The sequence below is a fragment of the Coprococcus aceti genome (genome assembly GCF_025567285.1).
GTDB lineage: Bacteria > Bacillota > Clostridia > Lachnospirales > Lachnospiraceae > Coprococcus > Coprococcus aceti.
The window spans coordinates 109,484-167,154 of sequence record NZ_JAOQJT010000004.1 but is presented as its reverse complement, the minus strand read 5'-3'; the positions used below and the strand labels follow the sequence as shown (position 1 = coordinate 167,154).

General features: G+C 45.8%; 52 protein-coding genes, 2 tRNA genes, 1 pseudogene and 1 riboswitch (2 of these 56 running past the window's edge). Of the genes and pseudogenes, 5 read left to right on the top strand and 50 right to left on the bottom strand.

Translation table 11 applies throughout. From position 1 onward, the window contains the following. From OCV54_RS07710 to OCV54_RS07610, 21 genes are all read right to left on the bottom strand, one after another. A protein-coding gene (locus OCV54_RS07710; RefSeq protein ID WP_022216248.1) for a metal-sensing transcriptional repressor crosses the window boundary here: on the bottom strand, positions 1–302 show its 5' portion. It extends 34 nt beyond the left edge of the window; only the first 302 of its 336 coding nucleotides appear in the window; its start codon is at positions 300–302; the stop codon falls past the left edge of the window. 323 nt (positions 303–625) lie between these two features. After that, positions 626–2,200, bottom strand: coding sequence for a hypothetical protein (locus tag OCV54_RS07705; RefSeq protein ID WP_015533877.1), 1,575 nt, complete (start codon positions 2,198–2,200; stop codon positions 626–628). Between the two features lie 76 nt (positions 2,201–2,276). Then, positions 2,277–3,395 carry an ABC transporter ATP-binding protein gene (locus tag OCV54_RS07700; protein WP_308936782.1) on the bottom strand — a complete coding sequence of 373 codons (1,119 nt, stop codon included), beginning with the start codon at positions 3,393–3,395 and terminating at the stop codon, positions 2,277–2,279. Then, positions 3,385–4,065, bottom strand: a complete 681-nt coding sequence (locus tag OCV54_RS07695) for an ABC transporter ATP-binding protein (protein WP_015533878.1) — start codon at positions 4,063–4,065, stop codon at positions 3,385–3,387. Before OCV54_RS07695 ends, OCV54_RS07700 begins: the two co-directional genes overlap by 11 nt. A 3-nt stretch (positions 4,066–4,068) precedes the next feature. Continuing rightward, positions 4,069–6,900: an ABC transporter permease gene (locus OCV54_RS07690; RefSeq protein ID WP_055223333.1), complete on the bottom strand. Its 2,832-nt coding sequence runs from the start codon at positions 6,898–6,900 to the stop codon at positions 4,069–4,071. Between the two features lie 15 nt (positions 6,901–6,915). Further along, positions 6,916–9,366: an efflux RND transporter periplasmic adaptor subunit gene (locus OCV54_RS07685; protein WP_055223332.1), complete on the bottom strand. Its 2,451-nt coding sequence runs from the start codon at positions 9,364–9,366 to the stop codon at positions 6,916–6,918. After that, the gene (locus tag OCV54_RS07680; RefSeq protein ID WP_022216253.1) at positions 9,366–10,397 is read right to left on the bottom strand and encodes an efflux RND transporter periplasmic adaptor subunit; all 1,032 of its coding nucleotides are present in this window, start codon (positions 10,395–10,397) and stop codon (positions 9,366–9,368) included. The genes OCV54_RS07685 and OCV54_RS07680 overlap by 1 nt, the downstream gene beginning before the upstream one ends. 138 nt (positions 10,398–10,535) lie before the next feature. Beyond that, positions 10,536–10,619 (bottom strand) — tRNA-Leu (locus tag OCV54_RS07675). A 71-nt stretch (positions 10,620–10,690) separates the two neighbouring features. After that, positions 10,691–10,774, bottom strand: a tRNA-Leu gene (locus OCV54_RS07670). 83 nt (positions 10,775–10,857) lie between these two features. After that, the gene (locus OCV54_RS07665) at positions 10,858–11,163 is read right to left on the bottom strand and encodes a hypothetical protein (RefSeq protein ID WP_015533881.1); all 306 of its coding nucleotides are present in this window, start codon (positions 11,161–11,163) and stop codon (positions 10,858–10,860) included. A 172-nt stretch (positions 11,164–11,335) separates the two neighbouring features. Continuing rightward, entirely contained in the window at positions 11,336–11,692 is a 357-nt protein-coding gene (rplT, locus tag OCV54_RS07660) for a 50S ribosomal protein L20 (protein WP_004849136.1), read from the bottom strand. Between the two features lie 22 nt (positions 11,693–11,714). Then, entirely contained in the window at positions 11,715–11,912 is a 198-nt protein-coding gene (gene rpmI, locus OCV54_RS07655; RefSeq protein ID WP_004849138.1) for a 50S ribosomal protein L35, read from the bottom strand. 39 nt (positions 11,913–11,951) lie between these two features. Next, the gene (infC, locus tag OCV54_RS07650; RefSeq protein ID WP_015533882.1) at positions 11,952–12,446 is read right to left on the bottom strand and encodes a translation initiation factor IF-3; all 495 of its coding nucleotides are present in this window, start codon (positions 12,444–12,446) and stop codon (positions 11,952–11,954) included. 296 nt (positions 12,447–12,742) lie between these two features. After that, positions 12,743–14,863, bottom strand: a complete 2,121-nt coding sequence (locus OCV54_RS07645) for an RNA degradosome polyphosphate kinase (RefSeq protein WP_015533883.1) — start codon at positions 14,861–14,863, stop codon at positions 12,743–12,745. A gap of 3 nt (positions 14,864–14,866) precedes the next feature. After that, on the bottom strand, positions 14,867–16,399 hold the full coding sequence (locus OCV54_RS07640; protein WP_022216254.1) for a Ppx/GppA phosphatase family protein: 1,533 nt from the start codon (positions 16,397–16,399) through the stop codon (positions 14,867–14,869). Positions 16,400–16,425: 26 nt separating this feature from the next. After that, positions 16,426–17,484, bottom strand: a complete 1,059-nt coding sequence (locus OCV54_RS07635) for a prephenate dehydratase (RefSeq protein WP_238051341.1) — start codon at positions 17,482–17,484, stop codon at positions 16,426–16,428. Next, entirely contained in the window at positions 17,438–18,256 is an 819-nt protein-coding gene (gene folK, locus OCV54_RS07630) for a 2-amino-4-hydroxy-6-hydroxymethyldihydropteridine diphosphokinase (RefSeq protein ID WP_015533886.1), read from the bottom strand. Before folK ends, OCV54_RS07635 begins: the two co-directional genes overlap by 47 nt. A 19-nt stretch (positions 18,257–18,275) precedes the next feature. Next, positions 18,276–19,085, bottom strand: a complete 810-nt coding sequence (gene folP / locus OCV54_RS07625; RefSeq protein WP_015533887.1) for a dihydropteroate synthase — start codon at positions 19,083–19,085, stop codon at positions 18,276–18,278. Positions 19,086–19,144: 59 nt separating this feature from the next. Then, a complete protein-coding gene (locus OCV54_RS07620; RefSeq protein WP_055223329.1) occupies positions 19,145–19,636 on the bottom strand; it encodes an HD domain-containing protein in 492 nt (163 codons plus the stop codon). Next, on the bottom strand, positions 19,636–20,940 hold the full coding sequence (locus OCV54_RS07615; RefSeq protein ID WP_055223417.1) for a bifunctional folylpolyglutamate synthase/dihydrofolate synthase: 1,305 nt from the start codon (positions 20,938–20,940) through the stop codon (positions 19,636–19,638). Before OCV54_RS07615 ends, OCV54_RS07620 begins: the two co-directional genes overlap by 1 nt. A gap of 19 nt (positions 20,941–20,959) precedes the next feature. Then, a complete protein-coding gene (locus OCV54_RS07610; RefSeq protein WP_242859640.1) occupies positions 20,960–21,841 on the bottom strand; it encodes a polysaccharide deacetylase family protein in 882 nt (293 codons plus the stop codon). A gap of 139 nt (positions 21,842–21,980) precedes the next feature. Between OCV54_RS07610 and OCV54_RS07605 the strand changes: the two genes are divergently transcribed. Further along, positions 21,981–22,529: a hypothetical protein gene (locus OCV54_RS07605; protein WP_055223327.1), complete on the top strand. Its 549-nt coding sequence runs from the start codon at positions 21,981–21,983 to the stop codon at positions 22,527–22,529. A 74-nt stretch (positions 22,530–22,603) separates the two neighbouring features. On the opposite strand, the gene OCV54_RS07600 is transcribed toward OCV54_RS07605, so the two are convergent. The 9 genes from OCV54_RS07600 to clpX form a co-directional block, all read right to left on the bottom strand. Further along, a complete protein-coding gene (locus OCV54_RS07600) occupies positions 22,604–22,933 on the bottom strand; it encodes a hypothetical protein (RefSeq protein ID WP_055146904.1) in 330 nt (109 codons plus the stop codon). A 24-nt stretch (positions 22,934–22,957) separates the two neighbouring features. Then, entirely contained in the window at positions 22,958–23,311 is a 354-nt protein-coding gene (locus tag OCV54_RS07595; protein ID WP_015533892.1) for a hypothetical protein, read from the bottom strand. Positions 23,312–23,352: 41 nt separating this feature from the next. After that, the gene (locus OCV54_RS07590) at positions 23,353–23,847 is read right to left on the bottom strand and encodes a hypothetical protein (RefSeq protein ID WP_015533893.1); all 495 of its coding nucleotides are present in this window, start codon (positions 23,845–23,847) and stop codon (positions 23,353–23,355) included. A 14-nt stretch (positions 23,848–23,861) separates the two neighbouring features. Then, on the bottom strand, positions 23,862–24,464 hold the full coding sequence (gene thrH / locus OCV54_RS07585) for a bifunctional phosphoserine phosphatase/homoserine phosphotransferase ThrH (RefSeq protein ID WP_015533894.1): 603 nt from the start codon (positions 24,462–24,464) through the stop codon (positions 23,862–23,864). A 101-nt stretch (positions 24,465–24,565) separates the two neighbouring features. Beyond that, positions 24,566–24,976, bottom strand: a complete 411-nt coding sequence (locus OCV54_RS07580) for a hypothetical protein (RefSeq protein WP_015533895.1) — start codon at positions 24,974–24,976, stop codon at positions 24,566–24,568. Positions 24,977–24,985: 9 nt separating this feature from the next. Then, on the bottom strand, positions 24,986–26,647 hold the full coding sequence (locus tag OCV54_RS07575) for a S8 family peptidase (protein ID WP_055223325.1): 1,662 nt from the start codon (positions 26,645–26,647) through the stop codon (positions 24,986–24,988). 138 nt (positions 26,648–26,785) lie between these two features. Further along, on the bottom strand, positions 26,786–28,624 hold the full coding sequence (locus OCV54_RS07570; protein WP_015533896.1) for a DUF885 domain-containing protein: 1,839 nt from the start codon (positions 28,622–28,624) through the stop codon (positions 26,786–26,788). 97 nt (positions 28,625–28,721) lie between these two features. Continuing rightward, entirely contained in the window at positions 28,722–29,288 is a 567-nt protein-coding gene (locus tag OCV54_RS07565; RefSeq protein ID WP_015533897.1) for a manganese efflux pump MntP, read from the bottom strand. Positions 29,289–29,564: 276 nt separating this feature from the next. After that, positions 29,565–31,052 carry an ATP-dependent Clp protease ATP-binding subunit ClpX gene (gene clpX / locus OCV54_RS07560; RefSeq protein ID WP_055223323.1) on the bottom strand — a complete coding sequence of 496 codons (1,488 nt, stop codon included), beginning with the start codon at positions 31,050–31,052 and terminating at the stop codon, positions 29,565–29,567. A gap of 303 nt (positions 31,053–31,355) precedes the next feature. On the opposite strand from clpX, the gene OCV54_RS07555 reads away from it, so the two are divergent. After that, complete coding sequence (locus tag OCV54_RS07555) at positions 31,356–31,694, top strand: P-II family nitrogen regulator (RefSeq protein ID WP_015533899.1); 339 nt, start codon at positions 31,356–31,358, stop codon at positions 31,692–31,694. A gap of 71 nt (positions 31,695–31,765) precedes the next feature. Here OCV54_RS07555 and OCV54_RS07550 read toward each other — a convergent pair whose 3' ends face one another. Continuing rightward, on the bottom strand, positions 31,766–32,524 hold the full coding sequence (locus tag OCV54_RS07550) for a helix-turn-helix transcriptional regulator (protein WP_055223321.1): 759 nt from the start codon (positions 32,522–32,524) through the stop codon (positions 31,766–31,768). A 311-nt stretch (positions 32,525–32,835) separates the two neighbouring features. Here OCV54_RS07550 and OCV54_RS07545 point away from each other — a divergent pair. After that, positions 32,836–34,092: pseudogene (locus OCV54_RS07545) on the top strand (ammonium transporter); the annotation flags it as partial. Positions 34,093–34,404: 312 nt separating this feature from the next. Here the strand turns inward: OCV54_RS07545 and OCV54_RS07540 are convergent. From OCV54_RS07540 to OCV54_RS07475, 14 genes are all read right to left on the bottom strand, one after another. Then, complete coding sequence (locus tag OCV54_RS07540) at positions 34,405–34,857, bottom strand: DUF6465 family protein (RefSeq protein WP_022215918.1); 453 nt, start codon at positions 34,855–34,857, stop codon at positions 34,405–34,407. A gap of 230 nt (positions 34,858–35,087) precedes the next feature. Beyond that, on the bottom strand, positions 35,088–36,455 hold the full coding sequence (locus tag OCV54_RS07535; protein WP_055223319.1) for a UDP-N-acetylmuramoyl-tripeptide--D-alanyl-D-alanine ligase: 1,368 nt from the start codon (positions 36,453–36,455) through the stop codon (positions 35,088–35,090). Between the two features lie 106 nt (positions 36,456–36,561). Next, positions 36,562–39,030, bottom strand: a complete 2,469-nt coding sequence (locus OCV54_RS07530) for an ATP-dependent DNA helicase (protein ID WP_055223317.1) — start codon at positions 39,028–39,030, stop codon at positions 36,562–36,564. Further along, the gene (locus OCV54_RS07525; protein ID WP_022215915.1) at positions 39,030–39,575 is read right to left on the bottom strand and encodes a DJ-1 family glyoxalase III; all 546 of its coding nucleotides are present in this window, start codon (positions 39,573–39,575) and stop codon (positions 39,030–39,032) included. The genes OCV54_RS07530 and OCV54_RS07525 overlap by 1 nt, the downstream gene beginning before the upstream one ends. After that, positions 39,572–40,105 (bottom strand): CYTH domain-containing protein, encoded by a 534-nt coding sequence (locus tag OCV54_RS07520; protein WP_055223316.1) that lies wholly within the window; start codon positions 40,103–40,105, stop codon positions 39,572–39,574. The genes OCV54_RS07525 and OCV54_RS07520 overlap by 4 nt, the downstream gene beginning before the upstream one ends. Positions 40,106–40,142: 37 nt before the next feature. Further along, on the bottom strand, positions 40,143–40,964 hold the full coding sequence (locus OCV54_RS07515) for a DUF1189 domain-containing protein (RefSeq protein WP_055223314.1): 822 nt from the start codon (positions 40,962–40,964) through the stop codon (positions 40,143–40,145). Positions 40,965–41,009: 45 nt separating this feature from the next. Further along, positions 41,010–41,828: a Cof-type HAD-IIB family hydrolase gene (locus OCV54_RS07510; protein ID WP_022215913.1), complete on the bottom strand. Its 819-nt coding sequence runs from the start codon at positions 41,826–41,828 to the stop codon at positions 41,010–41,012. A gap of 144 nt (positions 41,829–41,972) precedes the next feature. Further along, on the bottom strand, positions 41,973–42,434 hold the full coding sequence (gene ribH, locus OCV54_RS07505; protein WP_015533909.1) for a 6,7-dimethyl-8-ribityllumazine synthase: 462 nt from the start codon (positions 42,432–42,434) through the stop codon (positions 41,973–41,975). A 24-nt stretch (positions 42,435–42,458) separates the two neighbouring features. Beyond that, positions 42,459–43,664: a bifunctional 3,4-dihydroxy-2-butanone-4-phosphate synthase/GTP cyclohydrolase II gene (locus OCV54_RS07500; protein ID WP_055223312.1), complete on the bottom strand. Its 1,206-nt coding sequence runs from the start codon at positions 43,662–43,664 to the stop codon at positions 42,459–42,461. Positions 43,665–43,689: 25 nt separating this feature from the next. Continuing rightward, on the bottom strand, positions 43,690–44,373 hold the full coding sequence (locus OCV54_RS07495) for a riboflavin synthase (RefSeq protein WP_015533911.1): 684 nt from the start codon (positions 44,371–44,373) through the stop codon (positions 43,690–43,692). 24 nt (positions 44,374–44,397) lie between these two features. Next, the gene (gene ribD / locus OCV54_RS07490) at positions 44,398–45,546 is read right to left on the bottom strand and encodes a bifunctional diaminohydroxyphosphoribosylaminopyrimidine deaminase/5-amino-6-(5-phosphoribosylamino)uracil reductase RibD (protein ID WP_055223311.1); all 1,149 of its coding nucleotides are present in this window, start codon (positions 45,544–45,546) and stop codon (positions 44,398–44,400) included. Between the two features lie 186 nt (positions 45,547–45,732). Next, a riboswitch (FMN riboswitch) is annotated at positions 45,733–45,860 on the bottom strand. Between the two features lie 94 nt (positions 45,861–45,954). Next, on the bottom strand, positions 45,955–47,604 hold the full coding sequence (locus OCV54_RS07485; protein ID WP_055146937.1) for a vWA domain-containing protein: 1,650 nt from the start codon (positions 47,602–47,604) through the stop codon (positions 45,955–45,957). Positions 47,605–47,616: 12 nt separating this feature from the next. After that, on the bottom strand, positions 47,617–48,195 hold the full coding sequence (locus OCV54_RS07480) for a hypothetical protein (protein ID WP_055223309.1): 579 nt from the start codon (positions 48,193–48,195) through the stop codon (positions 47,617–47,619). A 26-nt stretch (positions 48,196–48,221) separates the two neighbouring features. Next, positions 48,222–49,394: a hypothetical protein gene (locus tag OCV54_RS07475; RefSeq protein WP_055223306.1), complete on the bottom strand. Its 1,173-nt coding sequence runs from the start codon at positions 49,392–49,394 to the stop codon at positions 48,222–48,224. A gap of 282 nt (positions 49,395–49,676) precedes the next feature. On the opposite strand from OCV54_RS07475, the gene OCV54_RS07470 reads away from it, so the two are divergent. After that, the gene (locus OCV54_RS07470) at positions 49,677–50,183 is read left to right on the top strand and encodes a YqeG family HAD IIIA-type phosphatase (protein WP_015533916.1); all 507 of its coding nucleotides are present in this window, start codon (positions 49,677–49,679) and stop codon (positions 50,181–50,183) included. A gap of 140 nt (positions 50,184–50,323) precedes the next feature. Here the strand turns inward: OCV54_RS07470 and hisS are convergent, their stop codons facing one another. From hisS to OCV54_RS07450, 4 genes are all read right to left on the bottom strand, one after another. Next, on the bottom strand, positions 50,324–51,589 hold the full coding sequence (gene hisS, locus OCV54_RS07465; protein WP_015533917.1) for a histidine--tRNA ligase: 1,266 nt from the start codon (positions 51,587–51,589) through the stop codon (positions 50,324–50,326). A gap of 161 nt (positions 51,590–51,750) precedes the next feature. Beyond that, entirely contained in the window at positions 51,751–53,808 is a 2,058-nt protein-coding gene (locus OCV54_RS07460) for a hypothetical protein (RefSeq protein WP_015533918.1), read from the bottom strand. Between the two features lie 229 nt (positions 53,809–54,037). After that, positions 54,038–55,816, bottom strand: coding sequence for a MutS-related protein (locus tag OCV54_RS07455; protein ID WP_070099101.1), 1,779 nt, complete (start codon positions 55,814–55,816; stop codon positions 54,038–54,040). A 30-nt stretch (positions 55,817–55,846) separates the two neighbouring features. After that, positions 55,847–56,116 (bottom strand): hypothetical protein, encoded by a 270-nt coding sequence (locus OCV54_RS07450; protein ID WP_015533920.1) that lies wholly within the window; start codon positions 56,114–56,116, stop codon positions 55,847–55,849. 172 nt (positions 56,117–56,288) lie between these two features. Between OCV54_RS07450 and OCV54_RS07445 the strand changes: the two genes are divergently transcribed. Continuing rightward, positions 56,289–56,969 (top strand): YtxH domain-containing protein, encoded by a 681-nt coding sequence (locus tag OCV54_RS07445; protein WP_022215906.1) that lies wholly within the window; start codon positions 56,289–56,291, stop codon positions 56,967–56,969. Between the two features lie 71 nt (positions 56,970–57,040). Here the strand turns inward: OCV54_RS07445 and OCV54_RS07440 are convergent, their stop codons facing one another. Then, on the bottom strand, positions 57,041–57,671 hold the 3' portion of the coding sequence (locus tag OCV54_RS07440) for a hypothetical protein (RefSeq protein WP_055223304.1). Its footprint extends 284 nt past the window's final position; the window shows 631 of its 915 coding nt (coding positions 285–915); its start codon lies beyond the right edge, outside the window; the stop codon is at positions 57,041–57,043.

Genomic DNA, 57,671 nt, shown 5'->3' with positions numbered 1-57,671 from the left:
TCCTCTATAGTATCATCCTTGCCATTTCTTATATCATCTGCAACACAGGTCCTGATATGTTCGGCAAGGAGCTGTCTGTTGAAGCTGTTGAGTGCCGCATTGATCGCCGACACTTGGAGCACGATGTCTGTGCAATAGGCATCATTTTCCAGCATACTCTTCACGCCTCTTATCTGCCCCTCTATCCTGTTCAGTCTGTTGAGAAGCTTCTTATACTCCTCGTCTGTCCTTGTCCTCACCCTGGCTTCCACATCGCTTATCTCTCCGCCATGATGACAGCAGCATTTCTTCTGTTCTTCCATATATCTTTCCTCCATCCTTATTGAACTCCAGCCATGCAAAATTTGCCTTCGGCAAATGGCTGGGGCTACATGTCAAGTTTTCATAGAAATCTTGACACATCCCTTGTACATCAGCCATTTCTGTTCACATTTCAAATGACGCTGCATATATGCCATCTGTTTATTATCTGCACATTACGGCTGTTAAATTCTCTTTTCATCCACGGATTATATACCCCCTAGGGGTATGTGTCAACAATAAAAAATCCTCATAGACCAATATTTATACCACTTTATCAGTCTATGAGGGTTTTTCTCCTTTAACCTATATGTCTGAGTTTTATTTACTCTGTTGTATCCTGATCGCCCATGTCGATATCAGCATCTCCGATATCAATCGCATCTGCGCTTGACTCATCACTGCTGTCTGCATCGTCAGTATCAGTTATATCAGTCTCATCAATGAGGCTGTCGTCACTTATATCAAAATCTGAATCACTGTCAATAACAGAATCAACTACAGATGAATCATATGTCTGCTGGTTCAGGACATCCTTAAGATCTATCATATCTCCTGTGGTAGCATCTAACATGATGAGCTGTATTGGATAATCCTTATCGAGGCTTCCATCCTCCATCTTGTCGCACTGTGCAAATACCCATACAGGGCTGTATGTGTACTTATCTCCATCCTTGAGCTTGTAGTATGTAAGTCTTACATCGTTGAACTCAATGGTGCTGTACTGTGTCTTGTTGTCTGTGTAATACTTATTTACAGCCTCCGGAAGCTTCTTGAGTGCATCATCCCAGCTTATAAGATCAACGTTGTCCTTCTTGTCTCCTGTTGCTCTGAAGGAATCAAGGCAATATGCTGAGATAAGTCCATTGTCATCAATACCGAGCTGGAATGTCTCATCCATGGTGTCATAATATACTGAGTCATCCCCTGTCGAAAGGGAATCAAGGCCGTATACATTAGGTGTATATGGAGCCACACCGTCCACAGAACGCTTGTATGTTACCATATAACCATTCTTCTCTGCTGCAACTGTGTTGTATGATGCATCGCTGTAATCCCACAGCAGATCAAAATTACTTGTCTCTATAACATCTGAGATTCCACATGATGCAAGGAAATCTGTTCCCTTCTGCTCAGCATCTGCCGCACTGATGGAAGCTGTGTTTGCGGAAGCCTCCTCGTCAGAATATTCACTGCTGTAGCAGTATACACTTGTTGCGCCATCCTTAGGTCTGTACTGTATAAGCTGATCCGATGGATAGTAATCCAGTGAGAATCCGCCGCCTGTGGACATGTCATCGCCACTTCCATAGAATGTTACCATGAACTCGTTGTCCCCTACAGATCCGATGAATGTGTCTCCACTGTAGTCTCCGGCTCCCTCTCTCGTATCAGACGCTGTCTTGAGTTGATCCTTAAGTGACTTCATGTAATCCTCATAATAGCTCTTATCATCATCCGATGTAGCCTGATCCATCATGGACTGAAGTGAATCTATCTCTCTCTGTATATCCTCCTTGTACGGCTTATCCCAGTTATATACATATACACCTGCGCTCACGTCAAATATATTCTCGCACACACGCTTCTTGTAGTCATTGTCTACATTGTTAAGCTCATAGTAAAGCACTGACATCTTATCTGTGTCAGGCACCTCTATCTCTGTGGCATTTATGGATACATCTGTGAGACCTGTATCTGCATTGATGCCCTCAAGCTTGCCATTGTATGACTCTGGTACGTCGAGTCTTGATGCCAGCTTACCGCCACCACCGCCGTTCTCGTCGTCTCCCATGTTGTAATCCACCTTCTTCTTGCCACATCCTGTAAGCGCAGTTCCTGCCACAAGTGATGTCACCAAAAGCAGCGCCGCCGCTTTTTTGTAACCCGCTTTTCTCATATAAAATACCAACCTTTCCTTACTTAATTGAAGTAATTATAATATATTTTCCCCGCTGACACAACACCATCTGCTATCACTCTTTTGTGATGATGACCTTGCCGTCAACAACCTGAACCTTGACCTTATTGCTGTCGATTCCGGCAGCCGCCAGCATATCAGGGCTTATCTGTACACGATTTGCCTTATCGAGTATCGAGAACTCCTCATGTGAATCATCAGATGAGAAGCCGTCTGTCGTCAGCTCGTTCATTCTGTCCTTGTAAGATTCCTTCATGATCTTCTCTGTGCTAATCTTGCCGTCCGCAATCATAACCACACGTCCCACCTTATTTGCAAGGCTTATATCATGTGTAACTATGATTATCGTTATCCCGAGCTCTTCGTTCAGCTTTCTGAACAGATCCTGTATCATGTTGGATGTCTTGCTGTCCACGGCTCCCGTTGGCTCATCCGCAAGAAGTATCTTCGGATTATTTGCCAGGGCTATGGCTATGGCAACTCTCTGCTGCTCACCACCTGACATCTGAGATGGATATGAATTTATCTTGTCCTCAAGTCCCACTCTGCAGAGCAGATCATGGGCTCTTGCATACTTGTCTTCCTTGTTACTCTTGTCGAAGTACATAGGTACCTGAACATTCTCTATGGCTGTCATATATGGCAGAAGGTTTCTGGAGTTTTTCTGCCACACAAATCCTACAGTGTGCTTTCTGTACTCCACAAGCTCCTTATCCGTCATCGCAAACAGATCCTTGCCGTCGACATACAGCTTTCCGGCCGTAGGTCTCTCAAGTCCTCCGATCATATTGAGGAGTGTGGACTTTCCTGATCCCGACTTTCCGATGACCGCCATGAGCTCGCCGTATTTGATGTTGAGCTCCAGGCCCTGAAGAGCCATGACCTCCACATCGTCAGTCTTGTATATCTTGACAAGGCTGTCACACTCTATGATATTCTCCTCAGAACCAAGGCGTTCCCCGCCGGCTTCTTTATCTGTGCCAGCCTCAGGATCTGCTTCCACGGCTTTCCCGCTGTCAGTGCCCTCGTCTTCCTGAAGATCCATGCCGTACACGAACTCCTGCGTCTCCTGGCCATCCGTGTTCTCCATGTCCTGTGTCTCCACATCCGGTGCTATAGTTTCAGGCTCCACAGCATCGTTCTTCTTTTTTCTGAATAAATGCTTATCGCTCAACTATCTCACCATCCTCTATCTCATATACTACATCACCGAGCTCCATAAGCTTCGGATCATGTGTCGTCATGACTATCGTTATTCCTTCCTTGTACACCAGCTCCTGGAACAGCTTCATGACTGCAAGTCCCGAAGCCGTATCAAGGGCTCCTGTAGGCTCATCCGCAAATATTACCTTTGGCTTATGAGCCACCGCTCTGGCTATGGCAACTCTCTGCTGCTCACCACCTGACATCTGATTTGGGAAATGCGTCATTCTGGATGACAGTCCCACCAGATCGAGCACCTCTTTTATACGGGCATCCCTGTTGCCCTCATACTCCGCAAGTCTGAGTCCGAAATCGACGTTCTCATACGCACTCATAATCGGGATCAGGGCAACCGACTGGAATACAAATCCTATATTGTATCTTCTCAGCTTCTCCTTTTCCTTCTCGTTCATCTCGCTGTACACGTGGCCGCCGACTATCACTTCTCCCTCAGTAGGCTCATCCAGCGCGCTCAGGATATTGAGCAGTGTCGTCTTACCCGATCCTGATCGACCTTTGAGTATAGTGAGCTTTCCAGCCGGGACTGTTATATCTATTCCCTTGAGTGCATAGAAATCTTCTCCGCTTCCAAGTCTGAAACAGCGTTTGATTCCATGTGCCTCTATCATAATTTCATCCATAGATTAATCCTCCCCCAGCTTTAATGCCTGTGTTATATTCATCTTCTTCAATATAGTTCTTATGACTACGAAACATACAACAAACATAAATACAACAACCGCTGTGAGCTTTATGATGTCGTAAGGATCCACAGCTATCGATATCGCTATGTTGTGTGATTCCGGCAGATAAACCACGGCAACCAGCTTGACGAAAAGCGTCGTAGCCGCAGCACCGACTCCGTATCCCGCCAGACTGGCAAGTACCGAGCTGAATATCTGCTCATTTATGAGCATCTTGTTGATCTCAAGCATGCTCATACCCATAGCTCTGTAGATACCAAACAGAAGTTCTCTCTGTTTGATGGATGTTATCCAGTATATCAGGAATCCCACCGTACAAAGTATGATCGCTATGATAAATGACAGTGAGAACAGACCATTTGTTATGAGCACCAGAGGTGACTCCTGCATCTCTGACACATCCTTATCCACACTCTCATACTGCACTATATTGACATCCTCATCACTGAGTGCCTGAAGTACATCCTTGTAGTCCACACCATCCTTGAGATGCATCCATACCTGGTATGGTGTCTGACTGAATGCACCAACAACATATGCATAGTTGGCAACTACGAGGTATCTCTCCACCTCCTGCATCTCTCCCTCGGAATCCTTCTCATACACATACTGTTGGAATCCCGGGAATGCATCCACTATGGCACATACCGTTCCGCTAGGAGATGCGATCTCCTCCTTCTCCTTGCTTGCAATAGGACTGTATCTCGCATAGTTTATGGAATCTCCAACCTTTATATTGTACTTCTTTGCAAGGTTTGATGAAATGATGACTCCATTCGACACTGTTGCAAGATCATTCAGGTAATTGTACCAGTGCTCCTTGTTGAGTCCGCTCTGCAGTCTGGCCGTCTCACCGAACTCCTTGGTGTTGATACCCATGAGTACGCTGCCCGCCAACTCCTCGCCGCCCGCTTTTATGACGGCATTATCGTCGTATATGACTCTTGTCACCTTGTCACACAGGCTGTCCTCGAGCTTTGTAAATCTCTCAAAATCTTGCTCTGTGTAATACCAGTGGGTCTTCTTGTCTTTGTCTATGTATGTTCCTCTGGTCCACTGCTCCTGTACCACAAGATCCGTTCCCAGATTGTAATCTATTCGCTGTGTCTTGTTCTTATTTATGGTTCTTGCCATGTTCGAGTTGAACATACCCATGGCTATTGTCATTACAAGGAACACCGATATGAATCCCTGCTTCTTGACCGTACGTGTGATCTGCAGGAATGATGCGTACACAGCCGGTGACCATCTCTTTCTTCCGATCCTGTATATCAGTCTTATCAGGTATTTGATGAGTCTGAGCACCAGAAGTCCCACTGCAAATATAAAGAGTGAGGAGTTCAGAAAGATGACCGGATCAGGTCTTGAACCCGCAAGTATATCGAGTGCTATCGTCGATTTCTGCTTGTTGTAATTGTACAGGAGGTATATTGAAAGTGTCACAAGGATGACGTCCACAAAGAACTTCTCCCAGAATGGCCTGTAATTTACCTTTCCTGTTCTGCTCTTCTGCTCTACTATGGAGTTCTTGGCGTATTTGAACACCGGAAGTGTCACAAATAATATAGCTATAACAGCGGCAGCCAGACTGTATACTATCATCCACGGATCTACTCCATAGAAATGTGTATCCTTAAATCCAAACTGCAGGAACGAATCCGTGCTTGCTGCAAGCTTACACAGAAGATATCCTATAGGGATTCCTATCACTATGGCTATCACCGACAGTATTGCCGACTGTCCAAGGTATATTCCGAGAACCTGCTTCGTGCTGGTACCACGGCTCTTGAGCATGGCGATCTCTCCATCCTCCATCTCAAGTATCTGACTTGATACCATGTAAATGAATGCCAGAAGCAGAACCAGTATTGGGAGCTCCAGAACCCATATGATTATACCGATGGTTCTTGCATCGCCTTTATAATCTATGAGCACACTGCTGAAATTCTGCTCAAAATATTTATCTGACTTCTCAAATGACTGGAGATAATACAACGTGTCCATGGCATTCTTGTGTGTTATCTGTGAGTAGTCAAGCATGACGTGATCCACGTAGTATATTGTGAGGAAGCCGTACTTGCCTATCATGTCGTTGAAGTCATCCTTCTTCACATATACCTCGCTGTCGAGATCTGCAAGCTGGTCATACCAGAAGCTGTCTGAGTAATCCTTCTCCTCAAATACACCTACGATCTGATACTTCATAGGATTGCCCTGTGAGTCAACGGCATCGCTGAGTCCGGTATCTATGCTGAATACCTCTCCAACGACAAGGCCGTATTTGTCAAGGTTTCTCTGTGAGATGATACAAGGATACACACCATCCTCTGTCTTGGCATCCTCGAGTGACGTTCCATATGTTATGTTCACATGATCCTCTATCTGTGGCATATATGTCATGTTGAAGCTGGTCCTGTGATTCAGGTTGCTCTGGGTGTAACCCGCCTGAAGTGACAGGCTGGTCTGCTTCTGCAGAGCATCTATCTCCATGTAGTAGTTCCACATGTCCTCATATTTGCCGATCCTGCCAAGCACTGCATCGGCATCGGCATAATCGTCTACCGCGCATGAGCCTGATCTGCCGATAGTTGCCGGATACTTGTTCTGCTCTACCATCGCCGCGTCAAACTTGGACGACATGAGCATATCCAGCGCTCCGTTTTTGAACATTGGGTTGCACGATGCAACAGCCACCAGCAATATGATTCCAAGCAGGAGACATGCATTTAACCACTTCTTGTTCAATAATTTATGTGATAAAAATTTAAACATTATATCTCCTCTCTGCTACTCTGCTGCCGCCGCATCTCCGCCAGATGAATCCGATCCGCCATCCGACTGGCTGTCTGCGCCTGACTTTGAATTATCGGAACCTTCTGATGAACTCGATGAGCCACCGGTGGATGTTGCTCCTGATTCCTTAGCTATGACATCGCCCTCTGAAAGACCTGACAGTATAACCGTCTTGGTCTTGTCTGCCTCGCCGAGAGTGACATACTGCTTTATGATCTCATCATCCTTGATGAGCCATACATAGTCATACTCATTTGAATTGTTCTTGCTCGTCTCATGATAGATCATGTTGTTAGGTATCATGACCACGTTCTCATAGGACTTTGTCGGGTAGCTGACCTGATATGACTTCGGCTTCTTGTAAAAGCTTGCATCATCAACCTTTACATAATACTTCAGTTCATCACTGCCTGAACACTTGGTTACGTGAACCCCGCCCTCTGAATCAGTACTGATATATGACTTGGAGCTGTCTCCGGTGCTTCCGACACACACTCCGCTTATCTTCTTACCGCTGTTGTTCTTATTTGATATTGAAACCTTCTGGTTTACAGCAAGTTTTCCCTCTGATATGGATATCGCCAGGATCACATTGTCGTTGCTTCCGACTGTGAGTACATTTGCACCTTCCTTGACAGCCACATCAGTCTTCGCGCCAACCGAGAGTACTGTTCCCGCCTGGTCAGCGTAGACAGTTATCTTTCCGCTTCCATCATTGTTCTTGTTGAGCTTTTCTCTCTGTGCGTTTAAGCTCTTGATGGTTGCATTGTGTGTATATATCCTAAGATCCTTGTTGTATGTAACAACATTTCTCTGGCACACGAGCTGCTCCGCCATGTAGAGAGTGTTCTCTGCATCCGTCGGCGTTGCCACCTTACCCTTCTGGTATCTCGTGATCTCATTTGTAAGCTCATTTATCTGATCATCAAAATCCTTGAGATCCGAACTGTAAGTCTGGTTCTCCTCGCTGATCTGGTTATCTATATCCTTGACCGCCGCTGTTCCGCCGCCACTGTCAATGACAAACAGCACATCCCCCTTCTTAACCTTCTGGCCCTTCTTGACGTTGAGTGACGTGAAACGTCCATCGCATGGTGCAGTGTAGCTGACACTGTTGAGGTCCTCCACCGAGAACGAATCGCTCTTCACCGTTGCTGTCTTCGTATATGAATCGAGTGCCACCGTGTATTCTGTGTAATCACTAGGCATGACCGCATCTGAAGCGTAGTAGACAAGATCGCCTTCCTTGAGTCCGCTGACTACCTCTGTGTAGTTATTGTCGCTGGCACCGGTATCTATATCCCTGCGCTCCTTCTCACTGGAATCTGTCTTGACATATACAAATTTCTGGTTGTTCTCCTCGTATATGGAATCATTTCCCACTGTGAGTACGTCCTTTGCATCGGATGTACTGAAATACAGTGACACCGTGTTGCCCACGCTGAGGATCTTATCTGCATCCTTCACACCCTTGAGCTTAAATCTTGTGTATGGAAGACTTGACTTGCTCTGTGCCACAGCTATCTCCTGATTGGTGTAGTTGTATGGCACTATGTCATACTGCTTTCCATTTATCACAGTGTACATGTTCTTATACATGCTGTATGTATTCTTCTTGAAGCTCTCACCGGTTATCTCTATATATGGATCACTGTAATCTGAAACCACGACCACGTTCTCACCGCCGCCGACAGTATTCTCACTGCCGCTTATCTTCTTGGCGTATGTTACCGTGCCCGGACGGTCTGCCTTGAGCGTTCCGCTCTGCTTGACCTTGTCCTCATCCTCGTCCTGCTGTGTGAGCTTTTTCTGCTCATACTCATATAAAAGATTATCGTACCTGTTGTTCTCCTCATTTATGGCTTTTTCTGTTCTGGCCTCTGCAGCGCCCTTTGAATCACCGATCTCTTCGCACGCCTTTATCTTCCAGTCCAGCTCAGCCTGATTCTGCTCATATATCTTCTGCTTGATCTCATGTGAATACTTCTTCACATCCTGGGAATCAGCTCCCGAGCTGTCGTCCCCATCCATCGATGTTGAAGAATCATCCACTATTGAGCCTGAATCTGTACCACTGCCATCGTCTCCCGATGCTGTGGATGCATTGCTGTCAGTCTCTGCAAGAACCGTGTCCTTCTTGACCTCATCGCCCACATTCACATACACCTTTGACAGAGTCACAGATGTGTCATAGTAATAACAATAGTCAGTTGGGACTATCGTTCCGGTCTTGATGACCTTTTTGCCTATATCTCCATATGTGACCGGTCTGTATGCCTCGTTTGTACTTACAGGTTCAACGAGCTCAGGAACCTTCTCGCTGTTCTCCTTGCCACAGCCCGCCATTCCTCCTGCCATGACAAATGACATTACCAGGCATGCTATTCTGGCGGTCATATTCTTTTTTGTCCGTGTGCTGCCTTTATGCATAATATTCTGTCTCATCAATTTATCACCACCTGCTCTCCGGCCTTCAGTCCTGATTTGATAACTGTATAATCATCCACCGTATCTCCAACAGTAACTTCTACCGCATTCCTGTATCCGTCCTCATTTACAGTGTACACATACTTCTTCTCACCCGAGCCGTCAAACACAGCCTTTTTATTCACATATACAACGTTCTTTACAACCGGCTTATCTATGACCATCTTGAGGGTATCCGCTTCGGTCACTCCGGTCATATCACTGACAGGCTGAAATGTAAGTTTCTGCATCTCCTCTCCGGTGGCAGAGCTTGTATACTTCTCACACTTCGTGAGCTTCAGTGTAAATGTTGCCTCCTGAAAATCAGCATCGTAGGTCTGCCCCTCCTTGAATTCGTATGAATCCGCAGTCTCTGATACATAATCAGACGAACCCGAATCCACCGTTATGAGCGTATCACCCGCTGTGACATATCCATACTGCAGATCTGAGTTGACATAAGTCACTGTTCCGTTCTTGTCTGCAATGACCTGATACTCCTTCATTCTCTCGTTCTGCTCTTTGATGTATGTATCCGCCAGATCCATATCCTCCTTCGCCGCGGATATGTCACTGGAGTAATCCTGGCTGCTGTCTATGCTCGCCAGCCTGTTGTAATGGTCTATAAGAAGCTGATCCCGCTCCTTCTGATCCGTATACTGATCTATGGTCTTCTGGATATCCTTGGCCTCAAACTGAATCATCACATCGCCTTTGGCCACCTTATCGCCCTCTTTTACCTTGACCTCCTGAACCTTGTAGTCAGACTGCTGTATCGAGTAATCATTGCTGCTGTAACCATCAGGCTTGAGCTCCAATGTCAATGAGGACTGGATATCTCCGCTCTTAACCTGATCCGTATTGAATTCCACCTTGCTATACGGCTCTATATTTATTCTGGAACTTCCTGTCTGTCCACCGGTACTGCCTCCGCAACCAACCAGCGACACGGACATCAGACCGGCAATCGCTGCCGCCAGAACCTTCTTATTGAATATCGCTTTTGACACGCTCTATTCCTCCTGTTTTTATGAATATATTTGATTCTACCCCCTGTCAGCCCATATATCAAGGAAATCTCCCGGGAGTTAATATTAGTTAAAAAAAAGAGAAAGCTTATGTTTTAAGCTTTCTCTAGAAATAAAAAATGCGGGAGATGGGACTTGAACCCACACGCCGTTTCCAGCACTAGATCCTTAGTCTAGCCTGTCTGCCAATTCCAGCACTCCCGCATATTCTATATGTAATTGACAACCGCCCATTCTCTCACATCCGAAATTCCATAGGACTTTCAAAATAAAAATGCGGGAGATGGGACTTGAACCCACACGCCGTTTCCAGCACTAGATCCTTAGTCTAGCCTGTCTGCCAATTCCAGCACTCCCGCATATTTATGTGATGTCGACTTCTGTGCTCGTCACCAACGAATAAGATAATACCATCTATCGAATACAAAGTCAACAACTTTTTTCAGATTTTTATCATATTAGTGAGCTTTCTGTCCACATCCTTCATAAGGTACTCCTTGAACGCTGTGTAATACTCATGTGTGAACTGTGTATACAGGAACTTATTCCAAAGATTACTGCAGTATGTACTGTCAAAATCATAATATGAATCAGTATATACCAGACCATTGCTGAACCTGGTCACATCCAGATACGGTTCCTTTCCTGCATAGTTAAGTCTCATAACGAGGTTCTTCTGCTCACTACAGCAAGCAAAAGTCTCAAGAAACATCTTCATCTGATCCTTTGTTATTCTCTCTACGAACATATGTGCCTCCTACTCTGTGTCTTTACTCTCATTGGTCATCCCCCTAACCTCTATAATTATAGCATACGCCTCCGAATTATAAAACCTTTTCGCGCAACAAAAGAACCGGATGTGTAAGTTTATACCACATCCGGTTCTTTTTACTTATATATAGAAGATTCTATATTCTATATTATGATAACTGTGCCTTTGCAACCTCAACAAGCTTTGCAAATCCCTCAGCATCGCTGATAGCCATCTCTGAGAGCATCTTTCTGTTGATGTCAACACCTGCCAGCTTAAGACCATGCATAAGCTTGCTGTATGAGATGTCATTCATTCTTGCTGCTGCGTTGATACGAGCGATCCAGAGCTGTCTGAACTGTCTCTTTCTCTGCTTTCTGCCAGCGTATGAAGATGTAAGTGCTCTCATAACTGACTGCTTTGCTACTCTATACTGCTTGCTTCTTGCTCCTCTGTAGCCCTTTGCAAGCTTTAATACCTTATTGTGCTTCTGCTTTGCGTTCATTCCGCCTTTAACTCTTGCCATTGGTTTTCTTCCTCCTGATCTATTAGATATAAGGTAATATCTTCTTCATTACCTTCTCGTTTGTTGCGTCTGTCATTGTAGCCTTTCTAAGATTTCTCTTTCTCTTAGTGGTCTTCTTTGTTAAGATATGACTCTTATAAGCTTTAGATCTCTTTAAACCGCCGTTAGCTGTTTTCTTGAAACGCTTAGCTGCTGCTCTTTTTGTCTTTAATTTAGCCATTTTACTTACTTCCTCCTTGAATTATATGTCTATAATAATTTAACGCTTTTGTGTTAAAAACATTATCATGCTTCTTCCTTCAAACTTAGCAGGCTTATCGATAACTGCTATCTCTGCAAGCTTCTCAGCAAAGTTGTCAAGAATAACCTTTGACTGCTCTACATGCGCAAGCTCTCTTCCCCTGAATCGCAGTGTAACCTTAACCTTATCGCCATGCTCAAGGAACTTTCTTGCCTGATTGATCTTGGTATTAAGGTCATTCGCATCGATGTTCGGTGAAAGTCTGACTTCCTTGACTTCCATGGTCTTCTGCTTCTTCTTGGCCTCTTTCTCTTTTCTGGCCTGCTCATAACGATACTTACCATAGTCAACTATCTTGCACACCGGTGGCTGTGCCTTAGGTGCTATCTTCACAAGATCAAGTCCTGCATCCTGAGCCATCTTGTATGCATCCCTGGATGACATTATTCCAACAAGCTGACCATCTTCTCCGATGAGTCGTACCTCTCTGTCTCTAATCTGTTCGTTGATCATTAAATCGCTAATGACTCTCTACCTCCACACTTTTAAAATTCAATTCTCTGACATAAGAAAAGTGGATAGAACCATCTATCCACTTTCTTAATACAAAGCATATTCAAACTCAGGAAAACCCTGTAAATCTTCTAAGCTAAATATTAACCCGAGTCATGTCAGACCATGCTGAGGTGAGAGTGGATACTCTGCTTCTATGTTCACTGTTTCACACAGCAATGGTAGAATACCACATCGCCAGCCGTGTGTCAACTGTTATTTTTCTTTTGTCGATATGCCTCTGTGCTGCCTTTATATCACTCATTATCGCCGTGGGATTCAACCGGGATGAACACCCTGTCATTGTCCTCTTCCTTCACCGGCTTCTGACTCTCCTGCGCAAGCTTCACAAAATACATCTGTGAATCAAGCTTTGCCTTGCCCCTGAGATCCTGCTTCGCATATGAGCCGTCAGGCTGCATGATGTGAGCCTTGAGTGTATCCTCAAGCTGTATCTTAAGGATATTCTTTATCTTCTTCTTAAGCTCCGGATCCTCTACAGGGAACGTTATCTCAACTCGCTTGTCCAGATTTCTAGGCATCCAGTCCGCACTTCCCATGTATATATCCTCAAATCCGTCATTATAGAAATAGAATATTCTCGAGTGCTCAAGATAATTTCCAACTATGGATCTTACTGATATATTATCTGAAAGTCCCGGAACTCCTGCCTTGATACAGCATATTCCCCTGACGATGAGTTCGATCTTTACGCCTGCCTTTGAGGCATCGTAGAGCGCATTCATGATCACCGGATCACAGAGACTGTTCATCTTGGCAACTATCCTTGCCTTTTTGCCCTGTCTCGCATTCTCTGCCTCACGGCCTATCAGCATGAGGAATTTGTCCTTCAGCCAGATTGGGGCAACTGCAAGCTTGTTCCACTTCTTCGGCTCTGAATATCCTGACAGCATGTTGAACACCGCCGTCGCGTCCTCTCCTATGGCATCACTGCAGGTGAGAAGTCCCATGTCAGTGTAAAGCTTTGCGGTCTGATCATTGTAATTTCCTGTTCCCAGATGCACATATCTTCTAATTCCGTCCTCCTCGCGTCTGACAACCAGTGCGATCTTGGAATGTGTCTTAAGACCCACAAGGCCATAGATAACATGACAGCCCGCCTGCTCCAGCTTCTTGGCCCACGCTATATTGTTCTCCTCGTCAAATCTTGCCTTGAGCTCGACGAGAACAGTTACCTGCTTGCCATTTTCGGCAGCCTGTGCAAGTGCCGCGATGATAGGTGAATTGCCGCTGACACGGTAAAGTGTCTGCTTGATCGCCAGGACATCAGGATCATTTGCCGCCTGTTTTATGAACTCTATGACCGGTGTGAACTCATAATATGGATGGAACAGAAGGATGTCTCCCTTCTTTATCCTGTCAAATATATGGCTGTAATCGCCCATTCCAGGTACAGGCTGCGGTTTGTACTTAGGATACTTCAGATGGTCAAAACCATCTATGCCGTTCACCTTCATGAGGAATGTGAGATCCAGAGGTCCGTTGATCTTGTATACGACCTCGTCATCGACTCCAAGATGCTTCTTGAGCTCCTTAAGGAGCTTCTTGTCCATGGCCTCGTCCACCTCAAGTCTTATGACCTCGCCCCACTGTCTCTGCTTGAGCTGCTTCTCGATCTCCTTCAGCAGATCTGCGGTCTCCTCCTCATCTATGGAGAAGTCTGCATTTCTCATGATACGGTATGGATATGCACACACTATGTCGTAGTTCAGGAACAGCTTGTCAAGGTTCTTCTCGATAACCTCCTCCAGAAGAATTATCTCGGTAACGCCCTTCTCCTCAGAAGGAAGTCTCACGATCCTTGGAAGTACAGATGGAACCTGGACGGTCGCTATATCCGTCACGTCCTTTTTCTTATCGTATATGAGTGCACCTATATTCAGTGATTTATTGCGCACCAGCGGGAATGGTCTGGACGAGTCCACCGCCATAGGTGTGAGTACCGGGTATACATCCTTCTCAAAGTATTTGTCCACGTACTTTGCCTGCTTTGGAGTGAGATCCTCATGGTGTCTCACAAGCTTCAATCCGTTCTGGGCAAGCTGAGGGATGAGGGATCTGTTCAGTGTCTGATACTGGTTCTTCATGAACTCTTTGGTGCTGGCATGGAGTGCGTCAAGCTGCTCCCGCGCCGTCATTCCGGCTATATCCTTCTTGGTGTATCCGGCATGCACCATATCCGTGAGTGATGCTATTCTTACCATGAAGAACTCATCCAGATTGGATGCCGTTATACTCAGGAACTTTATTCTCTCAAACAGAGGAATGGTCCTGTCCTTCGCCTCGGACAGACATCTCTTGTCAAATTCAAGCCAACTGAGCTCTCTGTTATAAAATATCGGATTCTTATCTGCCATCCTTTACAACCCCCTTTTCTGTTTTAACACAGGCTTCACTCCAAAGACCTTTCTGAACAGTTCAGTCTTGGTCTTGAACACCCCTGCCTCAAGCGTAATATCATTCAGTGTATCTACCGTCATCGTGAGCACGTAGTCCTTGAAGCTGAACTTCATGTCACTTATCTTCTGCCTGTGGCTCTTGTCAAGGACATCCGCAAGTCTCAGTATGGATGCCAGCTTGGCGACCTTCATGTAATCCGCAGTCATCAGCGATACCTGTGCCTTTGTCTGTGAAGGGAGATAATACTCGTTGAACTTCACAATATTTGCAATCTCCTCCCTCTCCTTGTGGGACAGTCCAAGTATCTCCGTGGACATGATTATGTGATAGGACATCATGGTGCCCTCGTTCATATTTACAAATTTGCCACAACTGTGGAGCATGGCTGCGATCTGGAGCTGCAGTCTCTCTCTCCTTCCGAGTCCGTGGACGCTCTTGAAGGAATCAAATATATCCAGTGCGTTCTGCGTCACATTCTGCGTGTGCTTCCTGTTGACCTTATATTTCTTGGCTATGCTGTTTGCCGATGCAATGATATCCTCGTCGAAATTCTTATTCAGCAGAAGCGTTCCGTTCTTATCCATATAATCGGCAACTATTCCGTCACAGAACGTAACATCCGGCGTGATGATATCCTCCGCCCTTGAGTTGTCGAGGAATGACTGGTAAATGATCGCCATCGGAAGCATCAGTGTCGCCCTCTCGTATGGCACACCATATTTTTCTGAAAGGACCTCCGGGGTGGTCTCAACTACCTTGTGATAAAGCACGCGGAACTGATCTCTTGTGATCTTGTCTGTGATATTCAGCTCCGGTCCGACCTTCTTCAGATTTGCGATTCCGTCTCCTATGGCTATTATGCTCTTGATGTCCTTATCGTTTATAAAGAGGTTCCTGAACTCCTCTATAAAGTTCGATACGAACTCCTCCATGATATTCTCCAGAGCCACCGTGTCTGCGCCGTATTTTGCCAGATAATCCCTTATTCTCACGGCTCCTATAGGAAGGTTCTGTGTCTGGATCAGATTCTGCTTGTCAAATATAGATATCTGAAGACTTCCCGCTCCTATGTCCAGAAGCGCCCTGTTCTTCGTGTCGGCATCCTCAAACTTTGACTTTGCCGCATACGCCTTGTAGTTCATGAATCTCTGCTCCGAGTTGCTGAGCACTGCGACGTCGATGCCTGTGTGCTGCTTTATCCTCTCAAGGACCATGACTGAATTCTCCGCCTCACGCACAGCGGACGATGCATACGCCTTGTATTCACGCACATCGTATTCCCTCATCTTCCTGCGGAATTTGTTGAGGATCTCACATACCTTCATTATGGAATCCTCGGTTATCCTGCCACTGTTGTAGGTATCACTTCCGAGCTCAACTGTGCTGTTGACGTAATCGATCTCCCTCGCCCCTTTTTTGGGAGTTATCTCATACACCTTCATTGACAGCTCGTTAGAACCTACATCGATGGCTGCAAATACCTTACTTGCCATATCTACCCCACCTTTCATGTTACTTATCAGTATGTTCCAATTATCTTGAAATCCATAGAATCCTTATTTATATGATCCAGCGCATCTATCGTCGCCGGATCCATGAGACTTCCCTCAAGAGTTATGAAGAATGAATATTCCCATTTTCTTCCCCTGAGAGGCCTCGACTCAATGCTTGTCATATTGAGCCCGTTATGTTTTATATGTCCAAGTATACTGTAAAGGGTTCCACTCTCATGTGGCAGTGCAAAGCATACAGATATATTTCCCGCACTCTTCACATACTCCTTTTTCTTTGACAGTATGATAAATCTCGTTGTGTTGTTCTCATTGTTGACTATATCGTCCTTGAGTATCTCAAGTCCGTATATATCTGCGGCAAGAGCGCTCGCTATGGCAGCCTGGGTAATATCACCTTCATCCCTGACCTTCACCGCACCCACTGCAGTGTTCGCAACCGGGCACTGTGCGTATCCGGCTCTGTTTAGGAATTCACTGCACTGCAGAAGCCCCTGCGGATGGGAATATACAGTCTGTATATCAGAAAGCTTTGAGCCCGGAACTCCCATGAGCATATGTGCCACCTTGACCTCGTCTCCGCCCACGATGGTCAGGCCGCTGCTGCCAACCATATCATATATACCACTCACAAATCCGGCAGAGGAATTCTCTATAGGCAGGACTCCGTAATCAGCCTTGCCGCTCTTCACCGTCTCTATGACATCCTCAAATTTTGCAACATTTACATTCTTTATATCCTTGCCAAAATAGTCATGCATAGCCTGATGACTGTAAGCCCCCGGAACACCCTGGTATACAACCACCGTGTCTTTATCGACCTTCAGATGATCCACGGGCACAAACCCGCTCACCACATCAGAGCTTATATGTGCCAGCGCAATATCTCTGCCCTCAACACACGCTCTGTCGATAAGCTCATTCTTTCTGGTGATAAGCTGCTGTATCTGCTCTTCCAGACTGTTTATCTCTTCCAATGTATTCATTCTATCTATCCTTCCACTTGAAGTGTCAAATTTGTCACTGTTTGTCCAGCCCGGCACGAAGCTCGGATATTGTCTTGCCAAGCAGCGGGTGCCTCTTGTATCCCGCTATCGCGGACAACGGTTCAAGTACAAACTCTCTCTTGTGCATCTCCACGTGTGGTATGTGAAGATCCTCACTGTCATACACGACATCATCATAAAGCAGGATATCGATATCCAGAGTTCTCGGTCCCCAGTGGATCAGCCTCTCTCTTCCCGCCGCTTTCTCTATTCCATTCACCAGTCTCAGCAGTTCCTCAGGAGTCCTGAGCGTCTCTATCTCCAGACAGCCGTTCAGGAAATCGTCCTGCTCAACGCCGCCATACGGCTCGGTCTCTATAAAATCTGATACTCTTGTCACCTTGGTGTATTTATCCTTGTTCAGCTCATCTATGGCCATGTCCAGATATGATTCCCTGTCACCGATATTTGACCCAAGTCCAAGATATGCTGTGTGCTTTTTTCTGCTTATGGACACGGACACTGTATCTACATGTACCATGACCGGAGCCCACGGCTTCTTTACCGTCACATTTACCCCTCTCACATCATCGTAAGTGAGAAGTATCATGTCTGCTATCTCCTCAGCCACAGTCTCTATCAATTTATAATTTCTGTTCTTCATGACCTTCTGTATGCCATCGCACACGCTGCCATAGTTCACAGATTTTCTTATATCATCACTTCTGCCGGCCTCCTGGGTCGACACCTGCATGGATACGTCCACCACGAACTTCTGTCCAAGGACATTCTCCTCCCTGTACACTCCGTGATGTGCAAATACCTCAAGTCCTTTTATATTGATACTGTCCATACCGCACCTCCGCTATATGTTATCTGGCACTCAGCATCGCATGCGTCATCTTGAGTGCTCTGTAGTTGCTCTTCACATCGTGTACTCTGAAGAAATCGCAGCCCTTCACAAGCCCAAGCACTGATGTGGCAACTGTTCCCTCCTCGCGCTCGGTCACCGGAAGATCAAGTGTAAGTCCTATCATCGACTTTCTCGACGTTCCGAGGAGTATCGGGAGATCCCATTTGTGGAGCAGCTCCAGATTGTTCATGAGGAGCAGATTCTGATGCAGATCCTTTGCAAATCCTATTCCCGGATCCACCATGATCTTGTCCCTGTCTATGCCTGCTGCCAGAGCCATGTTAACCGACTCATCCAGATCTGATACAACATCAGCCAGATAGTCTGTGTAATCTGTGTTCTCCCTGTTGTGCATGAGACAGCACGCCTTGTCATACTTCGCTATGACAGCCGCCATCTTCTCATCGTACTTCAGTCCCCATATATCGTTTATGAGATCTGCACCTGCATGTATACCCGCCTCAGCCACCGCAGACTTGTATGTGTCGAGTGATACTGCCACGTCGAAATCTCTCTTTATCGCCTCTATTATCGGTGCGGTCCTCTCTATCTCCTCCTCATCCGATATCTTTGTATATCCAGGTCTTGTGGACTCACCGCCAACATCTATTATCACAGCACCCTCAGCTATCATCTTCTCTGTGGTAAACAGAGCTGTGTCCATGGTGTTATGCTGTCCTCCATCCGAAAATGAATCCGGAGTCACATTCAGTATCCCCATCACATAAGGTTCTTTTCCACTCTCAAATGTCTTGTTTCCTATTATCATCCTTTTATCCTCCAGATATTAAATATCCGCACATGACGTGCGATCCCCTGGTACTTCCCTTAATATTTTATCCCTGTATTGCGTGCACTCTCCAGCCAGTAACACTGGTCTGATGCCTCGCAGTCAAAACAGTTTCGAGACAGCTTATCCGCCTTATACAACACATATGCCAGTCCTTCCCGCTCAGCACCGTCTGTATTGTGTGAGCCTATGGCATCACATATCTGCGCATTCTCCTGCGTGGAAAATCCGCACTGCTCCAGTATCCTGCCCGCATACTCAACACTCAGCTCATGATGCTTCCTGCCGGTGTCTTCAGAATCTGCCCGTCCCACATCGTGAAGAAGTGCCGCGGCATATATGATCTCCCTGTCTATCGCATATCCCTGTTCGATATTCATTATATACGCTATCCTAGCAACATCCAGGCAGTGCTCAAGTCCATGCCGGCAGAATATCCTGTCGGTCTCCTTGTTCCGCACAGTCTCCATGAGACGTCTGTATTCATCGTTGTATATGATCCTGTCCACTCTGTCCATCTCTGTCTGCATCAGCTTTCTATATATCCTCCATGTTCCGCACGGTCTATGATCGGCCCAATAAATGACAGCGAGCCAAATACCATCACCACCGGATCCTGCCTGCCATCAGCCAGCGTCATCGCCAGCCTCACGGCATCGTCCACATCTTCCTGCTCATAGACTTCATCTATATATGTCCCTGCCAGCTTTTTCAGCTCATGCCTTGAAAGTGCTCTCGGGTTATCCGGCTCAACTGCTATGAACGCAGAAGCCCCCGGCATCATGATCCTGAGCATCTGCTCATAGTCTTTGTCCTTGAACACCCCACATATATATATGAGGTCTCTTCCGGCAAAATACTCATCTATGTTCTGTCTAAGTGCTCTCCAGCCTCCCGGATTGTGCGCGCCGTCCACATACATGAGAGGTTTGTCCATAAGCTTCTGGAATCTTCCCTTCCAGAACGTCGCTTTAAGTCCTCTCCTTATGTCATCCTCAGTCAGCTCATATCCAAGCCTCATGAGAACATGTGCGGTCGCAGCCGCTGTGGCACTGTTATATATCTGATATATGCCCGGGACCTGAAGTTCGTATCTCTGTCCGCCATATATATATTCACTTCCATCAACAGACTCTCCGCATATCTCTATATCCTTCTCCCTGATAAGTACCGCCAAGTCCGATATATTATTCTGCTCACATGCCATATCCCACATATCCTCAAGCTCTGAGGCAAGCGGGTACGCCACACATGGGCAGTTCTTTTTCAATATTCCAAGCTTCTGTCTGTATATATCCCTCAGGGTGTTCCCGAGAAAATGCATGTGATCCATGCTTATACTTGCTATTATCGTACAGACCGGATGACTGCACACATTTGTGGCATCCTCCAGTCCTCCCATTCCGGTCTCAAGCAACAGGAAATCGACCTTTTTGTCGCAGAAATAACAGAACGCCACCGCTGTCTCCGTCTCAAACGATGTGGGCCTTCCCCAGCCGTCCGACACCATGTCATCCGCTGCATCTTTCACCGTCTCAAGATATACGGCAAAATCCTCCTCAGACATATATTCCTTATCTATCTGAAATCTCTCAAGATATGTAAATATCGTCGGAGATATATATCTTCCCACACTGTATCCTGCACTCTCAAGTATCTCGTCCAGAAATGCGCATATTGAACCTTTGCCATTTGTTCCTGCTATATGTATAACCGGGACTGCGTCCTGCGGATCGCCCAGCCTTCTCAGCAGCTCCTTTATACTGTCAAGCCCCAGAACGCTTCCCATGGTGTCCGTATATTCTATATAACTTCTTGCCTCTTCATAAGTCATGGCATATATCCGTCCCTTCTCATCTGTGCCTGATAAGTGGTGCATTCTCATCTATAGGCAGCAGCTCATACCCATCATCCCGGAGTCTTTCAATGAGCATCGGCAGTGATTCCACCGTGGTGTGCCTCGACTCAAGATCATGCATCAATATGACCACATCGTCGTGCTGCAGTGCATCCTTCATGATATTGTCGACAAGCTGCTCCGGCGTGTAGCTGCCACACACGGCATCATTGTTCAGCGCATTCCAATCATAATATATAAGCCCCTCGGCATTCACATAGTCTATCAGGGTGTTCATATCCACTCTGGATACCGTATTTGAACTGCCGCCCGGGAATCTGTAATATACACAATTTACACCTGTTACATCATACAATAAATTTCGCAATTCCTCAATATCTTCGGAGAAATCAGCAAGGCTTCCATATATTTTATCGTAATCATGGGTGTACGAATGAAGCCCCAGTGTATGTCCCCTATCCACTATATCCCGGTAGTCATCATAGTAGCTCTCGTCGCGCCCCACGACAAAAAATGTTGCCTTCACATCATATTTATCAAGGATATCCAGTATCTCCCCGGTGTTTCCGGATGGCCCATCGTCAAATGTGAGATACGCCCTCTTCGTTATCTCCGGCTCCGCATCAGACTCCGTTTCATCCTTCTCCGGCTGCATCTCCCCGGTATCATTTGCCCCATCCACCTCCGATGGTGTGCTCTCATCCGCCCCCAGGACATTTGCCTGCTGCCTGACCGGCCCTCCGGCAGTATAAAAGCCCCACCTCGACTGGCTGATTATGTAATAACAACAGAAAATTATGGCAAGAAATATGGCAACCGCCAGCATTATATACTGCCATCTGTCAGTCACCTCCTGCACATTGTCATTTTTTTTCAAATGATCCTCGCCACCTATAGCGTTTTTTCTATTATATTATTTTTTATTTTTAATTATGTGTCTCTTTTTTATGCCATGAATATTTCTCAGATATACGGAGAATATAAATAGCAAATATAAAAAAAGGAGAACATGTACAATGAAAAAATACTTTTTACTTGTGACGTGTATGACACTCACCATGATCCTCTTCTGTGGTTGTGGCAATTCAAACGGTGCTTCAAGCACTGGCTCATCTTCAGCAGCCAGCACCCAGACAACATCTGAGGCTCAGAATGGTAACAGCTCTGAGGGAAACAGCACCGACTCATCTGACAAAGGCGTTGTAGGCGGAGCAGCCGACGCTGTGAAGGATGTCGCTGACGGCGTGGCCGACGGTGTAAAGGATGTCGCTGACGGCGTGGGAAACACCGTATCAGGTATCTTCGGTTCATTCGATGATGCCCAGGACTGGTTCATGGATCAGCTTCCTGCAGGTGACGGAAGATTTGAAGTTGCCAACAGCGACAAGGATCTCACAGAATTTTCCGTTGGAAAAACAGGCTACCACATCGAGCTCCACGACAACAATAAAGAGGGCGACACCAAGGTCGGTGATTTCTATATCGACTCCAGCGATGGCAAGGTGTACAGATCCGATGAGCACGGGAAGACATTTGCAGAGTATGATTTCTCTGATTATAAATAGATGAAATATCCCGCATGAAAAAACAAGCGGCACGGAGGTATCTGAAAACCTCCATGCCGCTTTATTCTATGTTCTTATTCTGCCACATCCGCTGCATCATCAGCTTCAGTAACAGTCACTGGTTCGTCTTCACCCTTCTTGTCTGAGCTCAGCATCTCTCCTGTGAGCGGATTGATCTTGACTCCCATCTCCGACGCAATGAGATTGTACATGTCAAACTCTCTGTCTCTGGCAGCCTTCTTTCTGGCCTTTACGCCCCTGGATCTGACCAGCTCCACTATTCCGAATCCGATCATCAGTATGCCGAAGAATATGAAGCCCGCCATATTTTTTGAAAAAAATGCATGAGCCACACTTATTGAGCCTATTCCGATCATCACGATACCCATAACGAAATTGAACATATATGCTTTACCGCCTTTCACCAATCATCTGTTTACAAACGCATCTATGCCCGCCTTCTCGAGCATTCTGTCGTATTGCTCATACATATACTGGACACTGTTCTCAAGAAGATGATAGTGCATTATGTATGGAACAAGCAGCACCATGAATGCAAGTGCAAGTATCAGCAGCGATATATTGTCCGTCACTACAAATGTTATACATGTTGCAACCGTCAATACGGCAAACAATACCAGCACTATGAGGTGGATAAGTCTCTCATGCATGAAAAATCCTACCTGCGTGAGATGTCTCTCTGCCTCCCGTGCAAAGTCCACATCATTCCTCTTTAAAAGCTCATCAATATATGTTATATACCGGCGTATCCTCTTTGCCATCTGCCGCATCTTCCTTTCCTGATCCCTGCCGAACCGTCAGGCTAGTTCATCACCTTGTTCATAAAGTGCTCCCACTGTGCGATCACCTTATCATAGTAAAAACTCAGAACATAGGATTCCTCATCCACATCTATTATCATCTGATAGCATTTTCTGTCAGCATTCTCCGAAGACTTGAGCATCTCCTTTGGCTGGCCCGAATAAAATACAACCTTGCCCTCAAAGCTCTTCAGCACATCCTCATAGTCCGCCCTGTCCACAGGCTTATCCGGTACTGACTCCTGGAGGACATCGTTCGCATCGTAATACTTATGACCCTCGAGCAGAAGTGCCTCGATCTCAGGCTCAGTGAATCTGACCTGCATATCACTGGCATATCTGTCAGTATAGAGCTCATTTGCAGAGTTGTCCTCTCTGACTACCGCGCCATCAAATTCAAATTCCAGGATTCCCTGCTTCTCCGAATATATACATCTGATCAGAGTCGCATCCCTGAAAGAGAGCGTCTCGATCTCATCTACACTCTTGTACTTCATATCTGTATCTCCAACTAGTCCATTGCCTTCTTGATGGCCGCAAGAAGCTCATCGTATGTCTCAAATGCCTCAAGATCAGGATTATCCGCCTTGATCTGATCTGTGCTCTTGAACAGGAAGCCTGCCTTGCTCGCATAGATCATTCCCAGATCGTTGTGGCTGTCACCGCTTGCTATAGTGTCGTAGCCGATTGACTGCAGAGCCTTGACTGTTGTGAGCTTCGACTGTGGGCATCTCATCTTGAAGCCTGTGATCTCACCGTCATCTGCAACGATCAGCTCATTACAGAATATTGTAGGATAACCGAGCTTCTTCATGAGAGGGCCTGCAAACTGTGAAAATGTATCGCTTATGATTATCACCTGTCCTATGGATCTCAGCTCATCCAGAAACTCCTTTGCTCCAGGGATAGGATCTATCTTTGCTATAGTCTCCTGTATCTCCTTGAGTCCAAGTCCGTGCTCCTTAAGTATACCAAGTCTCCAGTTCATGAGCTTATCGTAGTCAGGCTCATCCCTTGTTGTTCTCTTAAGCTCAGGTATTCCGCTTGCCTCCGCAAATGCGATCCAAATCTCAGGCACCAGTACTCCCTCTAAATCAAGACATGTTATATACATATTATATTATCCTCCGTTCTTATAAATAGTGTGAATTAATGCATGTCATACTCCTCCCGTTTCTGACCACACAGATGCATTATAGCACAGTATCACGCAGACTAACAATCACTACTTTCAGGCATTTGCCCGGACTTCTTCCATCTGTCCAGAGCATATCCATAATCCCGGATTATCATGTCGAGCTGCACCCTTTCCGTCACTCTCATGTGGCTTCCCTTCAGGTATACTCCGTCCATGAAACCGGTCCGTATCGTCATTCCGCACTCACCTCTCATCGCAGCCGGTCTCTTCACCACACTTGCCCCCGCCGCCTTCTGAAGCTCTTCGTACCTTTCATAATTCTTCTGCCATGCCCTCATATAGGTCTCAACTTTCCTTCCCGGAATATTGACCCTCACTCCACCATAGCGTCCATCCGGCCCCGGGAAGAAATACTCTATCCTGAAGTCATTCTCACTTATTATTAGCGTACCGCCGCTCGCCAGCTCTTCTCTGCATGTTCTTCCCATAACTTATCCTCACACATTCCTGAGACTTTCAAATGTATTGTAAATGTTCAGCAGGCCATATCCCCACTCGGGATTCGGATACTGCCTGATCTCCAAAAGCCCGCCCGAACTTCCCGGTCTCACCGCTCCCCTTATCAGGTAGCCCCTTATCTGGTTGCCGTTTATATTCCTTATCATCTTTCTCCCATACGACCACTCAAGCATGATGGCACTACAGCCCGCAGTGTACGAAGCCGCCACTGAGGTGCCGCTTCTTATAACCGTCTCCCCGCTGGCTCCTTCTCCCCTTATATTCACTCCGGGAGCGAGAAGATCCGGTTTCACCCTGCCGTCCGCCGTATAGCCTCTGCTGTTGTCGATATACAGATTACCATTTGAGTGATCATATGCGCAAGTGCATATCGCAGTCTCCGCCACCGCCGGGCTGGTTATGGTCACTCCCGGATCACTTGACACAAATCTCGTCCCCGGGGATACAAAGCTGCTTATGGGCAGCCACGCGTTAAAGCTGAGCTCCGTGGTTCCAACACCGTACACCCTTATCCGCCATATACCATTTGCCGGGGTTATAAATCTGAGCATGATGAGCTCCTGCCCAGCAGAATCCTCTACGAGAAAATAGTCGACATATATCATCCCACCTCCAAATATCGGACGGATGATCGAGCTCCTGTCATACCTCGGCGATATCCTCTCTATAAATTCCCCGCCGGGAATCTCTATGGCCACCGAGTAGGTATTGGTGGACTTACCCCATATCTCAAGTGTAAAGCTGTTGTGATCTGCCACATCGATCTCAACGACATCATATGCCCCTGTGACGATCCCGGAATAATGATGTCCTGCTCTCCCCTCGTTGCCACCGGCAGCAGATACCGCAAACCCCTGAAGATCTCCTATGTTGTTTATATATTTGTCCAGCGCTCCCGCCCCCGTATGGCTTCCACTGTTGGTCCCAAGCGTCACGAGTATGCTCATAGGTATGCGCAGCTTTTTCTGCTGCTCAAGCAGATATGCTATCGCTGTCATTATGTCAACCTCACTGTACGCATTTGCATCCGATGGAATACCATAAAAACTGCGGAGATTCTCCTTTGCCTGCTTTAACTTCACCACCACCAGGTCTGCCGACGGAGCCACACTCACAGCCGTTCCCGCGCAAAAGCTTCCATGCCCGGTGGTATCCGTCAATATCCTTTGTCTCTCATCCACAGCAGCCTGTATCTCCTCCGTGCTATACTCCCTGCCGTAGCCGTATGATGCGTTGTCAGCCTCCTCCATAGTCTGATCCCACGCCGCAAGTATCTTTGTCTTACCCCCATCCCGCACAAATGAACTGCCAAATATATCGATCCCCGTATCAACGATGCCAAGCAGTATCCCCTTTCCGGTGAGTCCGAGTATATTTTCCTGCTGGATATTGATAACCCCTATAGCCTCAAGAGCTCCCACGTCGTCCATCAGGCCGTACACTTTGGGGAAAAGATTGTACTCAAGCCTTGAAAAGCTCTCCATATACCCGGCCGGAAACGGCTGATATGCCACCGCATATCTGTCGTCTATTATGTTGAGCCCGTATGGCTGATACAGATCCATCAGAGCTTCCCTGTCTCCGTTGTATTCTATTATATATTCCACATAATCCTCTGAGTAAGCAGCATCTGATATCACCGCACATCCCTCCAGGGGCAATCTATATAGTATATGCAGCAAATTCCGAATCTTTACACAAAAATACCGCAGCACGGAAATTTCTCCGGCTGCGGTATGTCTCCATCTGTACATTATATGTACCGGCTATATTCTATTTTATTGTTTTGTATCAATATACTTCTGAACCTGCTGCTTCAGGATATTGAACTGGCATGGACCTGTCTCGAGAACGACTGTATTGAACTCCTTCAGGTCAAACTTTGATCCAAGCTGTTCCTCAGCATAATCCCTGATCTCCTGCATCTCATAGAAGCCTGTTGAATAACTCTGGTATACGGCAGGATCACCTATCATGGTAGTATACAGATCGTCGGCAGCATCGCCGTTGAATCCCTTTTCATTCAGGTAATCTTTTGCTTCCTGCAGTGACCAGCCCTCATAGTTGATTCCTATATCGATCCTTCCACTTATGAGATAATTGATCTCATCGTTTAACCTGTACAGTTTTGCAACGGTGTCCGAATCAGATGCCCCATCAAATGTGTAATAGTTTATGGCATCATAGCACGCATACATTGCCCAGCCCTCCTTGTATCCAAGGAAGCTTAATATGGTACGTACCGGTTCAGGATCTGTTGACATGTAGTATGCATTCTGCAGCATGTGTCCCGGATATCCCTCATGGGCAAGTGTGGTCCACATACCATCCGTATGTTTGCCATTTACCCTGATAAGGTTGTTGTCCTGGTCATCGATCGCAGGTGACATATAGTATGCCAGCGTATTCTCCTGAATATCCTCAAGGCTCTTATCAAGCTTCTTCGCCTGATACTTTATCTCTCCAAAGTCTGGGTAGTTCTTGGTGGCTGTATTCATGAGTATATCTATTATTTCTGAAGGCTCCTTTGAGTCACTGTCTCCAAAGAGGTCATCGTAGTGCTCCACAAAATATTCATATGAATCGTACTGTGTCATGGCTATGGAATACAGATCTGTCATGAGATCTGACAGGTTGTCATCCAGCATCTGTGCCACTTCCTCAGGTGTCTTATCAGTTCCCGCAGCGTCCTTCAAAAGGTAAGCGTAATACTCTTTACCACCTTCATAGCCACACACACCGCCCTGGTTCTTACCGGTTCCCTTGAGCGATGACAGCACATCTATAACATCCTCATATGCAGGTATAAGACTTTCCGCAACGGCCTTCTTATTCTGTTCCTCAAAGTCCGCTATCTCGTCCGCAGTCAGGAAGTCCAGCGCCTCGATGTTATCGTTGAACACCTGTATCATGAAGTGATTGTCCTTGTCCTTGATGAAGTCTTCGCACTGCTCGATGACCTTATCGCACACGGCATCACTCATAAAATATCCCTTCTCGGACTTTGTCTTCTCAAACTCTAGATTGTCATCAAAATAATCCCTTACCATTCCAAGCACCTGGAGATATCTCTCCACATCACCCTTGTCGTCAAAACGGTAGTCTGTGAAATATGTGGATATATTCGACTGCAGTCCCTTCATAGGTGAGAACGGCTCGCTGAGGTATATGTTCAGATAACCCTCTGACTCCGTCTCCAGATACTGATTAAGTATATCGTATGTGAGCTGCTGGCTCTCCGTGAGATCGTCCCTGTCAAATGACTTGAGCTTGTCAAAGGACTCATCAAACTCAGCCTTACGTTTTTTGATTCCCTCATCGCTCATATCCGAATCGCCCAGAGATACCTCCGGCTCAGGAATACCAAGGGCATCCCCATCCTTTATCTCATAGTTGTACGAGAGTGTGTCCGATGTCACACTGTCCACATACTCATCGTGCAGATATTCCTCGAACTCCTTCTGCACCTTTGTGTAGTCGTCCGCATTATCCTTTATTGTTCCTGTGATAGTCTTCTCATCAAACATATGAGAAGTACATGCAGTCATCGACATGGCCATGGCTCCGACAACAGCAGCCACGACAAATCTTCTCATATTCTTTTTGAATCTGGTCATACATCTACTCCTTACTTAATATATTGTCCCTTCACATAACCTATCTACACATTGTATGCCATAAACCATACTATTGTCCATTTATTTTATGTTAAGGTTACAATATACCTAGTCCGTCCAGAACAACCTTTACTCCTATGAGTATAAGTATGATACCTCCGGCAAGCTCAGCTTTTGACTTGTACTTTGTTCCGAATATACTTCCGATCTTCACTCCGACCGCTGAACATATGAATGTGATACATCCGATGAACAGCACTGCAAGTATGATATACAGAGTGGACAGCTTGAGGAATGCAAATGACACTCCAACCGCCAGTGCGTCTATGCTGGTTGCAACCGCCAGAAGGAACATGACCTTAAAGCTCATATCTGCATCTACTTCCTCTTCCTCGCCAAACGACTCCTTGATCATGCTTCCGCCGATGAACAGGAGGAGCACAAATGCGATCCAGTGTGACCATTTGCTTACCAGATCTGCAAAAAAGCTTCCGAGGACATATCCTACCGTCGGCATAAGTGCCTGAAATCCTCCAAACCACGCACCTGCGATAAGCATGTGCTTCACCTTGATGTTGCGCAGGGACAACCCCTTACAGATAGACACGGCAAATGCATCCATTGAAAGGCCAACTGCCAACAGGAATAACTCTGCAATACTCATAATTTTTCTCCTTGATATAGATTTGACGGATGCAGTCACAGACACATATAAAAAGAGACCTCCCGGGCAGCTAAAAGCTGTCCAGAAAGTCTCATCATCTACAGTAATACCAGATTCACGCCATCATCGACCGATGGCTGCCAATCATTATGTTGATATCACAACGCAAGCTCTGCGCTGACTACTCCCTTAATGAACGGTGATATTCTAGCATATTGATAAAATATTATCAAGTAGCATTTCCCTGTTATCGCATTATTGTCATTACAGATCTGTTCAGTCCTGCTTATCGATCTGAGTTGCGCTTGCCTCCTCAAGTGCCGGTGTTCCGCGCAGTTCTATGATAGGGCTTCCCTTGCCCTTTATATAATCACCTGTGATGGTCACCCTTCCTATGGTGTCATCCCTTGGGATCTGGTACATGATATCCAGCATGAATTTCTCTATGATGGCACGTAGAGCTCTGGCTCCCGTCTTCCTCTTGATCGCCTCCTCGGCTACCGCCTCGTATGCCGAATCGTCAAATCTAAGATCCACCTCATCCAGTGCAAGGAGCTTCTTATACTGCTTTAATATCGCATTCTTAGGCTCCTTGAGTATGCTCACGTACATATCCTTGTCCAACGCATCAAGTGTGAAGAGTACCGGAAGTCTTCCAAGAAACTCAGGTATCATGCCAAACTCACGGAGATCCTCGGTTGTAACCTGTCTCAGCAGATTCGGATCATCATCATATTTGTCCTTAAGCTCAGCCTTAAAGCCCATTGACGCCTGCCTGCTTATTCTCTGCTTTATAATCTCCTCTATATCAGGGAATGCTCCACCACATATAAAGAGGATGTTTCTTGTATTGATGGTCGTCATGGGAACCATAGCATTCTTGCTGCCCGATCCCACAGGTACCTCAACATCAGCACCCTCAAGCAGCTTCAGCAGTCCCTGCTGTACGGATTCGCCGCTCACATCCCTGCTGTTGCTGTTCTGCTTCTTGGCGATCTTGTCTATCTCATCTATGAACACGATTCCTCTCTCTGCCTTCTCCACATCATTGTCGGCGGCGGCGAGAAGCTTTGACAGAACACTCTCAACATCATCGCCTATATAACCGGCCTCTGTAAGAGTTGTCGCATCAGTTATTGCGAGAGGCACCTTGAGAAGTCTTGCTATGGTCTTGACTATATATGTCTTACCACAGCCTGTAGGTCCCACCATCAGCATGTTGGACTTCTCTATCTCTATATCATCCATGGTATCTGTGAGAACCCTCTTATAATGATTGTATACAGCCACGGATATAACCTTCTTGGCATATTCCTGTCCCACAACATACTCGTCCAGCATAGCCTTGATCTTATGAGGAGCCGGAATTGTCTTAAGCGTGAGTTCTTCCTCCTGCTTCTTTTCCTTTGGCGCCTTCTTCTTGACTTTCTGTGACTTTGGCACGTCATTCTGTGCCTTGAACTTGGACATATCTATATTGCCAAATGGCATATTTGTCAGATCTATGAACTGCATATTGCCAAGCCCCGGCATGTTGCCAAATCCGGAATTGTTGAAGCTGTCAAATGATCTCTGCATGCAGTCTGCACATATATTTATATCTCCAGGCATATGTATCAGCTTGCCGGCCACGCTCTCCGGTCTCCTGCACAGGTAGCAGTATTTCTCGTAGTCGTCATCGTTGTCCTTATCATCCGATGCATGTCCATCGGTATCCACCGTATCCGGTGTCTTCTTATCTATATCATCATAATTCTCTGCCATATCTCATTTTCCTTTCCTGATTATACATATAGTCTCAGTCAGAAATATAATAACACACATATACCACATTTACCAACACCTGCAAATATGAAATTACTGTAAATTAACCGCTGGCACGCAGCTCCGCCCCGCTTCTGTCCTTAATATTATTAAGTCATTTGTCTGTTTTTTGTATTATTTTACCGCTGGCATCTTTCGAATCGTTTTAAAATTTCGGCATTTGCGAAGTGCTATGGAATTGGATTTTTCGCTATGCTATAATCATTAAAAATAAATCCAACGGGTAAAAGGAGGACTGTAATTATGAAGAAACTTGAAATCGTAGTTCGTTCAGAAAAGCTTGATGATGTAAAGTCAATACTTGATGAGTGTGAATCAACAGGTGCCATGGTATCAAACATCATGGGTTACGGTAATCAGAAGGGATATAAGACAACTTACAGAGGAAGCGAATATGTTGTAAACCTTATTCCAAAGGTAAAGATCGAGACCATCGCAGCAGACGATGTTGCGGACAAGATCATTTTCAAGGTTTGCGAGAGAATATCCACAGGTAAGATCGGTGATGGTAAGATCTTCGTATATGATGTGGCAGATGTCGTTCGTATCCGTACAGGCGAGCGTGGAGAGACAGCGCTCTAATAAGCACAGGTATCCAGTATCATTCCTTTTTCTAAATTGGCAGGCAGTGGCATTTGTCCACTGCCTGTTTTTTATCGTTCAGCTCTGTCTCCCAGTATCTTCAGCAGACTCCCTGGGGTCATCCCTGTATACCACTTAAACTCTCTCTGGAAATGCGCCTGGTCAGAATATCCCATGTCATCCATATAATCCGTGACATGTCCGCCCGGATGCTCCAGCATTTTTCTCACAGTCTCCCTGATCCTCACGATGCGGGCAAACCTCTTGGGGCTGACCCCCAGCTCCTCCACAAATCTCCTATGCACATGTCTAACGGTGCATCCCATCTGCTCAGCAAGCTCTGATATGCTTATCTTCCCTTTTGCCGCATATATGACATCCGCCTGTTTCACGATGTCCGAATCAGCCATGCCATTCCTCTGCCACAACGATCCGCATTTCTCTATATGCTCCGTGATCTCCTCTGTCGCACTCTCTATCGGATCTTCTGCACCATTTCCTGTAAATGCATGATCAGCCGTCAGCAGTTTTTCAAGCAGACGCATATCTTGGGTATCCAGAGTCTCCCTGCCAAATCCAAGATCCTGCTCCACAGATATGAAGCTGCAGCTCTCCTCAATGCAAACAGCCGCCTCCAGTTCACCCGGATACACCCTTTTGATGTGTCCATCCATACATATCACACATATCCCAGCATTCTCCTGTGGCACTATTCTCAGCCCACCCAAGCTGTAACCAGCTCTCACATACACAGACTTCTCATTCTTTTCTATCAAATTAGTATGTACTTCACTGCAAAAATTAACATTCAATAAAATCTGACTATCCATACGCCATCTCCGCATAACTTTATTTATCTTTACCGTATCTTTGCTTTATTATATTAAGTCCGCGCAAAATATAATAAGGTTTATCGTTCCACGTCCGATTTTTTCAATATTTTACCATATCTCAATACTATACTCAACCCAAGTTAGTAATTGAGGTGTGGCACTGAGATACTTATTATCAGTCATATCTCAGTGACGTACGATCAGATATAATGTGCACAAAGATGTGTTTTGTCAGGAGCATACCTGGCGGGACGCATCTTTTTTTATTATCTGATCACTTCCACAACTACAATGTATTAAAAGGAGGAATGATTATGGAAGACGTAAGCACAATTGTATTTGGAGTATGGTTCCTTGTCGGAGCCGCACTGGTATTCTGGATGCAGGCCGGATTTGCAATGGTTGAGGCCGGTTTCACAAGAGCCAAGAATGCCGGAAACATTATAATGAAGAATCTCATGGATTTCTGTCTCGGTACAGTTTCATTCATGATCCTCGGTTCATCACTTCTGCTCGGCAGCAGTGACTGGGCACTCGGAGGTTTCATCGGAAAACCATCATGGGATTTGTTCCTTCACTTTGAAAACTATGACTGGTCAAGCTTCGTATTCAACCTTGTGTTCTGTGCAACAGCAGCAACCATCGTGTCAGGAGCTATGGCAGAGAGAACAAAGTTCTCTGCATATTGTGTATACTCAGCTATCATCTCACTGCTGATATATCCTATTGAGGCTCACTGGATCTGGAATCCAGGTGGCTGGCTTGTAAAACTTGGCTTCCATGATTTTGCCGGTTCATGTGCCATCCATATGGTAGGTGGAATCTCAGCACTGATTGGTGCCGCATTACTTGGACCTCGTATCGGAAAGTTCAATAAGGATGAGAATGGCAAAGTAGTAAAGGTTCACACCTTCCCAGGTCATAACCTTCCACTCGGCGCACTCGGTGTATTCATCCTGTGGTTCGGCTGGTACGGATTCAATGGTGCAGCCGCAACATCTGTTGAGCAGTTAGGTTCTATCTTCCTCACTACTACTATCGCACCTGCACTTGCAACAGTTTCATGTATGATATTTACATGGCTCAAATATGGCAAGCCTGATGTGTCAATGTGTCTCAACGCTTCACTCGCTGGTCTCGTTGCCATCACAGCTCCTTGTGATACAGTCGATGCTTTCGGCTCAGCTATCATCGGTATCGTTGCCGGACTTCTCGTAGTATTCGGAGTATGGCTCTGTGACCACGCATTACATGTTGACGATCCTGTCGGTGCCGTAGCCGTACATGGTGTAAATGGTATCTGGGGAACAATCGCTGTAGGTCTCTTCTCCACAACAACTGTTCCTGGAAATGATACATTAAACGGTCTGTTCTACGGCGGTGGCATTCATCCACTTCTCATCCAGTTACTTGGATTTGCAGCAGTTGCAGCATGGACAGCAGTTACGATCACCATCGTATTCCTGATCATCAAGAAGACTATGGGACTTAGAGTATCTGAGGAGGAAGAGATCAAGGGACTTGATCCTACAGAGCATGGTCTTCCTACAGCATACGCAGATTTCCTGACAACAAAGTAATTCATAATATATAGTATTATCTGCAAGCAAAAAGCCTGTGGTATGAATCAAAGTTCATATCACAGGCTTTTTAATATATTCACATCCACATGCCATGTATAAGCAGTATATGCGGATTCTTCCTGTCTCCATACTCGTGTATTGTCATCTCTTACCCCCTGTAAAAGCATTAGTTAGATTGTCCTAACCTATGACATATTATCACAGAAAGGCACTTATATACAACACAATATTGCACAAAGAAAAAAGATCCCAGTCATTACGACCGGGATCCGTCTTAAAACAAACATCTATAGATTAAAGACTGTAAGAACCTGATTCTCCATCAGCTGTATAATATACCATGCCTGTTTCTGGCTGGTAGTATACGTTCAATTCCTTAACTGTCTTATTGCCAATAACTTCCTTCACCTTAGCAACGATTGCTGCCATCTTGATCTGACCGCCAGCGAACTCAACAAATACATTCTCTGTTGTCTTAGCTGGAGCTGCCTTCTTTGCTGTAGCCTTCTTTGCAGGTGCTGCTGCCTTTGTCTCTTCCTTCTTAGCTGGTGCTGTTTTCTTTGCAGGTGCTGCCTTTGGCTCTTCCTTAACTGGAGCTGCCTTCTTTGCAGGTGCTGCCTTTGTCTCTGTAGCTGCTGTCTTCTTTGCAGCTTCCTCTTTCTTAACTGCCTCAACCTTAGCAAGTGCTGCTGCAGGTGTTGCCTTTGTTACCTTCTTTGTCTCATCTGCCTTCTTTGCTGTAGCCATGATTCTTTCCTCCCAAATAAAAAGTATATATGTAATCTTATGTATTTATTTTCAAGCTAGGTTGATATTACTCCATTTTTTATATTTTTTCAATATAACCAAATTCTTTTCTCCCTTTTGTATCGTTTTGGGAATTGATTTACAATAAATGGCAACACTTTACACAAAAAGGCGGTCACAGATCGTTGTAAATCCGTGACCGCTTTTGTCATTTTGTACAAATACACACACTAATTCGTGAGAATATTAACCACTTCACTCAATTTCATTCCGTTTGATCCCTTCAAAAGCACTATATCCTCAGGCTTCATGAGCGCCATAAGGTATATCGCGATCTCCTCCGTGTCAGTGAATGACACAGTCTTGGCATACTTCGTATCACAGGCATCCAGAGCTTCCTTGATCTTCTGGGCATGCTCTCCGATGACTATGACCTCATCTATCTTCTTATCTCTGAGATACTCTCCGACTTCATAGTGGTACTCATCGCTCTTCTCTCCGAGCTCAAGCATATCGCCGAGCACGATATACTTCTTGCCCTCGCACTTCATGTCACAGAGGACATCGGTGCTAGCCTTAATGGAATCAGGGCTTGCATTGTATGTATCGTCTATGATCGTGTATTTGCCAGGAAGCTTGATGACCTTCTGTCTGAGACCTCTGAAATTCTCAAATGCCTTCGACGACTTCTCATATGGAACTCCAAGCTGATGCGACACAGCCATGGCCACCAATGAATTGCGCACGTTGTGCAGTCCCATCACTCCTACCTTGACAGTTACAACGTCATCCCCATGTACCATATCGTATACAGAATATCCATCCTCCATGCGGATGTTAGTTGCTCTGAAGTCCATGCCCTCGCCGCAGCCATATGTGTATACCTTACATGGTATCTCATCCTTGACCGCATACAGCATAGGATCATCACCGTTGATATACAGTGTTCCATTCTCGCCCATGCCCTTGATGATGCTGAGCTTCTCCTTGCGGGTGTTCTCCAGTGAACCCATATATTCTATATGTGCAACGCCTATGGTCGTTATAACGCATATATCCGGCTGAGCTATATCAGTGAGGATGTCCATCTCACCCGGCTCGCCGATTCCAAGCTCAAGAACAGCCACATCGTACTCGTCTGTCATCCTTGACACCGTGATAGGCTCGCCATACACCGAATTATAATTGCCCTCTGTGTGGAAGCACTTCATTCCAGCACTGACAGCCGCTGTGATCATCTCTCTTGTCGTGGTCTTGCCCACGCTTCCTGTAACCGCCACAACAGGCATATCGTATCTGTTCCTTATATACTTTCCAATGGCCTGCAATGCCTTAACAGTATCATCCACCCTGATATACGCCTTGTCCGACACCACAACATTGTCATGCTCCGATGTGAGTGTGGCTGCTGCAGTCTGAAGTGCTGATTCTATAAATCTGTGTCCGTCGGTTCTTGTTCCTATGATTGGAACGAACAGATCGCCCTCCTTGGCCTCCTTAGAGTTTATACAGATGTCAGTGAGAACAGTGTTCTCATCTCCGCAGAGGAGTACGCCTCCTGTAGCTTCCAGAATATTTTTTACTGTTATATCTACCATCACTATCCCCTTTTTTTCATATTGATAAAATATATACAACCGGGCTTTACCGCCGCTCCGGCTTCATCAGGTGTCCATTATAGCACTGTATTATGCTTTTGTATATTTAAATCTCTTTACTTTTATAATCCCAGAACTGTTCAAGGATCCCGTCCACATTTTGCATGTTGCATATCACGCTGTCATTCCATTCCACAGGAAACAGCTCCGTGTAACGCCTGGTGGCAAATCTCTCGTCTATCAGAAGTATTATCCCCTGATCCGTCTCCGTCCTTATGACTCTTCCGGCAGCCTGAAATACCTTGTTTATTCCCGGGTACTGGTACGCATATCTGAATCCATTCCTGTCGGATGCAGCCTCTTTTTCGTCCGCCGTGGTTCTGCTGTCGAAGTAATCCATCATCAGCTTTCTCTCCGTGCACACCTGGGGAAGACCGGGTCCGACTATTATTGCTCCTATCAGCCTGTCACCAGTCAGATCGATTCCCTCGGAGAATATTCCGCCCATGATACACAGTGCCAGCACATTGTCCTTCTCCTCAAATGCCCTCAGGAAGCTCTCTCTGTCGCTCTCCGTCATGTATTGTTCCTGGGCTATAACTTCCACCCCAAGAGACTCTGGAAGCTCTTCAGTGAGCACATGCACCTTCTCCAGCATGGCATACGATGGAAAGAACACCATATAGTTGCCCGGTCTCGCACTTATCACGCGCTCTATATAGCTGTAAATGTTCCTGTACATCGCCTCATTACGGTTCGTGTATCTGGTCGTGACATCATTTGCTATCATTATCTTCCTGTTCTCCGCAGAAAATGGAGACGGGATGTATATTGCCCTGTCCTCCGGGCAGTCCGACAGCATCTCCATATAATATCTGACAGGAAGTATCGTAGCCGAGAAAAACACCGTGGCAAGCCCTTTGTCCAAGCAGTTTCTTATGTTAACTGCAGGCTTGACGCAGTACAGTCTCACCACAAATCTTCCGTCATCCCTTATCTCGTCATACACGACATAATTCTCATCCATCATCTCCGCAATGTTCAGAAATGAGGTGAGATTAAAATAAAAGTTCAGGACTTCCTTTCTCTCCGGGATCTGCCTGTGCTCCTCCAGAAAGAGCTGTATTGCTTCATGGAGGCTGAGCAATTTCAGGTGAAGAGGTGCTATGCTCGAGAGCACCCTGTATCCCTCCTCAGGAATCTCCTTCTTCATCGTAAGCAGCTCTCTGTTGCAGCTTCCTATATGTCTTGCCATACGGCCGCCATACTGGGCTGTGAGCTTCTTGAGCTCCAGAAAGTCCTCCTTCACAATCTCCGCACTGTACATGGACGAAGCCCTGTCCACAAGGTTGTGCGCCTCATCCACAAGGAATACATAATCTCCCGGCTTACCGCCCTCTGCCGCAAAGAACCTCTTGAGGCTCGCCCTCGGATCAAAGACATAGTTATAGTCACATATCACCATGTCAGCAAACAGACTCACATCAAGGCTCAACTCAAACGGACACACTCTGTGAGCCTGTGCGTACCGTATTACCACATCTCTGTCAACCACCGTCTCATGTAATACCACGTCGTACAGCGCATCATTTACCCTGTCAAAATGCCCCTCGGCATACGGACATACCGCAGGATTGCAATCCACCTGTTCCTGACAGCATATCTTCTCTTTTGCCGTGAGTATTACAGTCTTAAGCCTGAGACCTCTGTCCTCCAGCAGCTCCACCGCATTTCTCGACACAGTGTGGGCTATGGTCTTGGCTGTCAGATAAAATATTTTCGACACATGTCCCTGAACCATGGATTTTATGGACGGGTACACCGCCGCCATGGTCTTTCCGATTCCAGTTGGTGCCTGGACATACAGATGTTTTTCCTGCTCAATAGCCCTGTACACATACAGAGCCATCTCCTTCTGGCCCTTCCTGTACTCAAATGGGAACTCCATGTCCGAGATGGACTGATTCCTCATGAGCTGATGCTTTTCCACCAGATCAATCCATTTGCAAAGCTCCGCCATCATTGATCTGAACCATTTCTCCAGATAGCCAAATGAATATCTCCGCCTGAAGAACTTCTCCTTCTCGCTGTCAAGGTTTACATAACTTATCCTTACATCTATCCAGCTATAATTATTCTCTTTTGAATATATATACGCATAGCACATCGCCTGGGCCACGTGGACGCGCTGCGGGCTCTCCATGTCATCGAGGTTCCTGTATATGCCCTTTATCTCATCTATAAGCACATCGCTGTCATGGAAGTCCACAGCATACCCCTCTGCCATGTCAAAGCCGTCGTCAATATCCCCGGGCTCTTCCTGTTCGCCACCGCATCTGTCTATGATTCCATCAGCCCGGCCCTCCACAGTTATCAGATGTCCGCCAAGCTCCTCTGTATACCGGAGCGGCACCTCTGAATTATAATGAGACCCTGCCCTTTTCTGAAGCTTCCTGTGAATCCTGCTACCCGCATTCATCGCTTCTCTGGACAGAGTCCCACTACTGCTATCACTTATATCGCCACTGCGGAAGATGAATTCCACCAGGCTCCTAACTGATATTTTTATATTCATTATCTCTTATATACTATCTTCTCTGCGAGATCGTCCGCAGTCTGTCTGTCTATGAGTATCTCAACCAGCTTAAGTGCAAATTCTATGGCTGTTCCCACTCCTCTGCTGGTGATCACATTTCCGTCCACCACTACCGGCTCCGTGCTGTGGCGCTTCGCCATGAGCTGATCCTCACATCCCGGATAACATGTTGCATTCTTGTCCGCAAGCACGCCAAATGCGCCAAGTGCTGTAGGTCCCGCACAGATAGCAGCCACATAACCGCCTCTGTCATTCTGTGCCTTGACCATGGCCTGAACCTTTGAATTTGCCTTGAGGTTCGGAACCCCCGGAATACCTCCAGGAAGAACTACAAGATCGCACTGGTCATCGATCTCTGATAACTTCTCATCCATCGTGACCTCCATGCCTCGCGCTCCTGTCACTGTATCCAGATCGTCAGCCGACACCATCAGGCACTCAACTCCGGCTCTTCTCAAGAGATCCACCACCGTGAGAGCCTCTACCTCTTCATAACCTGTTGCAAATAAAACTCTTGCCTTCATCGCTTTTCCTCCTTATTCGCACTCTTTACAAAACTGTCTATATCACGTCTGTCCATGCCGCTCAGGGCGCTGTTCTGATAGATACCGTCCTCAGTCACATCCCTGCCAAACCACGTTGGCGGCACAAATGTATTTGCAAATTTCTCCTCCGGGAATTCAACCTCAGCATAGGTGAGTCCGCCAAATATCCCGTCGAACACGTCCAGCTCGATCTTCAGTTCCCTGTCCACTTCACTGTCACCACAGGTTCCGTCTGTATCGGAAAGCGGTATTATATACCGGTCCTTCTCTATTATATTGCCGTCTGCCTTACATCTGAGATTCCTGTATTCATCCTCGTCCAGATCCATCTCGAATTCCTGCCTGCTGAGCAGTCCCTTGGATTTGACCGTGAGCACACGTCTGTCGTCCGTTCTCCTGATCCTTATGACCGGCTTCACGGACACATACATCTGTTCCATGTGCTTCACCTGATATTTTGTCAGATCGACAGGTATCTCATGTACAAGGTATTTTCTCTCTATCTCCATATATGCCTCCACCTATTCAAACCAAATGACCGCCTTATCAGAACACATCTCCCGGCGGTATATCTCCACTCACATAGCTTCCTATAGCTTTGTTCATAAATACCATGGACACGACAAGTGCGATGATCCATACAACAAACGAGGATAACAGATATCCAAGAGCAGTGTTGACCGACATTATGAACACCGCCAGAGTCTGTGCATAGACACATATCGTAAATACCTTGCCGTAGGACAGTCCCGTGTTGAGAATTCTTGCAAGTCTATTGCCCGCTATACTGAATATCAGCGCAAGGAGAAGCTGTCTGCCCGCCGATGCCACCATCACCGCAATGAACATGATCACCATGTACATATAAAATACCGGTGTCAGTGCCGCCAGCTTGCTATTGTTGAAGCCATCCGGCAGGAACATGTATTTGAGCGGTGTCTCCATGTAATCATAGCCCTTGCCATCTGAGACCATTCCCATGACTATATTCTCACTTCCTATGGCGATGTACACTCCATCCGTTTCCATGGAGTCAAGGTTCACTGACGCATTCTCCGTGTTGATGTACAGAGTAGCATTTCCTATCTCAAGCTGCATATCGTGTTCCATGTCGAGCTTATTGTCATGATATGTGAATGCCGGGATCTTATTTGTTATGAGATTCCTCAGACCTCCGACCTTGCCAACCCAGAATATGGCGTCTATTCCAAACTCTATAAATGCCAGTAAAAAGGATATGATCACCACAAACCACACAAGGCGTCCCGTCTTCAGCTTAACCAGTTGTTTGTAATTCTTCGGACTGCTGACCGCTATCGACAACTGATCGAGCAGCGTCACCTTCTTGTTCTCTTCCTGTTCTTCCATATAAATCTCCAACTCTAATAATTATTGACCGGCAAAATGAACCAGCTACTCCATCGGCTCTATGATCCCAAGCTTCACCATAGCCTTATATATTCCATCATTCTCCGCATCGTCTGTGACCATCATAACCTGTCTTTTGAGCTCCTCCGGCCCCTTCTCCATGATTATGCTGTTCGGACAATATAATAACATAGGTGCGTCATTGTTGCCATCACCAAATGCATATGCATTTTCAAGCGGAATATCAAAATAATCCAGAAGATACTGTATACCTGTCGCCTTACTGAATCCCTTGGGAACTATCTCGCAGAAATTTGAACCTCTGTCGATATAGTCAAAATGCTGTGATACATACGCGCGGAACTCAGGAACATTTTTATTGTCATCCGCGAACCAGCAGCAGAACTTGTCGAATTCAAAGTCATCCGAGTCCACATCCTCCCCAACAAATATTCCATTTGCCCGGAAGTATCTGACCATCTCTGCAAGGAGTTCATTTCCCATGTTCTGACCGTCCACGTACACCTTGTCTCTGTGCTCATACATTCCAAACATGTCATATCTGCGGCATGCATAAGCTATATCCCTGCACACATCCCTGCTGACATCATTGTGGAACAGCTCTTTGCCGTCATAGTAAATGGATGTTCCGCAGCCACACACAAAGCCGTCAAAACCCGCATCCTTGATCTCATCAGTGACATTACAGTAAACTCTGCCAGTGTTGATGAACACCAGATGTCCGTTGGCTCTCGCCTGCGCCAACGCACGCCTTGCGCTGTCCGGGAAGTATCTCCTTCCGTCCTCGGTTATAAGCGTTCCGTCTATATCAAAGAACAATATCTTCCTGTCTGTGCTTTTCATATATTATATCCATCCTGTCATATATTTACAGGCACATGTATTATAACTACACGTGCCTGTATCTTCTGTACGCATTATATTTTCACTTGATAACCTGCGCATGCATCAGCATGCTTCATTATATCGCATTTTCTGCAGTCTGCATTACAACTGCTTCATGAGGTCGATCATCTCAAGAGCTCCCATAGCGCAGTCATAACCCTTGTTGCCGGCCTTTGTTCCTGCACGCTCGATGGCCTGCTCGATATTCTCTGTTGTAACAACTCCGAACATTACAGGTACACCTGTCTCAAGTGATACTGAGGCAACGCCCTTTGAAACCTCGTTGCACACATAATCATAGTGGCTTGTCGCACCACGGATAACAGCACCAAGACAGATAACAGCGTCATACTTGCCGCTTGCAGCCATCTTCTTTGCGATTACAGGGATCTCAAATGCACCCGGAACCCATGCAACTGTGATGTCGTCTGCATTCACATCATGACGGAGAAGCGCATCCTCTGCACCGCTGACGAGCTTTGAAACTATGAACTCATTGAATCTCGCTGCTACTATACCTATCTTTGCTCCATTTGCTACTAACTTTCCTTCTACCTTATTCATCTGATTTATCCTCCTTATGAAAAGTTAAACATCATTTAACATATGACCCATTTTCTCTTTTTTTGTCTTGAGATAAAATGCGTCAAACTTGGTTGGCTCTATCTCTATAGGAACTCTCTCCACGATCTCAAGATTGTAGCCTGCAAGGCCGTATACCTTGAGTGGGTTGTTGGTGAGGAGTCTGATCTGTCTGATTCCGAGATCCACAAGTATCTGTGTTCCTATGGTGTAATCCCTTGCATCATCAGGGAAACCAAGCTTGAGGTTTGCCTCAACGGTGTCAAGCCCCTGATCCTGAAGCGCATATGCCCTGATCTTGTTGATAAGGCCGATTCCTCTGCCCTCCTGTCTCATGTACAGGAGCACGCCTCTGCCTTCCTTGGCAATGGCCTTCATGGCCGCATCGAGCTGCTGTCCGCAGTCACACTTCTGTGAGCCGAAGCAATCGCCTGTGAGGCACTCGCTGTGCACACGGCAGAGAACAGGCTTGCCGTCAGCTATATCACCCATTGTGAGTGCCACGTGATGTTCACCGTTCAGCTTGTTGATATATCCACAGATCGTAAACTCACCATACTTTGTTGGAAGCTTTGCCTTGGCTACGCACTCAACGAATACTTCATGCTCTTTTCTGTACTGCACAAGCTTCTCTATGGTCGATATCTTAAGGCCATGAACCTTTGCAAATTCCACAAGGTCATCCTTTCTCGCCATGGTTCCGTCATCCTTCATGATCTCACAGCACAGTCCGCAAGGCTTAAGTCCTGCAACCTTCATAAGATCAACTGTAGCCTCTGTGTGGCCGTTTCTCTCTATGACTCCGCCTGCAACTGCCTGAAGTGGGAACATATGTCCCGGCCTTCTGAAGTCATCCGGCTTTGCATTCTCATCCACAAATTTTCTGGCTGTGTAGCCTCTCTCCTCGGCTGAGATTCCGGTGGTTGTATCCACATGATCCACTGATACTGAAAATGCTGTGCAGTGGTTATCTGTATTGGTTATACACATCTGTGGAAGATTCAGCTTATCCGCATATGACGCATCCATAGGCATGCATATGAGACCTCTCGCCCACTTTGCCATGAAGTTGACATTCTCCGTTGTAGCAAATTCTGCTGCACAGATTACATCTCCCTCATTCTCTCTGTCCTCGTTGTCGAGCATGACAACCGGCTTTCCCGCCGCAAGATCTGCAGCGATCTCCTCTATCGAGTTGAATTCAAAACTCATCACTCTACCTCCTTAAAATATCTGTCTACATAAATCCATTTTCTGCCAGAAACTTCATATCAAGTCCTGATCTATCTGAAGCATTTCCATTTGAAAGCTTTTCATCTGTATCGTCACCTTTGTATGGCATAAGCAGTTTCTCAACATACTTTCCAACCACGTCATTTTCAAGGTTGACCACCTTGCCCGGCTTGCCATCCAGCAGCGTCGTCTCTCCCGCCGTGTGCGGAATGATCGACACCTTAAAGCATGTATCATCGACATACGCAACCGTAAGGCTTATACCGTCTATGGCTATTGAGCCCTTCTCAATGATGTATCTGAGTATCTTCGGAGAACAATCTATTGTCACCCACACTGCATTGTCCTCCCTTTTGAGCTCTCTGATCGTTCCGGTTCCATCTATATGTCCTGACACTATATGTCCGCCAAATCTTCCTCCGGCCGCCATGGCACGCTCAAGGTTCACCCTGCTGCCACCGGTAAGCTGTCCAAGTCCGCTTCGTCTCAAAGTCTCAGGCATGACATCCGCAGTAAAGATATTCCCCGATATGCCGGTTGCAGTAAGACACACACCGTTTACCGCTATACTGTCTCCAACCTGGCTTCCATGGAGAACCTTGTCTGCCTGCACCGTGATGCTGCAGGAGCTTACACCTTTATCTATCTTTCTTATAGTTCCTATCTCTTCTACTATTCCTGTGAACATGTATGACCTCTTTTCTATAAGTTCTTAAACCTTTTTGTATCTGAGCATCACATCTTCATCAAATCTTCTGACCTCGTCAAGTCCAAACATATGTGCATCCGCAGGAACATCAACACCCGTTCCGGATACCGGACTGTACTTGCCCTCGCCGCCAAATATCTTCGGGGCAATGAATACACATGCCTCATCCACAAGACCTTCAGACACCATGCTGTAGTTGAGCTCGCCGCCGCCCTCAAGCAGTATTCCGTCTATGCCTTTCCCGCCGAGGATCGTCATGAGCTGCCTTAGATCCACCTGTCCATCCACATCTTCGGTCTCTATGATGCTTACACCTTTATCCTTGAGTCTCTCACACTTTGCTGAGTCTGAAGCTCCCGCTGCCGTCGTGGCAACTATGGTCTCTATCTCCCCGGCTGTCTGTACGATCTGTGAATCCTCCGGAATCCTGAGCTTGCTGTCACAAACTATCCTGATCGGATTTCTGACATTATCAGTATCCCTGTCCGTGCTTTTCTCTATTCTGCATGTCAGCATCGGATCATCCGCAAGCACTGTTCCTATGCCCGCCATAATACCCTTATGTCTGTTTCTGAGTTCCATGACATACGCCCTTGATGCCTCACCGGTTATCCACTTGCTGGCCCCTGTGTGGGTAGCGATCCTGCCATCCATGGTCATGGCATATTTCATGGTCACATACGGCTGTTTATTTACTATATACTTAAAGAAAATACCGTTTATGGCATCGCACTCGGCTTTGAGGCAGTGTGTGTACACCTCTATCCCGGCATCACGCAGTCTCTTAAAACCTTTTCCTGCCACCATGGCATTCGGATCATCGGAACCACAGTAGACCTTTCTGATCTTGTGCTCTATGATCGCGTCCACACATGGAGGCTGCTTGCCAAAATGGCAGCACGGCTCAAGCGTCACATACATGACTGCGCCCTCGGCATCTGCCTGATCCTTAAGACTGGCAAATGCTGCGCGCTCAGCGTGGAGCTCTCCATATCTCACATGATATCCCTCTCCTATGATCCTGCCATCCTTCACTATGACAGCACCTACAAGCGGATTTGGATTCACTGCTCCAGTGCCGCGCCTTGCAAGCTCTATGGCACATCTCATATATGACGGATCAAATTCATCATCTATATCATATTTTTCCATATGACCACCATCCTACTTAATACCTTTACAGACAGACTATCGGATATTGCTAATTCAAGCCTCCGAAGTATCTGTTCAAAACACAAGAAAAAACCCCGAAGATAACTTCGGGGTTTTCTCTTGTTCAGGTATCCATCACCGAAATCCATCACAACGGACTTCCATCAGATACCCTGTTCTGAATATATAATACTTCTCTCATCCAGACTATACTGTCGGTCCCGGAATCACACCGGATCATGCCTCATGGCTCACGGACTTAAGGTTTCCCTAACACCGTCGGTGGAGAATTGCACTCACCCCCGAAGATCTATCATCGTATGCAGTTGTCTCTTAAAAACGACTATATTGTATTCCATATGCCAACGGAATGCAACTGTTTTTTATGATGTATTTTACCGATAAATTTTAAAGCTGTGAATTGAACAGGCTCTTTATCTTGTAGATAATATCATCACTGTCCGCATTTATAGATGCCGCCTCATTTATTCCTGAGAGCTTTGTAAGCTCATCCGTGTCAGCATCTCCGCCGTAACCTATCGTGTATACAGGTATGTTCGACTGTCTGAGCGCACTTGTTATCTCATCCATGGAATATCCCACATTGGCATATCCATCGCTGAGAAGGAACAGCATACACTTTGCATCCGGGTGCTCTGCCTTTGCATCGGTTATCATCTTCATCGCAACCACAACGGCATCATACGAAGCCGTTCCGCCTGAAGCCATCAGATTGTTGACCGATCCCTGGAAATATGATCTCTGGTTCAGGTCAAACTGGGCGATCGGAACCTCCACTGTAACTGAGCTTGAGTAGCTGACAAGCCCAACATAATTGTTGTCATTGATATACTGCGCACCGTTTGTCAGACTGTTCTTGAGCTGGTTCATAGGATCTCCGTCCATGGAACCGCTGCAGTCCGCAACAAACACCGCGATGATGTCCTTGCCGTTATCCTTTGTCTTCTTGTATGTCTTGAGACCCTGTGTGACCTGTGCACCGGAAAATTCTTCCGTCGCAGTATAATCATCGTTGGCATTGAAGCCCTTCTTTGTCGCGATCGTCTGCATATCATCACTCTTGCAGTAATCCACAACGAGCTGTATGGCCTCAAGCTCTGATGCAGACTTTCCCGACTTATTACATATGTATACAGGATTGTCATGTCTCACGCCAAATGCAATGAAATCATACATTGACACGAGATTGCTGTCATTGATATATGCCTGATACTCTGACAGCATAGCATCGAGTGTTCCGTTTGATGCACTATCTCTCATCTGCTGTGTTGTATATGCAACGTATGGTATGTTTGAGTTAAACTTTGTAAAGTTATCTTCTCCGTCCTGAAGCAGCGTGAGCAGGAGGTTAAGTCCTGTGGCACTTGTCTGTGGGTTCGTGTATCCCATGGTGATCTTGTTGTCCTGAACGGCCTTTATGGCATCGGCAGCAGTAGTGTAACCGCTGTCCTTCTTCACAAGGATTCCCGCTGTATTTCCAACCAGTCTGTCCGCGTAAAGCTCAAGGCTGCCGCTGTTCGACATCGCATACTCTCCGAACAGGGTGTTGCTCGGGGTGTACAGATCCGGGAGATATTTGCCGGAAATGATATAGTCAGCGGCTGTACCGGATGGCACTGATCTCACGCTCATCGATACCGACTTGCCGTCCGCTGTCTTCACACCAGAACCGTTGAAGGAATTTGCAACATCTATAAGCCATGAGTCGTTGTCCTTTCCCGCCTTCTCACCTGATGTAAATATCTCTATATCTATGTCTCCATTGCCCTCAACTGCCAGTGGATATTTGTCTATCTCAGGCAGCTCCGCATACAGATCCGGAGTGTCCAGAGTGACCGTACCCTTTACAGGGGTCGCTTCGCTTACATCGAGATCTGCATATAACTCATCAAGAGTCATATCCGATCTTGATGATCCTCCATTTCCACCGCCTGCTATGTTGATAACCTTCCTGCCGACTATTCCGATAATGACCGCGATCATCGCAATTATCACCAGCACTCCGACTACCACTAATCCTTTTGTCCTCTTATCCATTTCTTCCTCCTTTTACATTCCCTGACTGTGGACATCCTGCCTCATGCCATTCATGCACTCTATGACATCATCCACATATTTCATATCCAGCGAGCTCAGGTTGGTGTCAATATCAACCATCTTCTCCACCAGAATATTGAACTTTCTCACCAGCTCGTCGCCCTGTCTGCACAGATTGTCGAGGTATACCGGCTGGGGTCTAGTGTAATAATCGTATGTCTGTATAAAGCCTATGGCACTGTCCATGTTGCTCTGTGCCTGCTGCTTTATATCCTCGTACAGATTGCGGATACCACTGCCCTCCTCCACATTCTCCTGGAAGTATTCCTCCCTGGACATTATGCTCTCATACTGTCTGTTGAGTCTCTCTATCTGTGCATCAAACAAATGTCCCCTAGCACTGTCCTTGAGCTTCTCCGTCGAGCGTCTTCCCTTGAGTATATGTACATTTGCTGTTATGGTGAATGTCAGCCACACTACACTGATCGCAACACCTATAGCTATTTCCACCATACTGTCAGCCAGCACAAACATTACTATTGCCAGTATGAACATTATCAAGCCTATGATATTGACCGCTATCAATCCCATCGTTTTCCTCCTAAAGTCAATATATATCACACCGCATCTGCATGTTCATTGTCTCTCTGCAATACGCTGAGCCTTTGTTTTGCAGCATCGGTGACCGTAAGTCCCGAAAAGTCAGCAAATTCCTTCTTCTCATTTCTTATGAGCATGACCGCAAACTCCCTGTCCGTCTCCTCCGCGCAGGACAGCAGTTCATGGTAATCCACCGGCCTATCCTCATATATTCGAAGCGCAACAGCCTCCGGCACAACAATAAACGTCATGGACGTGTGCGTCTTATCCGCTATGTATATCTCCGCCTTGTCCACAAATTTTGCAAATTCCTCCGCCTGAGTCTGAAAGCCTCCACTCTGAAGCTCTGCCAATATCCTGTCTCTGTCCTCCATGAGACTGTCGAGATACAGATAACCCTTCAGCAGCAGGAGTCCCATAAGTCCATCTGACATATTGAAGTCAAGTATACAGCCATGTCCCTCGTCACTGTCCGTCAGTACATGACACACGCACTCCGCTATATCCTCATCGCTGAGTCCGCTGTATTTATACGCCTGCTCAATCCCATCATTTGTTATGAGCACGGTCTCTACATTTCCCCTTACAGACTTTTTCTTCCTGATGCTCTCAACAGGACGTGCAGCTATCTTAAACGCCTTCAGCTCATTTACAGCATCATCTATACTCTTCTTCCCTGATATAGAGGTCTCAAACCGTCCCTGATCCGTAGCTGCCGCCTGCACATTCCTGTATATCCTTTGTACAGAGATCTTATTTCTCCTCATTATCGCACTTAAAATGTCAATATCTGACTTCTGACCGGCCAGATATCTCTGAAGCTCCGCTCTGAGCTTTCTCCTGAAATCAAGCTCGTACTCAGTGTTGGTTATATCCGTTCCTGAATACCACCGTTTCTCCAGATATTTGTAATTATCCGGATCCCTCAGTCTGTCCAGCGCACTGTTCTTCAGACTGTTCACACCTTCCTCATCGGTCTCCAGCTCACAGGCAAGTTCCGGCACACTGCATCTGTCATGTCTGTAGCCATAGAGCTTATCTATCACTATCTTCTCCCTGTAATTCAGTTTGTCTATGAGTTCATCGAACATCCGCCTGCACATACCATCCTGTGAATAGGACAGCGTATCCGCCTGCACCCCAAATACAGAACTGTACAGTGCTTCATACGGACTGATAACATCCAGCATATATTTATTATTTTCTTTTCTTAGAACATACGCCCTGTGCAATATCCCACACCTCATTCTATATAAGTTCTTAATCCAATATGCAAACTGGCATACATATCTGATATGCCCATCATCATTTTTACTTATATCTGAACTTAATCATTTTTATTATACATGTTTTGCCACAAATTAAAAACATAAAAGTGACGGGATATGGTATTTTATTATTTTATTAAGTGTTTATACAACTGTCTGTCCACCTGTGGTATAATGAATCGACAACAAACTGGGAGGATATCTATGATCAGATTTTTGCCGGATGAATACTATTCATCCACATACAAGATAGATTTCAAAAAGTATTACGACATGGGATACAGAGGTATACTGTTCGACATAGACAACACTCTTGTGAGACATAATGAGCCGGCCACATCCAGAGCGATCCAGCTCATGGAACAGCTCAAGGCCATGGGCTTCAAGGTATGTCTGGTATCCAACAACAAGGAGCCAAGGGTTGCCGCTTTCAACAAAAAGATGAAGGTGAATTACATATTCAAAGCCGGCAAACCATCGAAAAAGGGCTACATCCGTGCCATGAACGAGATAGGCTGCAACATAGACAACACGATCGCCGTGGGCGACCAGATCTACACTGACATCATCGGAAGTGCCAGCCTTGGCATACACACTATCCTTGTCAAGCCTATAGACACAAGCCACGAGGAGATACAGATCACCCTCAAGAGGATCATTGAAAAGCCGTTTATTTTCTACTTCAGGAAAAAGCATGGCATGGTAAGATAATTTCTGTTATTCATAACGCAACACAAAAGGCCGTATTCACATATCTGCCTGATATGTGAATACAGCCTTTTATTAAATATCTCAGTAACATATACGTTCTGTCATGATGTTACACATCTGTGTGATCCACAGAACGTATGTTAGTCGTTGTACACCTTCTTGAACTCTGTGTATCCCTCTGACTCCAGCATGTTTATCTGCTGCTTCATGTTCTTTCTCATCATCTGGATAGTCACTGTCTTACCTGCCTGGCGAAGTTCCTTTGCCTCCTTGAAGATCTCAAGCTTCTTGTCCAGTGTCACATCCTTGTGAATGAGGATAGCCACGTTGTCAGAATCTATCTTGTATCCATTCTCAAGCTTGTCCTTGAGTATGGTGATTATTCTCTCAAAACCTATTGAAAATCCTGTTGCAGGGACATCCTGTCCACAGAAGTTTCCAACCATCTTGTCATATCTTCCGCCGCCGGCGATGGAGAAGTTGTAGTCATCTATTGTAACCTCAAAAATAGGTCCTGTGTAATATCCCATACCTCTCACAAGAGTAGGGTCAAATACGATCTTTACGCCATCTGCAACCATGGTCTTTGCACTTGATATGATCTCGTCCATATTGGTTATAACCTTTGGATCAAGGCACTCAGCGTCTATGTCCCTACAGAACTCAGCGCAGCTCATATCTCCAAGGTTCTGGTATATCTCAAGATACTTGTCCACCATCTCTGCGTCGTATCCGTTCTCTGTGAGCTCTGCTCTTATGCCATCCAGACCTATCTTGTCATACTTGTCAAGGCTGATGAGTATTGAAGCAATGTCTTCCTCTGCAAATCCCGCATTCTTCGCAGCACCACGGAGTATCTGTCTGTCGTTGATGTGGATAGTAAAATCTGTTATTCCCACCTCAGAGAATATTCTTGAGAGCATATCGGATGTGGCTGCCACAAGCTCTATCTCCGCAAGGTTTGTATTGTCACCAAGTATATCTATATCGCACTGGGTGAACATTCTGAATCGTCCCTTCTGTGGCTGATCCGCACGGAATACAGGTCCGATCTGGAGTGCCTTGAATGGGCTTGGAAGCTGCTCCTTGTTGTTCGCATAATATCTTGAGAGTGGAAGTGTAAGATCGTATCTGAGTCCGCTGTCTGCCAACTCTCCCTTACCTGCATCGATGGCTCTCGCAAGGTCTGCGCCTCTCTTCATCACCTTGAAGATAAGCTTCTCATTGTCACCGCCCTGCTTGCTTGTAAGATTCTCTATATGTTCCATAACAGGAGTCTCTATCTGTGTAAATCCAAATCTGGAATAACTTGTCTTGATCATTGAAAGCACATGCTCTCTAAGCCTCATATCAGCCGGGAGCTGATCACACATACCTTTTACCGGTGTCTTGATGAATTTTGCCATTTCTTATCCTCCTGATCTTATATCTTTATTAAATCCAACCTATTCTAGCATATACAACTATATTTTTCCACCCTTAAAAAGAACACCGGAACAAACTTATAGTTTGTTCCGGTGCTTTTCACATAATATATTGATATTTTTAATTGTCCTGTAATATCAGATTACTTGAGAAGATCATAGTTGAGCTTCTTGATAACAAGGAAGGCCTTGTTTCTGAGTTCCTCACCTGAGAATTCATCAAGCTGTACATTCATATCCCAGTTGTACTTCATGAGTGTATTCATAAGATCCTCAATGTAATCCTTTACATACTTGACGTTGCTCTCACTCTTATCCTTGAGCTGGACAACTATATTGTCTATAGCCTCGATGATTCCTGACTCCTGCTTCTCTAGTGCCTGTCCTGACTCATCGTTGAGCTCTATAACCTTACCTGTCTTGGTTATGATGACCTTCTTGTTAGGAGCTGCAGCAGCCTTGCTCTTCTTGTTGATCATATGGTTGATACACTTGATCAGACATGCTACAGAGTATGTCATCTCCTCGTTTGATGGCTTGTCTATTCCCTTGAGAGTGTGCTGATGGTACAGGTACTCTGACTTGCACAGCATCTCCTCAACAATAGCTACCTTACACAGTGATACCAGATCAGCCGGCATAGCCTGCTGCTTCTTACCGAAGAGACCACCGCCACCCTGCTCATTTTCCTCCTTATACTTCTCAGGAAGAGCTGTTCTGACATATGTCTCATGCAGGTACTTCTTGGCTGTGTTGATATCGTAGCTTGATGCAAGAACCATCTTCTTGGTACTGTTGAGTCCGTTAACGACCATATCCTCAGCAGCCATGAACAGAAGGATCTTCTGTCTATTGTCAAGCATTGAGTAAACCTCTTTGTTCTTGTTGTTCTTCTCAACAATTGACTTCTTTCTGACATCAAATACCTTTACCTTCTCCTTTACACTGAAGAATGCCTTCAGCATTGAAGGATTGGCGTTCAGGAAGTTGCAGCACCATGTGAGCTCTATGTACTGATCCTCGATCTTGTTCGATACCTCATACAAGCTGTATCCCTCAAACAGTACATTGAGTGCCTTGGAGAGGATCTCCAGACTCTCATACTTCTCCTCATATGACTTCTGTGTTATATCAGAGTTAACATATGCCTTGATTCCACACTCTATGAAGAGCTTGTTGTACTCATATGCTCCCTCAGGAATGTTCTGACGTCCGCTGAGCTGTGCTCCTGAACCAAGTGTCTGAAGTACCTTCTTGACCTCCGGCTCATTCTCGATGGCCTGATATACCTTCTTGGTAAATGCGCAGGTCTCATTAAGCAGTGAATCTATCCTCTTGTTGTATACCTCCTGCTTGGAGATCTCTGAAGCCACCTTGCTGCTGAGGATCTTTGCTGCCTCTGTGCTTGTGACATTCTTGATGAGCTCCTTGAAGTTGGAGTATACTGACAGGTTATCTATAGGTATGTACTCTGCGTTCAGTCCGTAGAACTGAAATGCCTTCTCATACTGCTTGTTCGCAATGTAGATAGAGAAGAGATTGATAGATAACTGTATCTTGTAATCGTTAGGTGCATGTGCATCCTCGATGACGTAATCATAAAGTACCTCGAGGTTGTTGATATATGAATCAGATCCTATGTCTTTGGCTGAGATATCCATCTCCATAACCACATTGATCAAATCCAGGTATCCGAGCAGAGCCTTGTCAAAGTTCTTTGGTCTGTCATCATCCTCAAGTATCTGGTATGAAATGTTTATGAGAAGTGGAGCGATCTTATCCCCGATCAGTCTCATGCACTCTGGGATCTTCTCAAGCTGTAAGAGATACAGCAGCCATACACTGTAACGATAAACACCTGTAGCTGATACAGGCGCATCTATATCGGTAGGGTCAATATCACCATATACAAATCTGAATAAAGGCTCTATCCACTCTTCGATCGCATAGTGTCCGGTCGCCTTTATATTGAAGTCTACAAACTCTGCAAGCTCATACAGCTTTGTACACTGAGCACGAACCTCGTCATCCACTGTCATGGTCGACAGATCAAAATTAGAATCCTTCAGGCTGTCTATAACCAATGTATAGAATCCGTCCTCAACCTGATCATTCAGATAACGAATAAGTGTTCCTTTATTACTGGATGCCGCTATTGATAATGCGTTATCCCCTGCCTGTCCTATATTTGCTGGTAACATAATATGTCTACCTCCTTTTGTTTTCGTATGTCTGGCTTACGAATATTCTTGTATTATTCCCCTCAAATCACTACTCCAAATATAACATATTTGGTAAAATCATTCAACAAAGTTTTTGGTTATTACTGATAACTGTCATTGTGCATAATTACCCAAAAATTATAGCACTAAAAAAATCGCATTTTTTGTGCATTTTTACTGTTATGCCAGATAATGCCATTTTTCAGCATCAGTCGAGTCCTGCCATGTGAAGTATCGCCATGGCATTTGTCGTGGTACACCTGCCATCCTTCTTCTTATAGTCGAATTTCAACTGGTCTCCCTCGTAATATTCCTCGAAATGATAGTTCGCAGCAGGTGTTCCGTCCTCCGCCTTGAGATCACACAGCTCAAAATCGTGTGTCGATACCAGTGTCATTGAACCCGCTCCCGCAAGCTTTCTGATGACCTGTGTTGCTCCCACTATTCTGTCAGCAGAATTTGTTCCCTTGAATATCTCATCTATAAGACAGAGCATAGGTCTGTTCTCTTTTCTGTACTCAACCATCGTCTTTATCCTGAGTATCTCTGCATAGAACGTTGATATTCCATTGCTGACATCATCGGTCACCCTCATGGATGTGAATATCTTCATCCTGTCAGCCTCCATATAGCCCGCACACACTGGAGCACCCGCATATGCAAGCACCAGATTTATACCCAGTGTTCTGAGGAAAGTCGTCTTTCCGGACATATTACTTCCGGTTATTATCGTGGCACCGCCCTTGAAGTCCGCATCATTTGCCACGACTGTATCAGGGCTTATCAGAGGATGTCTCATATCCCTGGCGGTGACATGCACTCTGGCATTTGCGCCGACCTGTGGATAGCTCACTTCCCTCGTTCTTGAAAGGACAGCAAATGACATGAGTTCCTCCATATCAGAGACAGCCTTTATCCAGCCCTCAACGCTCTGTCCATTCTTCTGTTTCCATTTGTCCATCATCCTGCCTATGTGGAAGTCCCACATTATAAGTCCACACAGTATCTGATGAACTATAGGATTGTATCTGATATTGAACGCCGCACTTATCATCCTCAGTTTTCTTATAGCCGCCAGGGCACCAGAGTCATTTGACAGATGCGACTTGATATCATTTAAAAGTTCACTGTCGAAATTCTCCCCGGAGATCAGCTCGAACATTCTTATATAGTCCTCTATCACATAGCCAAATGAGATCATAGGCATGACAGCCTGACCCGCAACTCCGCCAAAAAGCCAGGAGAACAAAAGCACAACAAAGAATGAGACAAGCGTCCAGCCTATGTTTATCTCACCCATTATTCCAAGTATAAATGCAACCAGTGTTATCGCCGGCAGTAAAAATCTCAATATGTTGAACACCGCAGGTATATGGTCATCGCCATTGCAGTATGCCACAAATTCATCCGCGGTATATTTCTTCTTTTTGCCCATTCCGGTCTTCACACCGAGGGTCTCAAAATCCATCGAGAACTCTCTCTTTGAAGTGAGCTCTTTTATCGCCTCCTGGCGCTTCTCTATGTCTGCTATATCGTACTTCGGATCGCGTATACTCTCGGCGAGAGCCCTTTTTCCCTCCTCGGTTCCCGCAACACAGATAAACTGATACAGAGAGCTCTGTCCAAGAAGGTCCATATCCCTTGCAACCAGATCGTCATCGCCGAGATACTGTGCACCGTTGTCCTCAAACTTCTTCCAGCCGTCGCCGAATCTCTCTATATACCTCCTGAGCACCTCCGACTTGGCTTTCTTATATTCCAGCTCCTCACTAAGCTTTCCGTGGATAAACACCATTGCGACAAATGCCACAGCGGCTATTATTCCCAGGATCAGCACTGTCACTCTGTTGTCATATATGCCTATTATCAGCCCTGCCAGAGCTGCAAGGAACATCACAAATCTAACCCCTGAATACGTTGCAGACTTCCCCTCAAGCGCCTTGATGTCCTTCTCCAAAATGTCCCTTTCGTCCTTGTATTCGTTCATGTTATCGTCCTTTCATAAAAAACAATATATTTACTTTTTGTCCGGCTTGTCCTTCTTCTTATATGACATCACACCATCCTCTGATACATCTATCATGTCCGGCTTGACAACGAGCACGATACCCATTACCCCAAATACCACACACAGCACGATGCATATTATTCCGATCACCTTATATGATGTAAATGCGAGCATTCCAACTCCCACTGCCAGTGTGAGTGCCGCACATAGAAAATAGTTTTTCTGAAGTGCCTTTATCGCCTGTTCTTCTTTGTTGTAATCCTGTCCACTATTATTCATGTTCCATTTTACCTCCACATATCCATTCCATTATAGATGAATATATCATACACGGTATATCATTCGCAAATATTAATTCCTGTGAATCAATCCACCACACTTATTGCATTTGACACGAATACATATTAAAATAAATGGACAGGTTATATTCTATGGGAAGGAGATTTTTATCATGAACAAATTGGCAAAAATGGCGCTCACTCTTGCCGCTGCAGGAAGTGTCTGCTACTTATTCAAAGACAAGATCAAGACAACGAAAGCTTACCAGACAGTTGAGAACAATGATACTGTAAAGAAGGCAAAAGCCACAGCTACAGATACTTACCACAAAGTAAAGGACTCCGAGACAGTCAAAAAGATCAAGGACTCTGAAACATACCACAAGGTAAAGGACTCTGAGACAGTCCAAAAGGCAAAGGATACGATCAAGGATACCTACAATAAAGTAAAAGATTCCGAGACAGTCCAGAAAGCAAAGAATACAGTATCCGACACATATGACAAGCTCAAGGACAAGGTTAAGGAAAAAGCTGCTTCCACCGAAGATGGCGACCGTGAATATTTCACACTTCACGAAGACACCACCGGAGCAGAAGAAACCACATCCGAAGAAGCCGCAACCGAGGATGTTGTAACCCCGGAAGCCACAGCGGATATTCCGGATGAGACAACCGCAAAGGCCGTAACCGAGACCGTAGCTGAGGCTGAGGATGTTCTCGCCGAGGCAACTGGTGCCGTTGCAAATGCCGCTGCTGCTGAGACATCAGAGGTAATCGGCGATGAGTACATGGGACTTTCAGATGTATCTGAGGATCCATCAGTGCTCTCCGATCAGGACAAGCTTGACGTATAGTCTGCACAGTACAATAGGCAAAACAAAAACAGTATGTGCGATCCGTTTGATAACGAACCGCATATACTGTTTTATTTTTTCCCTGAATCTCTCAGATATGACAATGCTTCATCTATGGCAGCCTCCGTCTTGAAGTCCTGCTCATATGTCACGCCATCCACATCCACCATGAGTAGTTTGTATATCTTTTTGTCTGCCGGCCCTATATTCGCCGATGTTCTGAGCTTCTTGAACGTCTCTATGGTGCTGAGTTCCACCACATCCGTATGCCAGGTTCCGTGATATACCAGATATTTGTCTGTTATGGCTATACCATCCTGATCATAGTAGAGATTGTATCTGAGCTGTTCATCTATATCCCTGACAGTATTTCTGTCTGCCTTTCCGCCCGATACGACCTGCATTCCTGACACCTTCCATGGACAGCACACACTGTATATACATCTGACTATATTATATAACGCCCACAGAGCCGTCAGCACAAGAACCAGCAGCATCATATTATAATAGATCCTCGGAAAATCCACCTCACTTATTATGTGTGGATATACCTTGCTCTCAAGCTGCTGGGATGGTATCCCCATGTCCTGTGCAAGGCCATCAACTATCGATGTATACACATCATCCGCAGAGACTACTCTGCCTCTCAGCGTATAATTCAGCAGTACATCTTCGTTACTCCTGATGAGCAGGATGGCATAT

Excerpts from the sequence above, each read along its gene's own strand:
- folK (WP_015533886.1), bottom strand. The coding sequence starts at position 18,256 with ATGGACAGTATCAATATAAAAGGACTTGAGGTATTTGCACATCACGGA.
- OCV54_RS07480 (WP_055223309.1), bottom strand. The coding sequence starts at position 48,195 with ATGGGATTGATAGCGGTCAATATCATAGGCTTGATAATGTTCATACTG.
- OCV54_RS07510 (WP_022215913.1), bottom strand. The coding sequence starts at position 41,828 with ATGAAAAGCACAGACAGGAAGATATTGTTCTTTGATATAGACGGAACG.
- rpmI (WP_004849138.1), bottom strand. The coding sequence starts at position 11,912 with ATGGCTAAATTAAAGACAAAAAGAGCAGCAGCTAAGCGTTTCAAGAAA.
- folP (WP_015533887.1), bottom strand. The coding sequence starts at position 19,085 with ATGATAATAGGAAACAAGACATTTGAGAGTGGAAAAGAACCTTATGTG.
- OCV54_RS07705 (WP_015533877.1), bottom strand. The coding sequence starts at position 2,200 with ATGAGAAAAGCGGGTTACAAAAAAGCGGCGGCGCTGCTTTTGGTGACA.
- OCV54_RS07445 (WP_022215906.1), top strand. The coding sequence starts at position 56,289 with ATGAACAAATTGGCAAAAATGGCGCTCACTCTTGCCGCTGCAGGAAGT.
- OCV54_RS07515 (WP_055223314.1), bottom strand. The coding sequence starts at position 40,964 with ATGGAAGAACAGGAAGAGAACAAGAAGGTGACGCTGCTCGATCAGTTG.
- OCV54_RS07550 (WP_055223321.1), bottom strand. The coding sequence starts at position 32,524 with ATGGATAGTCAGATTTTATTGAATGTTAATTTTTGCAGTGAAGTACAT.
- OCV54_RS07555 (WP_015533899.1), top strand. The coding sequence starts at position 31,356 with ATGAAGAAACTTGAAATCGTAGTTCGTTCAGAAAAGCTTGATGATGTA.
- OCV54_RS07565 (WP_015533897.1), bottom strand. The coding sequence starts at position 29,288 with ATGAGTATTGCAGAGTTATTCCTGTTGGCAGTTGGCCTTTCAATGGAT.
- OCV54_RS07620 (WP_055223329.1), bottom strand. The coding sequence starts at position 19,636 with ATGCAGACAGAGATGGACAGAGTGGACAGGATCATATACAACGATGAA.
- OCV54_RS07645 (WP_015533883.1), bottom strand. The coding sequence starts at position 14,863 with ATGGCAGATAAGAATCCGATATTTTATAACAGAGAGCTCAGTTGGCTT.
- OCV54_RS07450 (WP_015533920.1), bottom strand. The coding sequence starts at position 56,116 with ATGAATAATAGTGGACAGGATTACAACAAAGAAGAACAGGCGATAAAG.
- ribH (WP_015533909.1), bottom strand. The coding sequence starts at position 42,434 with ATGAATAAGGTAGAAGGAAAGTTAGTAGCAAATGGAGCAAAGATAGGT.
- OCV54_RS07530 (WP_055223317.1), bottom strand. The coding sequence starts at position 39,030 with ATGAATATAAAAATATCAGTTAGGAGCCTGGTGGAATTCATCTTCCGC.
- OCV54_RS07615 (WP_055223417.1), bottom strand. The coding sequence starts at position 20,940 with ATGACTTATGAAGAGGCAAGAAGTTATATAGAATATACGGACACCATG.
- OCV54_RS07640 (WP_022216254.1), bottom strand. The coding sequence starts at position 16,399 with ATGGCAAGTAAGGTATTTGCAGCCATCGATGTAGGTTCTAACGAGCTG.
- OCV54_RS07460 (WP_015533918.1), bottom strand. The coding sequence starts at position 53,808 with ATGTTACCAGCAAATATAGGACAGGCAGGGGATAACGCATTATCAATA.
- OCV54_RS07495 (WP_015533911.1), bottom strand. The coding sequence starts at position 44,373 with ATGTTCACAGGAATAGTAGAAGAGATAGGAACTATAAGAAAGATAGAT.
- OCV54_RS07665 (WP_015533881.1), bottom strand. The coding sequence starts at position 11,163 with ATGTTCGTAGAGAGAATAACAAAGGATCAGATGAAGATGTTTCTTGAG.
- OCV54_RS07525 (WP_022215915.1), bottom strand. The coding sequence starts at position 39,575 with ATGAAGGCAAGAGTTTTATTTGCAACAGGTTATGAAGAGGTAGAGGCT.
- OCV54_RS07535 (WP_055223319.1), bottom strand. The coding sequence starts at position 36,455 with ATGGTAGATATAACAGTAAAAAATATTCTGGAAGCTACAGGAGGCGTA.
- rplT (WP_004849136.1), bottom strand. The coding sequence starts at position 11,692 with ATGGCAAGAGTTAAAGGCGGAATGAACGCAAAGCAGAAGCACAATAAG.
- OCV54_RS07485 (WP_055146937.1), bottom strand. The coding sequence starts at position 47,604 with ATGGATAAGAGGACAAAAGGATTAGTGGTAGTCGGAGTGCTGGTGATA.
- OCV54_RS07455 (WP_070099101.1), bottom strand. The coding sequence starts at position 55,816 with ATGAACGAATACAAGGACGAAAGGGACATTTTGGAGAAGGACATCAAG.
- thrH (WP_015533894.1), bottom strand. The coding sequence starts at position 24,464 with ATGTATATAACATGTCTTGATTTAGAGGGAGTACTGGTGCCTGAGATT.
- OCV54_RS07520 (WP_055223316.1), bottom strand. The coding sequence starts at position 40,105 with ATGGAGATAGAGAGAAAATACCTTGTACATGAGATACCTGTCGATCTG.
- OCV54_RS07570 (WP_015533896.1), bottom strand. The coding sequence starts at position 28,624 with ATGACCAGATTCAAAAAGAATATGAGAAGATTTGTCGTGGCTGCTGTT.
- OCV54_RS07685 (WP_055223332.1), bottom strand. The coding sequence starts at position 9,366 with ATGAGACAGAATATTATGCATAAAGGCAGCACACGGACAAAAAAGAAT.
- OCV54_RS07470 (WP_015533916.1), top strand. The coding sequence starts at position 49,677 with ATGATCAGATTTTTGCCGGATGAATACTATTCATCCACATACAAGATA.
- infC (WP_015533882.1), bottom strand. The coding sequence starts at position 12,446 with ATGATCAACGAACAGATTAGAGACAGAGAGGTACGACTCATCGGAGAA.
- OCV54_RS07690 (WP_055223333.1), bottom strand. The coding sequence starts at position 6,900 with ATGTTTAAATTTTTATCACATAAATTATTGAACAAGAAGTGGTTAAAT.
- OCV54_RS07590 (WP_015533893.1), bottom strand. The coding sequence starts at position 23,847 with ATGAAGTACAAGAGTGTAGATGAGATCGAGACGCTCTCTTTCAGGGAT.
- OCV54_RS07540 (WP_022215918.1), bottom strand. The coding sequence starts at position 34,857 with ATGGCTACAGCAAAGAAGGCAGATGAGACAAAGAAGGTAACAAAGGCA.
- OCV54_RS07500 (WP_055223312.1), bottom strand. The coding sequence starts at position 43,664 with ATGAGTTTTGAATTCAACTCGATAGAGGAGATCGCTGCAGATCTTGCG.
- OCV54_RS07475 (WP_055223306.1), bottom strand. The coding sequence starts at position 49,394 with ATGCTGGATGTTATCAGTCCGTATGAAGCACTGTACAGTTCTGTATTT.
- OCV54_RS07600 (WP_055146904.1), bottom strand. The coding sequence starts at position 22,933 with ATGTTCAATTTCGTTATGGGTATCGTGATGATCGGAATAGGCTCAATA.
- hisS (WP_015533917.1), bottom strand. The coding sequence starts at position 51,589 with ATGGCAAAATTCATCAAGACACCGGTAAAAGGTATGTGTGATCAGCTC.
- OCV54_RS07605 (WP_055223327.1), top strand. The coding sequence starts at position 21,981 with ATGAAAAAATACTTTTTACTTGTGACGTGTATGACACTCACCATGATC.
- OCV54_RS07580 (WP_015533895.1), bottom strand. The coding sequence starts at position 24,976 with ATGGGAAGAACATGCAGAGAAGAGCTGGCGAGCGGCGGTACGCTAATA.
- clpX (WP_055223323.1), bottom strand. The coding sequence starts at position 31,052 with ATGGCAGAGAATTATGATGATATAGATAAGAAGACACCGGATACGGTG.
- OCV54_RS07695 (WP_015533878.1), bottom strand. The coding sequence starts at position 4,065 with ATGGATGAAATTATGATAGAGGCACATGGAATCAAACGCTGTTTCAGA.
- OCV54_RS07595 (WP_015533892.1), bottom strand. The coding sequence starts at position 23,311 with ATGGCAAAGAGGATACGCCGGTATATAACATATATTGATGAGCTTTTA.
- ribD (WP_055223311.1), bottom strand. The coding sequence starts at position 45,546 with ATGGAAAAATATGATATAGATGATGAATTTGATCCGTCATATATGAGA.